This window comes from Roseicella frigidaeris (assembly GCF_003258945.1).
In the GTDB taxonomy this organism is placed as follows: Bacteria; Pseudomonadota; Alphaproteobacteria; order Acetobacterales; family Acetobacteraceae; genus Paracraurococcus; species Paracraurococcus frigidaeris.
In genome coordinates this window covers 56,214-99,516 of sequence record NZ_QLIX01000019.1, presented here as the reverse complement: position 1 = coordinate 99,516, position 43,303 = coordinate 56,214, and the positions used below count along the sequence as shown (strand labels likewise).

Genomic DNA, 43,303 nt, shown 5'->3' with positions numbered 1-43,303 from the left:
GGCTCTCCGTCCGATCGTCCGTGCCGCGCATCGCCCGCCTCCCGCCTGACCAGAAGGAATCACGCCAGAGCCGCCAACGCGACAGTTTTTCAGCAGCCTGCTAAGCAGGCGGCCATGCGTCGCCGCCCCCTGCTGTTGGCCAGCCTGCTCCTGCCCTCCGTCGCCCGGGCGCAGGCTTCGCGCCCCGTGCGCCTCGTCCTGCCCTTTCCAGCCGGCGGCCCGACGGATGCGCTGGCGCGGCTGATGGCGCCGTCGCTGGCGGACCGGCTCGGGCAACCGGTCGTCGTGGACAACCGGCCCGGCGGCGGCGGCGTGCCGGCGGCCGAGCATGTGATGCGCGCGGCGCCGGATGGGTTGACCCTGCTCTTCACCACCAACAGCACGCATTCGACCGGTCCGGCGCTGCAGGCGCAGCTGCCCTACGATCCGGAGCGCGACTTCACGCCGATCGCCCTGCTGGCGAAGAGTCCGAACCTGGTGCTGATCGCGCCTGGCCTGCAGGCGCGCAGCCTCGCCGCGTTCGTCGCCTGGGCCAAGGCCCATCCGGGCGGCGTGAATTTCGGCTCCTCGGGCATCGGCACCATTCCGCATCTGACCGGCGAATTGTTCAACCTCCTGACCGGGGCGGGGATGGTGCACGTGCCCTATCGCGGCACCGGCGGGGTCTATGCCGAGATGCGGCGCGGCGACGTGCATGCCCTGTTCGATCCGCCCCTGACCGCGCTGCCGAATGTCGCGGCCGGCTCGGCCCGCGCCCTCGCCACGACCGGCGCGGCGCGCACGCCGCTGGCGCCCGATCTGCCGACGGGGGAGGAGGCCGGCGTGCCGGGCTTCGTCGTCGAGACCTGGTTCGGCCTGTTCGGGCCTGCCGGCCTGCCGGATGCGGCGCAGCGGAGATGGGTCGCGGCCAGCGAGGCGGTGCTGGCGGAGGCCGATCTCCGGTCGCGCCTGCTCGGGCTCGGCGCCGAGGCGGCCTGGGGCGGGCCGGCGACTCTCACCGCGACCGCAGGGCGAGACCGCGAGCGCTGGGTGCGGGTGGTCCGCGATGCCGGGCTGCATCCGAACGACTGAGCGCAAGGGCCCGCGCGGCCTCGCAACAGGGTTGGCGTAAAGCCGCTCCGGCCTGGGCCGATGAGGGATTCAGGACGGCCAACCCGGCATGCAGTCCCCTGCATGGGATTCTGCCCGGGAATTCACGCCGGAGTTGGGAATCGCCAGGCCGTCTGACGGCGCTGCAGCAATCGCGATGGCCTTCTGTAACGACTTCAAGTTCTTGTGCTCCGCTCGCCGGGTAACATCTGTCATCTTTGTAACGAATGGATACATCGGAGTAGAACCCCAGCGATGGAGATATCGTTGCCGCATCCCATGAATGGAGGGCCTGCTTTGCCGTTCGACCTGATGCCCCCCGGCACGGCGATGGAGCATCCGCACCAGCAGCAGATCAACGCGCTCGCGCTGACCCTCGGCACCCTGGTAGGCATGCTGCAGCAGAAGGGCGTGCTGCGGGGCGCCGAGGTGTCGCAGGTCTTCCATGTGGCCGAGCATCTCCTCGCCGAGGATTTCACGCTCGGCCATGAGATGATTGCGACGGTGCGGGATCTGGCCATCTCGATCGGCGGCGCGACGGAGCGCCTCGCCGCCAGCCGACACGAGCCGTTCCACGGCGGCGACGCCTGGTGACGCCCGGCCTGCCGGGCCTCGATCTGCGGTCCGCGATGCAGACCCGGCAACCCCTCGCCTGAAGCCGCCGTCGCCGGTGCGTGGTGCCGCCGCTGCCTCGGCAGGGCCGGGCAGCCCGCTTGCGCAGGCGGTCGAATGACCTAGGATCGCCTACCAGGGTGGCCAGGGCATGGCCGGCCTGGGGGGATCGACATCCATGGGCGCGCGTCGCCGGCCTCGCTGGGCCGCCGTCCCCCTCCGCGGCGAACCGGCCGCCGGACGCGCCGCGCCGGGGGCCGATGCCATCCCGCCTGCCGGCGCAACGGCGGGGGCAAGGGGAAGGGGGGAAACAGCATGCGGATCGGTTTCATCGGCCTCGGCACCATGGGTGCCTTCATGGCGGCCAATCTGCAGAAGTCGCAGTACCGGCTCATGGTGCTGGATGCGCGCCGGGACGCGGCGGCGCGGCATCTGGAGAATGGCGCCGAATGGGGCGCCTCGCCGCGCGAGATCGCCGAGCGCTGCGACGTGGTCTTCACCAGCCTGCCCGGACCGGCCGAGGTGGAGGCGGTGGTCTTCGGGCCGGATGGCCTCCTCGCCGGGGCGCGGCCGGGCCTCGCCTATTTCGACCTCTCGACCAACAGCCGGACGTTGATGCAGCGGGTGCACGCTGCGCTGGCCGAGAAGGGGGCGCATGGCTTCGACGCGCCCGTCTCCGGCGGCCCCAAGGGGGCGGAGACCGGCAAGCTCGCCATCTGGGTCGGCGGCGACCGCGCCGTCTACGACCAGCACAAGAAGGTCCTCGACGCCATCGGCGACCAGGCCGCCTATATCGGGCCGATCGGCAGCGCGACCGTCGCCAAGCTCGTGCACAACATGGCCGGCTACGCGATCCAGACGGCGATGGCCGAGGTCTTCTCCATGGGGGTGAAGGCCGGCATGGAGCCGCTCGCGCTCTGGCAGGCGGTGCGCCAGGGGGCGCTCGGCCGGCGCCGCACCTTCGACAGGCTGGTCGACCAGTTCCTGGTCGACCGCTACGACCCGCCGGCCTTCGCGCTGAAGCTGGCGCATAAGGACGTCACCCTCGCCACCTCCCTCGGGCGGGAGCTCGGCGTGCCCATGCGCTTCTGCCAGCTCACCCTCGAGGAGATGAACGAGGCGATGGCGCGCGGCTGGGGGCATCTCGATTCCCGCATCCCGATGAAGCTGCAGACCGAGCGGGCCGGCGTGACCATCGCCGCCGATCCGGCCGCGGTGCAGGCGGTGCTCGATGCCGACAAGGGCTGAACGGCGGGCGGGAGAGGGGCGCGCATGACCGCCCGCTACGCGCTCTATGCGTTGCGCTACGCCACCCGCGACGCGAAGCGGCAGGAGCATTTCATCGGCGGCGACCCGCATGACGCGCCGATGCCCATGGACTACTTCGTCTGGGTGGCGGTCGGCGATGGCCGCGCCTGGGTGATCGACACCGGCTTCACCGCCGAGGTCGCGGCCCGGCGCCGCCGCACCTATCTCCGCTGCCCGGTCGAGGGGCTGCGGCTGCTCGGCGTCGAGCCGGATGCGGTGGAGGATGTCGTCATCAGCCACCTGCACTACGACCATGTCGGCAGTTTCCACAAATTCCCCCGCGCGCGCTTCCACCTGCAGGAGGCGGAGATGCGCTACGCGACTGGCCGCTACATGTGCCACCACCGCCTGCGCCACTCCTTCGAGGTGGAGGATGTCGCCGGCATCGTCCGCATGACCTTCGCCGACCGCGTGGTGTTCCATGAGGGCGATGCCGAGCTGGCGCCGGGCCTCAGCCTGCATGCGATGGGCGGGCATTCCATGGGCCTGCAATGCGTCACCGTCGAGACCGCGCGGGGCCGGGTGGTGATCGCCTCCGACGTCACGCATTTCTACGAGAATCTCGAGGCGAAGCGGCCCTTCACCACCGCCTTCCATGTCGGCGACATGCTGGAGGGCTTCGACCGGCTGCGCGCCCTGGCGCCCGATCCGCGCCACATCGTCCCGGGCCATGATCCGCTGGTGATGCGGCGTTACCCGGCGGTGCCGGGGCTCGAGGGCATCGCGGTCCGGCTGGACCGGGAGCCGGCCGACTGAGCGGCCGCGCCGAGGCTGAGGAGGGATGCGCATGGACGCGCCGCGCACGCTGTTCGAGAAGATCTGGTCCCGCCACCGCGTGCTGGAGCGCGAGGATGGCCAGACCCTGCTCTATGTCGGACGCCACCTGCTGCATGACGGCGGCGCCACCGCCTTCGACGTGCTGCGCCGGCGCGGTCTGACGCCGCGCGCGCCCGAGCGCATCTTCGCCACCCCCGACCATTACGTCTCCACCGCCGGCCGCCGGGTCGAGGAGATCGAGGATCCGCGCCACCGGGAGATGGTCGAGAAGCTCGCCCGCAACACCGCCGAGCACGGCATCCGGCAATTCGGCCTCGGCGATCCGAACCAGGGCATCGTGCATGTGGTCGGGCCCGAGACCGGCCTCTCCCAGCCCGGCCTGCTGATCGTCTGCGGCGACAGCCACACCTCGACCCATGGCGCGCTCGGGGCGCTCGCCTTCGGCATCGGCAGCACCGAGGTGGCGCATGTGCTGGCGACGCAGACGCTCTGGCAGCGCAAGCCGCGGAGCATGCGCATCGCCGTCGAGGGGCGCCTCGGGCCGCAGGTGACGGGCAAGGACGTGATCCTCGCCATCATCGCCCGCATCGGCGCCGCCGGGGCGACGGGGCATGTCATCGAATATGCCGGCAGCGCCATCCGCGGCCTCTCGATGGAGGGCCGGCTCACCCTCTGCAACATGTCGATCGAGGCCGGCGGCCGCGCCGGCATGGTGGCGCCGGACGAGACCACCTATGCCTATCTCGAGGGGCGGCCCTTCTCGCCGCGGGGCGCCGATTGGGACGCCGCGGTGGCGCGCTGGCGAGAGCTGCCGAGCGATGCCGGCGCCGCCTTCGACGCCGAGGTCACGCTGGACGGCTCCGCGATCGAGCCCATGGTCACCTGGGGCAACAGCCCGGAGGATGCGTTGCCGATCGGCGGCGCGGTGCCGGACCCGGATGCGGCGCCGGATGCTGAGCGGCGGGCGCAGATGCGGCGCATGCTCGACTATATGGGCCTCGCCCCCGGCACCCGGCTGACCGACATCGCCATCGACCGCTCCTTCATCGGCAGCTGCACCAATGCCCGCATCGAGGATCTGCGCGCCGCCGCCGCGGTGGCGGCTGGGCGGAGGGTGGCGCCGGGCGTCACCGCCTGGGTGGTGCCGGGCAGCGAGCCGGTGAAGCGCCAGGCCGAGGCGGAGGGGCTGCACGAGGTCTTCCGCGCCGCCGGCTTCGCCTGGCGCGAGCCCGGCTGCTCCATGTGCCTCGGCACCAATGGCGACATCGCCGCGCCCGGGGAGCGGGTGGCCTCCACCTCCAACCGCAATTTCGTCGGGCGGCAGGGGCCCGGTGCGCGGACGCATCTGCTGAGCCCCGCCATGGCCGCCGCGGCCGCGGTCACCGGCCGCTTCACCGATGTCCGCCGGCTGCTGGAGGGCTGACGCCATGGAGGCCTTCCGCCATCTCGATGCCGTCGCGGTGCCGCTGCCGCAGCCGAACATCGACACCGACCGCATCATCCCGGCGCGCTTCCTCTCCCGCCCGCGGGAGGTGGACCATGCGCAGTTCCTCTTCCACGACGCGCGGCGCGGGCCGGATGGCGGCCAGGACCCGGACTTCCCGCTGAACCGGCCGGAGTGGCAGCCGGCGCGGATCATCGTCGCGGGCCGCAATTTCGCCTGCGGCAGCTCGCGCGAGAGCGCCGTCTGGGCGCTCTTCGATGCCGGCTTCCGCTGCGCCATCGCGCCGAGCTTCGGCGACATCTTCCGCACCAACGGCACCAAGAACGGCTTGCTGCCGGTGGTGCTGCCGGCCGAGGCGGTGGAGGCGATCATGGCTATGCTGGAGGCCGAGCCCGGCGCGCGCATCGCCATCGACCTGCCGGCCCAGACCGTGACGGCGCCGGACGGGTCGGTGCATGGCTTCGAGATCGACCCCTTCGCCAAGCACTGCCTGCTGGAAGGGCTCGACGATTTCGGCCTCACCGCCGGCTATGAGGAGGAGATCGCCGCCTTCGAGCGACGCTACGGGCGCGAGAACCGGCTGTGACCATCCCCCGGCGCCGGGCGGCGCTCGGGCTCGCGCTGGCCTTGCCGGCCCTTGGCGTCCGCGCCCAGGGCCAGGCGGATTGGCCGAGCCGCCCGATCCGGCTGATCGTCGCCTTCGCCGCCGGCGGCGCCGCCGATACCGCCGCCCGGACCTGCGGGCAGCGGATGGGGGAGATCCTCGGCCAGTCGGTGGTGATCGAGAACCGCACCGGCGGCAATGCCGTGATCGCGGCCAATGCCACGCTGCAATCGCCGCGCGACGGCTACACCTTCCTCGTCGATGCCGCGAACCAGCTCACCAACCCCGCCCTGATGAAGGATCTCGGCTTCGACTACCGCACCGCCTTCGTCCCGGTCTCGCAATTCTGCCTCTTCCCGCAGGTGATCGCGGTGAAGCGGGATTTCCCGGCGCGGACGATCGGGGAGTTCATCGCCCTCGCCAAGGCCCGGCCCGGCGGCATCAGCTACGGCACGCCGCCCGCCGCCGGCATGGCGCATCTGGCCGGCGAGGCCTTCCAGAAGCAGGCCGGCATCCGGCTGGTGCACACCCCCTATCGCGGCGGCGCCGATGCGGCGCGGGACATCGCCGCCGGGGTGGTGGATGCGGTCGTCATCACCACCAACTCGATACGCCCGCCGGTGCAGGCGGGGCAGGCGCGGATCCTGGCGGTGACCAGCCTCGAGCGCGTGCCGACCCTGCCCGAGATCCTGACCCTCGCCGAGAGCGGCTTCCCCGGCTTCGACATGAACGACTGGAACGGCGTCTTCGCCGCCGCCGGCACGCCGGCGCCGATCATCGAGCGCCTGGCCGCGGCGATCGGGCAGGCGGCGCGCGATCCTGGCGTGCGGCAGCGGATGGATGCCTCCGGCGCCGTCATGCAGGGCAACACGCCGGCCGAGTTCCGGCGCTGGCTGGAGGCGCAGCGCAGCCTCTGCGAGCAGGTGATCCGCGAGGCCGGGATCACCCTAGGCTGAGCGGGCGGCCGGATGGGGTGGCCAGACGGGTGGCGAAGGCGGCCGGGCGACCCTAGATGCAGCCTACGCATGCCCCGCCCGACCCCTCGCTCCCCGCAAGGCCCCGCTGCGGGGCCGGTGATCTGCCCGCTCTGCGACCGCCCCATCCCGCCCGGGGCGCGATCCAGCCGGCACCATCTGGTGCCGCGGCTGAAGGGCGGGGCGCGGCTCGGCACGGTGCGGCTGCACCAGATCTGCCACAGCGCGATCCATGCCCGTTTCTCCGAGGCCGAGCTGGCACGCCGCCTGTCCGACATCGCCAGCCTGCGAGCCGAGCCGGAGATCGCCCGCTTCCTCGGCTGGCTCCGAGGCAAGCCCGACGATTTCCACGCCCCGACCCGCCGGGCCCGGCGCCAAGGGCACTGAGGCAGGGGCACTGAGGCAGGCCGCTGCCCCCGGCCGGGGAGATTCCTGCCCCCGGGCGTTTCCGCGCCGCGGCGATCTGCTCTAGAAAGCCCGCAACCCCCACGCCCCCAGGATTCCGCGCATGGCCGCCTACCAGTACGTCTATGTCATGAAAGACCTCACCAAGTCCTATCCGGGCGGGCGCGAGGTCTTCAAGGGCATCACCCTCTCCTTCCTCCCCGACGCCAAGATCGGCGTGCTCGGCCCGAACGGCGCCGGCAAGTCGACCCTGATGCGCATCATGGCCGGGCAGGACAAGGAGTTCGGCGGCGAGGCCTGGGCCGCCGAGGGCGCCCGGGTCGGCTACCTGCCGCAGGAGCCGCATCTCGAGCCCGATCTCACCGTCGGCGAGAACGTCATGCTCGCCTTCAAGCAGCTCAAGGCCGATCTCGACCGCTTCAACGAGATCTCGATGAAATTCGCCGAGGAGATGTCGGAGGAGGAGATGAACACGCTCCTCGCCGAGCAGGCCGAGCTGCAGGAGCGGATCGACGCCGGCAATGGCTGGGAGATCGACCGCACCCTCGACATCGCGCTCGACGCGCTGCGCTGCCCGCCGGCCGAGAGCCCGGTGACCAACCTCTCGGGCGGCGAGCGGCGGCGCGTCGCGCTCTGCCGGCTGCTGCTCGAGAAGCCGGACCTGCTGCTGCTCGACGAGCCGACCAACCACCTCGATGCCGAGAGCGTCTCCTGGCTGGAGAAGACGCTGCGCGACTATCAGGGCGCGGTGCTGATCGTCACCCACGACCGCTACTTCCTCGACAACGTCACCAACTGGATCCTCGAGGTCGATCGCGGCCGCGGCATTCCCTACCAGGGCAACTACTCCGCCTATCTCGAGCAGAAGCGCAAGCGCCTGGCGCAGGAGGAGAAGGAGGAGAGCACCCGGCAGCGCCAGCTCGCCGAGGAGCAGGAATGGATCGGCCGCAGCCCCTCCGCCCGCCAGGCCAAGAGCAAGGCCCGCATCCAGGCCTATGAGGAGCTGCTGGCCAAGAGCCAGGAGAAGGCCCCCGACCCGACCGAGATCCAGATCCCGCCGGCGCCGCGCCTCGGCAACCTCGTCATCACCGCCGAGGGCATCCGCAAGGGCTACGGCAACCGCCTGCTGATCGACGACCTCTCCTTCAAGCTGCCCCCGGGCGGCATCGTCGGCGTCATCGGCCCGAACGGCGCCGGCAAGACCACGCTGTTCCGCATGATCACCGGCCAGGAGACACCGGATGCCGGCACGCTGACCGTCGGCGATTCGGTCGATCTCGGCTATGTCGACCAGAGCCGCGACAGCCTGCGCGACGACCGCACCGTCTGGCAGGAGATCTCGGACGGGATGGACATGATCCCGATGGGCAAGCGGCAGGTGCCGAGCCGCGCCTATTGCGCCGCCTTCAACTTCAAGGGCGGCGACCAGCAGAAGCCGGTCGGCGTGCTCTCGGGCGGCGAGCGCAACCGCGTCCACCTGGCGAAGATGCTGAAGCGGCCGCACAACGTGCTGCTGCTCGACGAGCCGACCAACGACCTCGACGTCGACACGCTGCGGGCGCTGGAGGAGGCGCTGCAGGATTTCGCCGGTTGCGCGGTGATCATCAGCCACGACCGCTGGTTCCTCGACCGGCTGGCGACGCACATCCTCTCCTTCGAGGGCGACAGCCATGTCGAGTGGTTCGAGGGCAACTACCAGGCCTATGAGGCGGATCGCCGCCGCCGCCTCGGCGCCGCGGCGGACCAGCCGCACCGCATCAAGTACCGGCCGCTGACACGCTAGGCCGCGCCATGCGGCTCGCGCCGCCCGTCCCGATGCCGGGGCGCCTCGTCCGCACCCCGCGGCTGACGCTGGTGCCCCCGGGCAAGGAGAACCTGCCGGACCTCATCCGGCTGAAATCCGATCCCCGCGTCTTCGAGCTCATGCTGCACGGCACGCGCTCGGAGGAGCGGACGCGCGAGGAGCTCGAGGACGACATCGAGTTCTGGCAGGTGCGCGGCTACGGCACCTGGTGCGTCTACCTGACCGGGACGGGCGAGTTCCTCGGCATCGCCGGGCTGATGGAGCGGCCGGACGGGCGCGGCGTGGCGATGCGCTTCGCCCTCTGGCCGGAATGCCGCGGCAAGGGCTATGCGCGGGAGGCGGCGCGGGCCGGGCTGGAGTTCGGCCACCGCGCCGGGCTCGACCGCATCATCGCCGTGGCCTGGGAGGAGAACCACGCCTCCCGCGCGGTGCTGCAGGATATCGGCATGGTGGAATGCGACGCCTTCCCCTATCGGGGGCGCCGCATGATCGTCTTCGAGAGCCTGCGCTCCCGCTAGGGCGCTTCCCCTGAGCGCCGGTTCAGGGGAAGTGCCCTAGACTATTGTTTTCAGAACATCTTCACCCGATCAGGTGAGTCCACCTGATCGGGATCTGCTCTGGACCAGGATCCGTTCACCCGGGTTCACGGATCGTGGTCTGGCCTGTTGTTTGAATTTCTCCGACCGGCCCGGCCCTCAGGGCTGCAGCCGGATGCCGGTCTGCTCGACGATGTCCTGATAGGCGGCCAGCTCGCGCTGCATGAAGGCCCGGGCGGCGGCGAGGTCGTTCGGCCCCGCGGGCGGCTCGTGCCCCGCCGTCAGCAGTCGGTCGCGGACCAGGGGGTCGGCGAGGGTCGCGCGGAGCGCCCCATTCAACGCCTCCGCCACCGGCAGCGGCAGGCCCGCCGGGCCGATCAGCAGGAAGAAGCCGCCATTGTCGAAGCCCGGCACGCCGAGCTCGCCGAGGGTCGGAATCTCCGGATAGAGCGGGAAGCGCCGGTCGCCGACCATGGCGACGCCGCGCACCTTGCCCTCGCGCAGCAGCGGCGTGGCGGAGGCGAGGGCCGCGACGCCGAACTGCGCCTCGCCGGTCAGGATCGCCTGCAGCATCTGGGCGCCGCTGCGATAGGGGACATGCACGTAGCGGGTGCCGAAGGCGCGGGCGAGCATCTCGGCACGGAGATGCAGCACGCCGCCGACGCCCGAGCTGGCATAGGTCAGCCGCTCCGGCGGGGCGCTGCGCAGGGCCTGCAGCGCCTCCGCCGGCGTGCGGCCGGGAAAGCGCTCCGTCACCACGAGCACGCCGGGCGGGGTGCTGACGATGCCGAGATGGGTGAAGTCGGCGATGGGGTCGTAGCGGGTGCCGCCGATATAGGCCGCCGGCGCGGCGGCGGCGGCACCGGTCTCCGTCACCATGATGGTGTGGCCGTCGGCCGGTTGGCGCTTCAGCCATTCGGTGGCGATGACGCCCGCCGCGCCGGGGCGGTTGTCGACCAGCATGCGCGCCTCCGGTCCCAGATGCAGCGGCATGCGGTCGGCGAGGATGCGGGCGGCGATATCGGTGCTGCCGCCCGGGGCATAGCCGGTGACAAGGGTGATGGGATGGTCGGGGAAGGCGGCCGCCCGCGCGGCCCGTGGCAGCAGGGTGGCCACGGCGAGCAGGGACGGCAGCGACAGGGCGAGGCGGCGGCGCATCGGTGATCCTCCCGGCATGTTGTTGCCGGAAGCAGAGCATCGCGCACCCCCGGGCGGGAAGGCCGAAACTACGGAGTCCCGAGGGAAGGGGGCAGGGGCCGGGCCGGCGGCGCGGGGCCGCCCGCCCGTCCGGCTCAGCGGCCGCCCTGTTCCCGCGCCGAGAGCTGCTGGATCTGCCGGCGCATCGCGGTCAGCAGCGCCGCGATCGAGCCGTTGTTCTGCTGGATCACCGCCGAGTACTCGCTGCGCTGGGTGAGCCGCAGCGAGGTGCCCTCGGCGATCACGTCCACCACCTTCGGCTGGCCGTTGATGTCGCCGACCCGCCAGTCGAGGGCGAAGGGCGCGCTGTTCGGCCGCTCGATGATGGTGTTCACCAGCACGTCATCCTCGGTGCGCTGCTGGCTGCGGCCGAGCGAGAAGCGCACGCCCTGATACTCGCCGAACCGGGCGGAGAGGTTGCGGATGAGCGTCTCCTCGAAGAGCTTCAGGTAGTCCTGCTGCTCCTGCGGCGTGGCCTGGCGCCACCAGCGGCCGAGGATGAAACGGCCCACCCCCTCGATGTCGACGGCCTTCCGCAGGACGCTGGCAACCCGCTGCCGGCGCGTCGGCAGGTCCGCGCGCGTGTCGTTGATGGCGGCGACCAGGTCCTGGCCGGTGGCCTGGATGAAGCTGGCGGCACGGCCAATATCCTGCTGCGCCGAGGCACGGCCCGCGGCCGCGAGGCCTAGGCCGGTGCCGAGCAGCAGGCGGCGATGGAACGAAGACGTCATGAAATTCTCCCGGAGCGATGGGATGCGGCGATCAGGGGTTCGGGACGATGCCCTTGCCGACGCCGAAGCCGGTGGCGCCGGCGTTGGCGGGCGCCACATTGTCCAGCCTGTTGGTGATCTCGGCGTTGCGGCGCTGGCGATAGGCGCTGCGCAGCACGGCATAGGGGTCGAGCGAGTCCCGGTTGACGGCATCCAGCGGCTCGATGAGCGACTCGCGCGTATCGATCACGGTCATCCCGGCGCGGACCCCGGTCAGCACGTCCACCGTGACGCCCTGGCCCACCCAGGTCAGCGGATCGGAGGCGATGCCGAGGCCGAAGCCGCTGAGGTCGCGCGGGTTGGAGGGGCCGAGGACCGGGATGAAGAGATAGGCGCCCTCGCCGACGCCCCAGACCGCGAGGGTCTGGCCGTAATCCTCGCTGTGCCCCCTCACGCCGAAGTGGTCGCCGGCGACGTCGAAGATGCCGCCGAGGCCGAGGGTGGAGTTGATCAGGAAGCGTCCGAGCGTATCGCCCGCGCGGCGCGGCTCCCCCTGGAGCATGTCATTGGCCAGGATCACCGGGGTGCGGAGATTGCCGAGGACGTTGCTGACGCCGGCGCGCACGGGCTGCGGCACCACGTCCCGGTAGGCCACCGCCACCGGGCGCAGCACGACCTTGTCGATGCCCTGATGGATCGAGAACATGGTGCGGTTGAACGGCTCGAGCGGGTCGTTGTTCTGCTTGAACTCGGCCACCGCGTCCGGGTCCGTCGGATCCGGCCTTGCGGCACAACCAGCCAGAAGCGCCAGCGTCAGGAGCGCGGCGGCAAAGCGGTGCGGGGAGGGCATCGACGACGGCAACCTCTCACGATGCTGGGGCGCAACATTGCGCCAAGGTGAATGACGGCTGCCACGCAAGTGGCCTCCATCCCGCGATCCCTTAGGTCATTATGACCGCCAGGGTAGCGCTGCAACGCCACAAACTGTATCCGGTCGCGGCGCTTGCGAAGACGTTGATAAGGGGCCGAGGTGGCGGAGATCGAGCAAAACCAGACCGGCCTGTCCGCCCAGGGGGCGTCCGGAGCGCCGCGCGGCACCTTGCAGCGCTGGCTGACCGGGCCCCGGGTCGATGGCTTGCCGCAACTCGCCGCCCAGCCGGCCCCGGCGCTCTCCTTCGAATTCTTCCCGCCGAGGACCGAGGCCCTGGAGGCCCAGCTCTGGTCCTGCATCCGGCGGCTCGAGCCGCTCGCGCCGCGCTTCGTCTCGGTGACCTACGGCGCGGGCGGCACCACCCAGGCGCGGACGCATGCGACCGTCGCCCGGATCGTGCGCGAGACGCGCCTCACCCCGGCCGCGCACCTGACCTGCGTCGGGGCGCCGAGGGCCGAGGTGGACGAGGTCGCCCGGGCCTACTGGGAGGCGGGGGTCCGGCACATCGTGGCGCTGCGCGGCGACCCGCCGGCCGGCATGGCGCAGTACGAGGCGCATCCCGAGGGCTATGCCTATGCCGTCGATCTGGTCGCCGGGCTGCGGCGGATCGCGCCCTTCGAGGTCAGCGTCGCCGCCTATCCCGAGATCCACCCCACCGCGCTCTCGGCCGATCATGACCTCGACAATTTGAAGCGGAAGATCGATGCCGGCGCGACGCGCGCCATCACGCAGTACTTCTTCGACAGCGCGATCTTCCTCCGCTTCCTCGACCGCGCCCTGGCGGCCGGCATCACCGTTCCGATCGTCCCCGGCATCATGCCCGTCTCCAACTTCACCCAGATGCGGAAATTCTCCGCCATGTGCGGCGCCGGCGTGCCGGACTGGATGGGGCGCCTCTTCGAGGGGCTGGAGGAGGATGCGGAAACCCGCCGGATGGTGGCGGCGGTGGTCGCGGCCGAGCAGGTGCGGCTGCTGCAGGCCAACGGCATCGACGAATTCCACTTCTACACCCTGAACCGGCCGGACCTGGTCTACGCCATCGCCCATATCCTGGGGGCCCGGCCGCGGCGTCCGGACTGAGGAGGCCCCCGGGCGTTGCGGTTCCCGCCGCCCCTCGGGACGGACGATGCCGGGAGGGGCGAGGCATGACGGTGGAAAGCCTTTGGCCGCGCCGCCCGCCGGCCTAGAATGCCCCCTGTCCAGGAAAGACAGGGAGACAAACCCATGCGGCTGTCCGACGACCAGATCCGCCAGTTCCACGAGGAAGGCTGGCTCTTCCTGCCCGAGACCTTCACGCTGGAGGAGATCGCCACGCTCCGCGAGGAGGCGGAGGCCGTCTATCGCGAGAACCGCCCGGAGATCTGGCGCGAGAAATCCGGCGCCCCGCGCACCGCCTTCGCCGCCCATACCTACAACGAGGCCTTCCGCCTGCTCGGCGCGCATCCGCGCATGATCGAGCCGATCGAGCAGATCTTCGGCGAGAAGCTCTACATGCATCAGTTCAAGATCAACGCCAAGGCAGCCTTCACCGGCGATGTCTGGCAGTGGCACCAGGATTACGGCACCTGGCTGCGCGACGACGGCATGCCGGAGCCGCGGGCGATGAACATCGCCGTCTTCCTCGACGAGGTGATGCCGATCAACGGCCCCCTGATGCTGATCCCGCGCAGCCAGCATCACGGCAACCTCGAGGCGGGGCACGACCTCAGCACCACCTCCTACCCGCTCTGGACGCTGGACGAGGCGACCGTCACGAAGCTGGTGCAGGAAGGCGGGATCGTCGCGCCGACCGGCAAGCCGGGCGGGCTGCTGATGTTCCACGGCAACCTGGTGCATGGCTCGGCGCCGAACATCACCCCCTATCCGCGCAAGATCGTCTACCTGACGCTGAACGCCGTCTCGAACCACATCCGCAAGCCGACCCGGCCGGAATGGATCGCCCATACCGACTTCACGCCGATCGAGCCGGTGGCGGATGACGCGCTGGCGCAATACGCCCGGCGCTACCGGCAGGCCGCCGAGTAGCGGGCACGGGCGGCCGCGCGGGGCGGCTCAGCCGCGCCGCGCGACGCCGACCGGCAGATCGGCCAGCCGGGCCATCGCCGCCCCGCGGAACAGATCCGGCGCCGCGAAATAGGCCTCGGCCATCGGCAGCGCATCGACGCCCCAGAAGAGCTCGGCGCCGATGCGCAGCGTCGGCACGCCGAAGACGCCGGCGGCGATCGCCGCCTCGGTTGCCGCCCGCAGCCCGTCCTTCGCCCCGCGCGCCGCCACCAGCCCGGCCGGATCGGCGATGTCGAGCCGGTCGCAGAGCGTGGCGAAGCCCGCCGGCGTGCCGACATCGACCCCGTCCTGCCAGATGCAGGCGAAGGCGGTGCGCACCGCCGCCGACGCGCCGCCGAGGGCGGTCAGCAGGCGCTGCACCTCCAGCGAGCGGAAGGGATGCCGCGGCGGGAAGCGCATCGGCAGGCCGGCGCGCTCGGCCAGGAACTGGCTGAGCCGGTATGTGTGCAGCCGCTTCGGCGGCAGCTCGGCCGGCCCCACCGTGCCCCAATGCGCCAGGATCGCGCCCAGGACGACCGGGCGGAAGCGCACCGGGCGTTGCGCCGCCAGCGCCTCGATGCGGGGCAGGGCGATCCAGGAGAAGGGGGAGACGGTGTCGAAATACCAGGTGACATCCGCTGTCGGCAGCTTGGTCCTCATGGTTTCGACCCCTCTGGGTGGGTCGATGACTCGAGGATAGTGATCCCCGGGCAGTGCGACCGCATCGAATCGTGGCGCAGCGGAGGGAAACATGGAAAGCGATCCCAAACTGTTGGCGGCGATGATCGGTCTGATCGGCGTGATCCTGGGCGTCGGGCTGGCGGCTGCCCTGAAAGCGTGGTTCGACCGCGATCTCGAGGATCGGAAGGCGGAGCTGGCGCGCCTCGTCGAACAGCAGAGAGCTGATCGAAACCTTCTGCATGCCAGGTTCTCCGAGCTGGAAAAGGCGCAACGATCCGCGCACTTCGAGACCTATGCCGAATTCTGGAGCGCTACGGGCGTTCTGGTCCTGGCCCAGCGCGCTAAGGACGAAACCGCGGAACGGCAAGCCTTGGCACGGCTTGCCGCGGCGAAAGGCCGCATCGCTCTCCATGGCAGCGAACGTGTCATCGCCCTTCTCGCCGAGTTCGATCGCGGCGGCGCCATACTCGATACGCCCGAGCGTTGCGCCAGGTTTATCGAGGCGATCCTGGCCATGCGGCAGGATGCTTCCGAACAGGCAGGGGAGATCCGCATCGCCGACCTGCACCGGCTTCTTTTGGGTGGGTAAGGTGCCCGAACCTGTGCATCCGATCGTCTTCCCACTCGCGGTTGACGCGCCGAGCCAACTGCCCGCTCAGAGACGGAGATAGTTGGAGCAGTTCGCCAGGTGTTCTATAGGGGCCTGCGTGCCCCCGCCCCATGCTCCCATCCCCGACTACCTCTCCCGCCTCAACCCGGAGCAGCGGGAGGCGGTGGAGACGCTCGACGGGCCGCTCCTGGTCCTCGCCGGCGCCGGCACCGGCAAGACCCGCGTGCTGACCACCCGCTTCGCGCATCTGCTGATGACCGGCCGCGCCTTCCCCGGCCAGGTGCTCGCCGTCACCTTCACCAACAAGGCGGCGCGGGAGATGCGCGAGCGCGTCTCCGCCATCATCCAGCGCCCCGCCGAGGGGCTCTGGCTCGGCACCTTCCACGCGCTCTGCGCCCGCATGCTGCGCCGGCATGCCGAGCTGGTCGGGCTGACCAGCGGCTTCACCATCCTCGACACCGACGACCAGATGCGCCTGCTGAAGCAGGTGATGGATGCGGGCGGCATCGATGCCAAGCGCTGGCCGGCGCCGGGGCTGATGGCGGCGATCCAGCGCTGGAAGGATCGCGGCATCACGCCCGACCGTGTGACGCCCGCCGAGGACACGGATTATGCCGGCGGCCGCGCCCGCAGCCTCTACGCCGCCTATCAGGACCGGCTGAAGGATCTCAACTGCGCCGATTTCGGCGACCTGATGCTGCACATGGTGGAGATCCTGCGCAGTCATCCGGAGGTGTTGGCCGACTGGCACCGGCGCTTCCGCTACATCCTGGTCGACGAGTACCAGGACACCAACTTGGTGCAGTATCTCTGGCTGCGGCTGCTCGCCCAGGGGCACCAGAACATCTGCTGCGTCGGCGACGACGACCAGTCGATCTATTCCTGGCGCGGCGCCGAGATCGAGAACATCCTGCGCTTCGAGAAGGATTTCCCGAAGGCCCGGGTGGTGCGGCTGGAGAGCAATTACCGCTCCACCCGCCCGATCCTCGCCGCCGCCAGCGGGCTGATCGCGCACAACTCCGGCCGGCTCGGCAAGACGCTCAGGGCCGGGCGCAACGACGCGGAGGGCGAGAAGGTGCGCGTCGTCTCCCTCTGGGATTCCGAGGAGGAGGCGCGCATGGTCGGCGAGCGCATCGAGGCGGCGCAGCGCAGCGGCCACAAGCTGGCCGAGATCGCCATCCTGGTCCGCGCCGGCTTCCAGACCCGCGCCTTCGAGGAGCGGCTGATCACCCTCGGCATCCCCTATCGCGTCGTCGGCGGGCTGAAATTCTACGAGCGGGCCGAGATCCGCGACGCGCTCGCCTATCTGCGGGTCCTCGCCCAGCCCTCCGACGACCTCGCCTTCGAGCGCATCGTCAACGTCCCGAAGCGTGGCCTCGGCGATACCGCCATGCGGCGGATGCACGAGCTCGCCCGCGCCGAGCGCATCCCGCTGGCCGCCGCGGCGGCGCGGCTGGTCGAGGCCGGCGGCTTCACCGGCAAGGCGCGCGCCGCGCTCGGCGAGCTGCTGCACGGCTTCGCGCGCTGGCGCGAGCAGCTCGGGCGGGAGGGGCATGTCGTCACCGCCGCGACCCTGCTGGACGAGAGCGGCTACACGGAGATGTGGAAGCAGGACAAGTCGCCCGAGGCGCCGGGCCGGCTCGAGAACCTGAAGGAGTTCGTCCGCGCCCTCGGCGAGTTCGAGACCCTGAACGGTTTCCTCGAGCATGTGGCGCTGGTCATGGAGAATGACGAGAACGCCTCGGGCGACCGGCTCTCGCTGATGACGCTGCATGCGGCGAAGGGGCTGGAATTCGACATGGTCTTCCTCCCCGGCTGGGAGGAGGGGCTGTTCCCGCACAACCGGGCGCTGGAGGAGGGCGGCGAGCGCGGCCTGGAGGAGGAGCGGCGCCTCGCCTATGTCGGGCTGACCCGCGCCCGCAAGCTCGCCATCATCTCCTGCGCCGCCAACCGCCGCGTCTACGGCAACTGGTCGAGCTCCATCCCCTCGCGCTTCCTCGACGAGCTGCCGGCCGGTCAGGTGCAGCGCGAGGGCAGCGCCGGCATGGCCCGCAACCGCGCGATCGACATGCCCTCGGTCTTCACCGGGAGCGGCGGGCTGCTGGCCCGCCGGCCGCGCACCATCGAGGCCGGCGCCTGGGAGGTGCAGGCCCGTCCCGCCCATGCCTCGCCGCTGAAGGTGGGCGAGCGGGTCTTCCACCGGAAATTCGGCTATGGCCGGGTCACGGCCGTGGAGGACAACCGGGTGGACGTCGATTTCGAGAAATCCGATCCGAAGCGGGTGCTCGACAGCTTCCTGGAGCGCGCCTCGTGACGCCGCCGGGCAGCGACTCCGGCGCCGACTGGCCGACGCCGCTCTCCCGCCGCCGCACCGAGCCGCTGGAGCTGCTGGCGGTCGAGGATCTGCCGGAGGAGGCGGTGCCGGCCTTCGAGGCGGCGCTCCAGACGGTCTGCGTCAGCGTCGCCCTCTTCCGCGACGAGCCGAGCGACACCTGGCGCGTCGAGGGGGTGCGCGAGGCGGGGCAGGGGGATGACGAGCTCACCGGCGCGCTGGCGCTCGCCGCCGCCGTGGCCGGCATCGCGCCGCCGGCGCTGCAGGCCGGGCCGATCGAGGCGGAAGGCTGGCTCGCCCGCACCGTCCAGGGCTTCCCGGAGGCGCCGATCGGCCGCCGCTTCCTGGTGCGGCCGACGCATCTGCCGAACCCGGTGACGCCCGGGCGGATCGTGCTGCGCCTCGATGCCGGGCTGGCCTTCGGCAGCGGCGAGCACGCCTCCACCCAGGGCTGCCTGCGGGCGCTGGAGGGCATGGCGCATCGCCGCCCGCGCCGCCTCCTCGATCTCGGCACCGGCTCGGCGATCCTCGCCATCGCCGCGGCGAAGCTGCTGCGCCGGCCGGTGCTGGCGACCGATATCGAGCCCTGGTCGGTGCGGGTGGCGGCGGACAACGCCACGCTGAACGGCGTGCAGCGGCTGGTCGCGGCGCGCCTCGCCGATGGCTGGAAGGGCCCCGAGATCCGGCGCCGGCGCTACGACCTGGTCTTCGCCAACATCCTGGCGCGGCCGCTCTGCGCCATGGCGCGCGACCTCGCGGCGCATCTGGCGCCGGGCGGCACGGCGATCCTCGCCGGGCTGCTCGGCACCCAGGCGCGGATGGTGCTGGCGGCGCATCGCCGCCAGGGGCTGCGGCTGGAACGCCGCATCGATGTCGGGCCCTGGACCACGCTGGTGCTGCGGCGCGGGCCGCGCTGAGGCGGCCGGTTCAGGCGATGGCGCGGAGGGGCGGGCGCGCCAGCCAGTTCATGGCGCTCGCCGCGACGCCGACGGCGATCATCACCGGCCAGAAGGCCTGGTAGCTGCCGGCCGCCGCCAGCAGCACCGTGCCCGCGGCGGCGCCGAGGAAGCCGCCGAGCTGGTGGCTGAGGAAGCAGAGGCCGTAGAGCGCGCCGAGATCGGCGACGCCGAAGCGCCGGGCGATGGCGGCGCTGGTCAGCGGGATGGTGCCGAGCCAGACGAAGCCCATCACCGCGGCGAAGACCAGCGTGCCGGCATAGCTCGGCGTCGCATAGGCGAAGCAGGCGATCGCCACGCTGCGCAGCGCATAGATCCAGCCGAGCGCGATCTCCGGCTGCATCACGTTGCTGACGCGGCCGCAGAGCCAGCTTCCGGGGATGTTGAACAGGCCGATCGTCATCAGCGCCATGGCGCCGAGGCCGGTGGGCAACCCGCAAAGGGCGAGGTGGCTCGGCAGGTGCATCGTCAGGAAGGCGAGCTGGAAGCCGCAGGCGAAGAAGCCGCCGGTCAGCAGCGCGTAGTCGCGGTTGGCCAGCGCCATCCGGGCCAGGGCCGGCAGCCCGGCGAGGCCGGTCGCCGCCTGGCCCGGCCGCTGCGGCGGGGCCCGCCATTCGACCAGCCGCGCCGCCGGCAGGATGAGCAGCAGGCTGAGGCCGAGGATGCCGAGGGTGGCGACCGCCCCCACGGCGCCGATCAGGCTGCTCGCCAGCGGCACCATGGCGGCCTGGCCGAGCGAGCCGCCGGCCGAGGCGAGGCCGATCATCTCGCCCCGCCGCTCCGGCGGCACGGCCCGGCCGACGGCGGCGAGGGCCGCGCCGGTGCCGCAGCAGGAGACGCCGAGGCCGGTGAGGAGGCCGATGCCGACGAGGATGGCGGGGGCCGAGATCCAGAGCGCCGGCAGCCCGACGCCGGCCGCGAGCAGCAGGGCGCCGGCCGCCATCACCTTGCCGGCGCCGTGCCGGTCGGCGATGGCGCCGCTGACCGGCTGGGCCAGGCCCCAGACGAGGTTGTGCAGTGCGACCGCGCCGCCGAGCACCGCCGGCGAGATCCCGGCCTCGGCCGAGAGCGGCAGCAGGAAGAGGCCGAAGGTCTGCCGCATGCCCAGCGCGAGGCTGATGGAGGCGGCAGCGGCGGTGACGATGATCCAGAGGCCCGGAGGCGAGGCGGCAGGGCGGCGCATGCGGCGATCAGACCGGATGCGTCAGGGCGGCAACAAGCGCGCTCTGCGCCGGGTCCGTCATGCAGCCAGCTTATGCCTCGCGCCTGGAGCCGAGCTGGGCGCATGCCGATCGCCGGACGGCGCCGGAGCATGGCCCGTTCACCTGCGGTCACGGCAAATGCTCCAGCCCGTTATCGTCGGAGCATCCTCACCCGTTCGAGTGTGTCCACTCGAACGGGATCTGCTGCAGGGCCGCCGCCGCGGGCAGGCGGTCAGGCCGGGTGCGGCAGCCGCAGGCCGGCGGGGCGCTGCGCCGGGCGCGGCGTCGCGGCCTTCTCGGCCTCGACGACGATGCGCCCGATCTCGCCGCGCGACACGCCGATGTCCGCCAGCTCGCGGTCGCTCAGCGCCTCGAGCTCGGCGCGGACGCGGCTGCGCCGGACCCAGCCGAACAGGGCGTTGTCGAGGCGGGCGAGGAGCGCCTGGCCGGCGCGGCCGAGGCCGGCCTGGTAGGCCTCGGCCGCGGCCAGGCGCAGCGCGCGGGCGCGCTCCTCGGCCGGCGAGGCGGGCAGGGGCAGGAGGTAGGCGGCTTCCGCCCGGAGAAGACGGGGGTCCATGATGTGTGTCCGATGAGTGAACCGGGCTGTCCCGGCACCATGGGTGACCTGTCGCCACCCACCGCAACGCAACATAGGTTCGCTGCCGCAGCGGAACGCGCGCGAAAGGTGCAGCGGAGCTATGCAGGCGAGGCATGAAGTGCCGAAATGCCGTGCATAATCCGTTTATCTCGGCCTGCCCTTCCGCGGGCTGCCGAATCCGGCGAGATTCGGCCGATCAGCAAGGACGCGCCGCATGACCCCCGCCGACCGCCTCGCCGCGCTGCGCGCCGAACTCCGCAAGGCCGGGGTGGCGGGCTTCCTGGTCCCGCGCGCCGACGAGCATCTTGGCGAATACGTGCCGGCCGCGGGCGAGCGGCTCGCCTGGCTGACCGGCTTCACCGGCAGCGCCGGCCTCGCCGTGGTGCTGCCCGACCGGGCGGCGCTCTTCACCGATGGCCGCTACACCACCCAGGCGCGGCAGCAGCTCGACCCGGCGCTCTGGGAGCTGCGGCACATCACCGAGCAGCCGGTGGCCGACTGGCTGAAGGAGCACGCCGCGGGGCAGCGCATCGGCTACGATCCCTGGCTGCATCCGGAGGCCGCGCTGCAGCGGCTCGAGCCCTCCGGCGCCATCCTGGTGCCGCTGCCCTCCAACCCGCTCGACGCCATCTGGGCCGACCGGCCGGCGCCGCCCATGGCGCCGGCCGTGCCGCATCCCCTGGCCCAGGCCGGGCTCGATGCCGAGGCGAAGCGCCTCGCCGCCGCCCAGGCGCTGCGGGAGGCGGGCGAGGATGCGGCGGTGCTGGCGGACAGCCACTCGCTCGCCTGGCTGTTCAACATCCGGGGGGGCGATCTCGACCACACGCCGCTCGCCCTCGGCTTCGGGCTGCTGCGCGCCGATGCCTCGGCCGAGCTCTTCCTGGAGCCGGGCAAGGTGCCGGCGGAGACGCGCGCGCATCTCGGCAATGCGGTGACGGTGCGGCCGCGCGCCGCCCTGCCGGCGGCGCTCGAGGCGCTGCGCGGGCGCAAGGTCCGCGTCGATCCGGAGGCGACGCCGGCCTGGTTCGCCCAAGCCCTGCGCGAGGCGGGTGCGACCGTCTCGGCCGGCGAGGACCCGGTGCGGCTGCCGCGCGCCTGCAAGAACCCCGTGGAGCAGGCGGGCGCGCGCGCCGCGCATCGCCGCGACGCCGTCGCGCTCGCCCGCTTCCTCGCCTGGTTCGGCAGCGCCGCGCCGACCGGCCGGGAGAGCGAGATGAGCGCCGCCGAGCGGCTGCTCGGCTTCCGCCGCGAGGTGCCGCTGTTCCGCGCCGAGAGCTTCCCGGCGATCAGCGGCGCCGGGGAGAACGGCGCGGTCATCCATTACCGCGCGACGCCGGCGAGCAACCGGGCGATCCGGCCGGACGAGTGCTACCTGATCGACAGCGGCGCGCAGTACCTGGACGGCACCACCGATGTCACCCGCACCCTCTGGACCGGGCCCGGCCCGGCGCCGGCGCTGCTGCGGGAGCGCTACACCCGGGTGCTGCAGGGCCACATCGCCCTGGCGACGCTGCGCTTCCCGCAGGGCGTCGCCGGGCCGCATCTCGATGCCTTCGCCCGGCGGGCGCTCTGGGCGGCCGGGCTCGACTACGACCATGGCACCGGGCATGGCGTCGGCAGCTTCCTCTCGGTGCATGAGGGGCCGGTCGCCTTCAGCCGGGCGGCGAAGCCGGTGCCGCTGGCGCCCGGCATGATCCTCTCCGACGAGCCGGGCTACTACCTGCCCGGGCAGTACGGCATCCGCATCGAGAACCTGCTGCTGGTGCAGCCGGCCGCCGAGCAGCCGGACCAGGTGAAGCCCTTCCTGGAATTCGAGACGCTGACCCTAGCGCCCTATGACCGGCGGCTGATCGAGCTGGCCCTGCTCGCCCCGGCGGAGCGGGCCTGGGTGGAGGCCTACCAAGCCCGGGTGCTGGCGGAGATCGGGCCGGCCTGCGACCCGGCCACCGCGGCCTGGCTGCGGGAGGCCTGCGCGCCGCTCGGCTGAGGGGCCGGCCTCAGGGCCGGAAGGCCCAGCGGATGGCCTCCGCCACGCCGCGCGTGCCCGCCCGCAGCAGCGGCCGCGCCGGCGGCCGCTCCAGCCCGTGCATCCGCCGCGCCCAGTCCGGCAGCAGGTCGAGCCCGGCCTGCTGGGTGATGGCCTGCAGGGGCGCCTGCCATGGCTCGGCCGGCGGCCGCGCCAGCAGCAGATGCGCGATCTCCCGCGTGCGCCCGTCGACCCGCAGCGCCGGGCGCATCGCCGCCATGATCGCCCGCGCCTCGGCCCGGCTCCGCGGCACCGGATCGGCGCCGAGCGCCGTGCCGATCCGCGCCATCTCGGCGAAGTAGCGGTCGCGCGCGGCGCCCGGCATGCCGGGCTCGGCATAGCGGGTCCAGCCGGCGAGAAAGCTCGCCGTCTCGGTCACATGCACCCAGGCGAGCAGCGCCGGGTCGTTCGCGGCATAGGGCGTGCCGTCCGGCAGGCTGCCGCGGACATGGCCGTGGATGGCCCGCACCCGGGCGATCGCCGCCTCCGCCTCGGCGCGGCCGCCATAGGTGGTCAGCGCGATGAAGCGGGCGGTGCGCCGCAGCCGGCCGGAGAGGTCGTCGCGGAAGCGGGAATGGTCCCAGACGCCGGCGAGCACGGCCGGGTGCAGCATCTGCAGCATCAGCGCCGCGATGCCGCCGACCATCATGCCGGCGACGTCGCCATGCACCCGCCAGGCGACGGCGTCCGGGCCGAACAGCCCGTCCGGCCGGCGCTGCACCGGGCGCTCGCCCTGGCGACGATCGTTGAAGATGGCGGCGACCTGGCCGGCGATGGCCCGCTTGAGGGGACGGGCCAGCAGGCTGCCGAGGGCGGTGGCGGGAGGGGAGGGGGTCACGGGTAGGAAATTGGTCCCTGTCCGCGGCCGGTCAACGGCCCGCGGCGGCGGCTTCTCGCGGCCTCTCCCCCTCTGGCTCCCTCCCCCTGGCTCTCCCCCCCCTGGCTCTCTCCCTGGGCGCCGCCCGTCAAGCCTTGAGGCGCAGCAGCCGCGCCGCGGTCTCGCCCAGCACCGCGCGCTTCTGCGCGTCGTTCAGCGAGGCGCAGGCGAGGATGTGGTCCACCGGCCGCAGCGACCAGGGATAGGGATAGTCGCTGCCGAGCACGATCTGCGAGGCCCCCACCTGGGCCTGCAGGTGCCGGATCGCCTCCGGCGTGAAGATCAGCGAATCGAACCAGATCTGCCGCAGATAGGCGCTCGGCGGCTGCTTCAGGCGGATGGTCGGGTCGCAGCCGGCGGGGCTCACCAGGCAGGCATGGTCGGAGCGGTCGGCATAGGAGGGGAGGTAGCCGCCGCCATGCGCGGCGATGATCCTGAGGCCTGGGAAGCGGTCGAGCGTGCCGTTGAAGATGAGCTGCGACAGGGCGATGGTCGTCGCCAGCGGATTGCCGATGGCGTTCGGCAGCCAGCCATTGCCGGCGAGGCGGCGGCTGAGCTCCGGCACGCCTTGCGGATGGATGAAGAGCACGGCGCCGAGCTCCTCCGCCTTCGCCCAGACCGGGTGGAAATCCGGGTGCGAGAACTCCCGGTCGCCGACGCTGTCGCCGATCGCGGCCCCCTTCAGCCCCTGCTGCCGGATCGCCGTCTCCAGCTCCTGCACCGCGAGCTGCGGATCCTGCAGGGTGAGCGAGGCGAAGCCGGCGAAGCGCTCGGGATGCGCGGCGCAGAGCGCGGCCATCGTCTCGTTGTTGATCCTGACGATCTGCGCCGCCAGGTCGCGGTCGCGCCGGTACCAGAAGGGGTTGACCGAGAGCACCTCCATGTCGACGCGCTGCGCATCCATGGCGGCGAAGCGCTTGCCGACATCGAGGAAGGTCTCCTCGGCGCCGCGGACGCTCGGGCCGATGATCGAACGATCGTTGCCGACGAGCGGCAGCGTCTCGGCGAAGACGCAATGCGCATGCACGTCGACGGTGCGGACCGGCTTGCCGCCCACCGCGACCGCGCGCCGCGGCGCGCCGGTCGCGGCGGCCGCGCGGTGCAGCCCGCAGCCGCAGAAGATGACGCCGCTGCCGGCGGCGCCGGCCAGGAATTGCCTGCGGGTTGCCATGGACGCCTCGCCCCCTGTTTCTTCCCTGCCGGCGAGGCTCGCGCCGTCGCCGGCCGGATGCAATGCCGGGCCGGCGGCTCCCGGAGCCCCCTGCCAGCGCCCCTGCCAGCGCCCCTGCCAGAGCCCCTACCAGAGCCCGGGCCAGCGCCGCGTCCGGTTCGCCTCCTGCGACGCGGTCAGGGTGGCGCGGCCATCGGCGACGCCGCGCGGCAGGGGCAGGGCCAGCGGCGGCTGCCGCCAGCAATCGACGCTGCCGAGGGAGCGGGTGCAGTAGGCGGGCGGCGCCGGCGGCGCCTCCTGCGGCCGGCAGTAGGGAAGGCCCCGATCGAGCCGCACCGCCGAGCAGTCGCGGCCGGAGACGGCCGAGACCACGGCATCGGGCACCGTCCGGCCGATCACCATGGTGCTGCCGATATTGGCCGCGGCGAGGAGGCCGGTGACCGGCTCGGCCGCCTGGCAGGCGGGCAGCAGCAGGAGCAGCGGGAGGGCGGGCAGGGGCAGTGGACGGGGGCGCATCGGCCGATCCTCGGCCGGTCGGGCTTAACGCCCCGCCAAGGGGCTGCTATGCACCGCCGCCCCGTCGCGAGGATGACCGCGTGCCCGATATCTTCGACGAAGTCGAGGAGGACCTCCGCGCCGAGCGGATGAAGCGCCTGCTGGCGCGCTATGGCGGGCTGCTGACCGGGCTGCTGGTCGTCGTGATTCTCGGCGTGGCGGGCTGGGAGGGGTGGCGCTGGTACGAGGCCCGCGGCGCCGGGCAGGCGGCCGAGGCCTATCTGGCGGCCGGCCGCGCCGCGACCGAGCCGAATGCCGATCTCAAGGCCATCGCCGGCCGCTACGACGCCGTGGCGGCCGATGCCCCGGGCGGCTACCGCACCCTCGCCCGGCTGCGCGCCGCGGCGCTGCGGGCCGAGGCGGGGGACCGGGACGGGGCGCTCGCGGAATGGGATGCGGTCAGCCGCGACGGCGGCACCGATCCGCTCTACCGCGACCTGGCGACCCTGCTCTGGGGCCTGCATTCCGTCGATGCCGGCGATCCGGCGGCGATCGAGGCCCGCCTCGCGCCGCTCGCCGGCGGTCCGTGGCGGTCCCTGGCCGACGAGGTCCGGGCCCTGGCCGCCCTGAAGCGCAACGACACCGAGGCCGCGAAGCGCATCCTGACCGCCCTCACCACGGACCCGCTGGCGCCGCAGGGCGTGCGGGACCGGGCCGGGCGCCTGCTGGCCGGCCTCAACGGCTGATGCGAGGAGAGTCCATGCGGGGGGTCACCCGGAGAGCCGCGCTGCTGGGCGCGACCGGCCTTCTGGCCGGCTGCGAGACAATCACCGACAGCCTGGACAGCCTGTTCGGCGAGCGCAAGGTGCCGCTGAAGGGCGACCGCAAGCCGGTCCTGGCGGTCGAGCGCGGGCTGGCGGTGGACGAGGCGGACCGCGCCCCGGTCACCCTGCCGCCGCCGGCGCCGCGCGCCGACTGGCCGCAGGCCGGTGGCGCGGCGAACCATGCGCCCGGCCATCCCGAGCTCGGGCCGCGGCTGCGGCAGGTCTGGCGGCAGTCGATCGGCACCGGCGGCGCCTATCGCCGGCGGCTGATCGCGCCGCCGATCGTCGCCGACGGGACCGTCTTCGCCTCGGATGCCTTCGGCGAGATCTCGGCGCTCGATGCCGCCACCGGGCGCGAGCGCTGGAGCTTCGACACGCGGCCGAAGAAGGAGCGGGACGGCGCGCTCGGCGCCGGCCTCGCCTTCCAGGGCGGCGTGCTCTACGCGGTCACCGGCCTGTCCGAGGCGATGGCGATCGACCCGGCGACGGGCAAGCCGAGCTGGCGCGTCAACCTGCCGGCGCCGGCCCGCGGCGCCCCGACGGTCACCGATGGGCGGCTGCTCGTGCCGACCATCGAGAACCAGCTCCTCGCCCTCTCGACCACCGACGGGCAGCAGCAATGGACCTACCGGGCGCAGCCGACCACCACCATGGTCCTCGGCCTGCCGGCCCCGGCGGTGGAGGGCGATGTGGTGGTCGCCGGCTTCGCCTCCGGCGAGCTGGCGGCGATCCGGATCCAGGACGGCAAGAACATCTGGAGCGAGACGCTCTCCTCGGCCCGCGGCGGCGGCCTGGCCGATATCGCCGCCATCACCGCCATGCCGGTGATCGACCGCAACCGGGTCTTCGCCGCCGGCCTGGGCGGGCTGACCATCGCCATCGACCTGCGCTCCGGCCGCCGGCTCTGGGAGCGGGACGTGGCGGTCGGGGAGACCCCCTGGGTGGTCGGGGACTGGCTCTTCCTGGTGACGACGGGCGGCGACCTCGCCTGCCTCGGCCGCGAGGATGGGCGGGTGCGCTGGCTGAGCTCGCTCGGCAGCTTCGCCAAGCCGGAGAAGCGGCGCGACCCGATCACCTGGGGCCCGCCCGTGCTGGCCGGCGGTCGGCTGCTGGTCGCGGGCAGCCATGCCCGGATGGTGCAGATCGATCCGGCCACGGGCGAGAAGACCGCCGAGCTGCTGCTGCCGGCCGGCATGACGCAGGAGCCGGCGATCGCCGGTGGCATGCTCTACCTGCTGACGGATGCCGGGGACGTGATCGCGCTGCGCGGCGAGGCCGCCGCGGCCTGAATTCGCCGCCCGGCCGCGCAGGGCATTTCCCGGGAGCGGCGATCTGCTCTATCGGTGCGGCCATGCTGCCCACCATCGCCATCCTCGGCCGGCCGAATGTCGGCAAGTCGACGCTGTTCAACCGCCTGGCCGGGCGGAAGATCGCCATCGTCGACAACACGCCCGGCGTCACCCGCGACCGCAAGGAGGCCGAGACCCGCATCGCCGGCCGGCCGGTCCGCCTGCTCGACACCGCCGGGCTGGAGGAGGCGGCGCCCGAGACCATCCAGGGCCGCATGCGGGCGAGCTCGGAGGCGGCGGTGCGGGAATCCGACCTCGTCCTCTTCGTGGTCGATGCCCGCGCCGGCCTGACGCCCGCCGACCGGGCCTTCGGCGCCTGGCTGCGGCGGCAGACCGTGCCGGTGATCCTGGTCGCCAACAAGACCGAGGGCAGGCTCGGCGGCTATGCCGCCATGGAGGCCTATGAGCTCGGCCTCGGCGATCCGGTCGCGGTCTCGGCCGAGCATGGCGACGGCCTGGGCGAGCTGCATGACGCGGTGCGCGAGCACCTGCCCGAGGAGGCGGAGCCGGCGGACGATGCCGAGCGGCCGCTGCGGCTGGCCATCATCGGCCGGCCGAATGCCGGGAAATCCACCCTGCTGAACGCCCTGCTGGGCGAGGAGCGGATGATCACCGGCCCGGAGCCGGGCCTGACCCGGGATTCGGTGGCGGTGGAATGGACCGACCCGACCGGCGGCAAGGTCCGGCTGGTCGATACCGCCGGGCTGCGGAAGCGCGCCCGCATCGAGCAGGCGCTCGAGAAGATGTCGACCGCCGCCTCGATCGCCGCGCTGAAGGAATGCGAGGTGGCGATCCTCGTGGTCGATGCCCTGCTCGGCATGGACGAGCAGGACCTGCGGCTGGCGCGGCTGGCCGAGCGCGAGGGGCGGGGTGTGGTGCTCGCCTTCAACAAATGGGACGCCGTGGAGGACCGGGCCGCGACGCGGCGGCGGCTGGACGACGTGCTGACGGCGAGCCTGGCGCAGCTGCGCGGGCTGCCGGTGGTGCCACTCTCGGCGCAGACCGGGCGCGGCGTCGAGACGCTGATGCCGGCGGTGCGCGCCGCCTATGCGCTGTGGAACCGCCGGGTGCCGACCGGCGAGCTGAACCGCTGGTTCGAGGCCATGCTGACCCGTCATCCGCCGCCGCTGGCCGATGGGCGGCGGATCAAGTTGCGCTACGCCACCATGCCGAAGGCGCGGCCGCCGACCATCGCCGTCTTCGGCACCCGCGCGGAGCAGCTGCCGGAGGATTACCGCCGCTACCTGGTGAACGGCTTCCGCGAGACCTTTGCCGTGCCCGGCGTGCCGATCCGGCTGAACCTGCGCGGCACCAGCAACCCCTATGCGGAGGCGGAGGGGTAGGCGCGTGTCTACGGAGGTCCGTCCTGGATCAGGCGGATCTCGGCATCTCCACCGAAGACGCGGGCGAGCCGGGCATCGGCGGTGACCAGCGGCGCGCCCTCGCATTGCGCGAGGGCGACATAGACGCAGTCATAGGCCGGATGGTCGCGCCGGCAGGCGAGATCGAGCGCCCGGTCCTGCAGGCTGACGAGCGGCACGATCCGGTCGAGGAGGGCGGTCGCGTCCCGGAAGACGGCCAGGGCCTCCGGTCGCGGCAGGCGCCCCTGGCGGACGGCCTTCCAGAGGACATTGGCGAATTCGGCCAGGATCAGGTCCGGCGCCACCGCATCCGCCGTCAGCAGCGCCGGGCGCGCGGCTACGGCCAGGCGCTCATCGAGCGCGACGGCGGCCAGGACCGAGGCATCGATGACCAGGGTCACCGTCCGTCGCGGTCCTCGCGGATCATCTCCACGACCGTCGCCTCGCCCGGCCCCGGCGGCCGCAGCTTGGCCCGGCCGCGATCGAGGCGCGCCAGGACCTCCTCCTTCGACGGCCTGGCGACCGCGGTGAGGATGTCCCGCAACTCCGCTTCCAGCGACCGGCCGGCCCGCGCCGCGCGCGCCTTCAGCCGCTCGACCACCGCCTCATCCAGGTTGCGCACCAGCAGTTGCGCCATGGCCGGAGCCCCGCTTGCTATCGCGATGATAGCAAACCGGTCCGGCCACGGGCAACGGCGTTATTCCGCCGCCGCCGGCCGCGGCTTCAGGTCCTGGCTGAAGGCGAGGCTCACCGGCGTCTCCGCCTCGAAGGGGCTCTTCAGGTCGAGTGCCTTCGCCGCCTCGCGCATCGCCGGCAGCACCTCCTGGCCGAGCAGCCGGATGCAGGTGAGGCTGTCCTGCTGGCTCATGAAGCCGTCATTCGCCCAGAGCGACATAATGCCGGGCCGCGTCTGCTCCATCACCTGCCGCAGCTTGGCGATCACCGTCTCCGGCTTGCCGGCGATGATCATGTTGTCGCGGATCTGCTCCTCGAAGCTCGGGCGGCGGCGCGGGCTGCTGCCGCGGCCGGTGGAGAACTCGACGAAGCCGCGCCGCTGGTCCGGCGAGGAATAGCCGGAAGGCGTGCTCCAGACCGGATGCGCGAGGCCGGTGAACTCGCCCTGCATCCAGGTGAACTGCCGGGCATTCTCGATCGCCTTCTCATCCGTCTCGGCGACATGCACCTGCTTCAGGTAGCCGTGGTATTCCGGGCCGCTGGTGAAGCCCACCTCCTCGGCGGTGCGGTCGTAGAGCTCCCAGATGCGGTTGGTCTGCTCGACGGTGGTGTTGAGGGCGATATAGGGGTAGCGGTGGCGCGCCGCCCAGATCACCGTCTCGCGGCTGATGACGCCGGGGATCCAGATGCGCGGATGCGGCTTCTGCAGCGGCACCGCCCAGGGGTTCACCACCCGGTTGTGGTAGTGGTTGCCCTCGAAGCGGAAGGGGCCGGGCTGCGTCCAGGTGCGGGTGATGAGGTCGTGCGCCTCCTCGAAGCGCTCGCGGTTGTAGGCGGGGTTCACGCCGGTGGCGAGCTGCTCCTGCCCGCCGCCGCGCACGAAGCCGGAGACGAGCCTGCCCTTCGAGATCATGTCGATCATCGCCAGCTCCTCGGCGATGCGCACGGGATTCTCGGAGAGCGGCAGCGGGTTGCCGAGGATGACGATCTTCACCCGCTCGGTGATGGCGGCGAGGATGCTGGCAAAGATGTTCGCCTTGGCCTGCATGCAGAAGGGCGCGTTGTGGTGCTCGTTCAGCATGATGCCGTCGAAGCCCACCGCCTCGGCCAGCTTGTACTGCTCGATGAACTCGTTGTAGAGGCGCGAGCCCGCGACCGGATCGAAATGCGTGTTCGGGAACATCAGCGCGGTGGCGCCGAACTTCAGCCCTTCCTCGGCCGGATAGGCAGACATGGGCTGCTCGGTGAAGTACATGATGTGCATGGCGCGTCTCCCGCTCAGCCGCGCTGGGCAAAGGTGGTGACGAGGCGGACCAGCTCCGCCGGCTTCTCCATCTCGATGCAGTGGCCGCAGCCGGGGATGGTCTCGCGCTGCGCCCGCGGCATCGCCCGCTGCCAGCCTGCCGCGGCGGCGGGCGGCACCACGCGGTCCTCGGCGCCCCAGAGCAGCAGCGTCGGCGCCCGCACGCCGCCGAGCAGGTGCGCCAGCGTCAGGCTGTGCATGTAGGGCTTCCAGGCGATGCGGTAGTTCATCTCCCGGCAGATGTCCCACTCGACGAGCTGGTCGGTGCTGGGATCGGCGCCGTAGAGCGCCTCGAAGGCGGCCTGGTCGTGGAAGCCGGCGCGGGCGTAGTCGATATGGCTGACCAGCGCTTGGTCGAGGATGGCGCCCTCGGGCGGCTTGATCCCCATCGGGCCGGCGAGGATGAGCTGCGCCGGGTCGAGCGGCGCCATGCTCGCCATCTCGGCGGCGACCCAGCCGCCGAAGCCGAGGCCGAGCAGCGCCGCCTTCGGCAGGCCGAGCTCGGCGAGCAGCCAGCGATGCACCGCGGCGAGGTCGCGCACGGAGCGCATCCAGGTCGGGCGCTCGGACTGCCCGTAGCCCGGGTGCTCCGGCAGCAGCAGCTCGAAATGCCGGGCGAGTTCCGCATAGGCCGGCAGTTGCTCCAGCGTCCCGGTGTCGCGGTGCAGGACCAGCAGCGGCGGCCCCTTGCCGGCCCGGCGCAGGCGAAGCTGGACGCCCGCGATCGGCAACAGGCTCTCCTGCCAGGCAATTGCGTCTGCCATGGGCCGTTTCCCTTTCCCGTTGCCGGAAAGGTCGCAGGCTAACGATCCAGGTGTCAACGCGGCGCGCGGGACGGCGCCGGCCGGTTTCGGCCTTTGCGCCGGGGCGCGATGCGCTAGGCTGCCCGCCACGGCCGCAACAAGCGGCATGCGGGGAGGCACATCCATGACAGCGATGACGCGGCGCGCCGCGCTCGGGGCGGCCCTGGCCGGCATGGCCGCGGGGCAGGGGGCGCGCGCCCAAGGTCAGACCCAAGGCCAGGGCCAGGCCGCGCCGCTGCGCATCGGCGTGCTGACCGACATGTCCGGCCCCTATCGCGACATCAGCGGGCCGAATTGCGTCGTCGCCGCCCGCCAGGCGATCCAGGATTTCGGCCAGGCGGGCTTCGCGGTCGAACTGCTGCAGGCCGACCACCAGAACAAGGCGGATGTCGGGGTCAACATCGCCCGCCAATGGTTCGACCAGGGGGTCGATGCCATCCTCGAGGTCAACAACAGCGCCATCGCCCTCGCGGTCAGCAACCTCGCGCGGGAGAAGAACAAGGTCCATCTGAACAGCGGCGCCGCCTCCTCCGACCTCACCGGCCCCGGCTGCAGCCCGAACATGGTGCACTGGACCACCGATGCCTGGGCGAATGCGCAGAGCACCGGCGGGCCGCTGGCGCGGGCCGGGGCGAAGCGCTGGTACTGCATCACCGCCGACTACGCCTTCGGCCATTCGGTGCAGCGCGAGGTGACGCGGGTGGTGCGCGCCAATGGCGGGGAGGTGGTCGGCAGCAGCGTCTATCCCTTCCCGCAGACCACCGACTTCTCCTCCTTCCTCGTCACCGCCGCCGCGCTGAAGCCGGATGTCATCGCGCTCTGCAATGCTGGCGTCGACATGATCAACTGCGTCAAGCAGGGGCAGGAATTCGGCCTCGCCGGCCGCCGCATCCGGGTCGCCGCGATGATCGGCTTCATCGTCGATGTCCGCACCCTCGGCCTGCCGACGGCCGAGGGCCTGAGCCTGACCGAGAGCTACTACTGGGACCTCGACGACCGCAGTCGGGCCCTGGCGGCGCGGCTCAAGGGCAAGACGGTGAACGGCGTGCAGATCAACAGCGTGCAGGCCCAGGCCTATTCCTGCGCCCTGCACTACCTGAAGGCGGTGCAGGCGATCGGCCCCGCCCGCGCCAAGGCCTCCGGCCTCGAGGCGGTGGAGGCGATGAAGCGGCTGCCGACCGATGACGACGCGCTCGGCCCGGGGCTGGTGCGGGCGGATGGGCGCAAGCTCCACCCGACCCATCTCTTCGAGGCCAAGGCGCCGGCCGAGAGCCGCGGCCCCTGGGATCTGCTGAAGCATGTGGCGACGACGCCGGCTGACCAGGCCTTCCGCCCCGTCGCCGAGGGCGGCTGCCCCTTCCTCAAGGGCTGAGAATCGTCAGGGCGCCTGCAGCACCGCGCGGCAGGCCTCCGGCAGGCGCGGCGGCGGCCCGGGGGCCGGCCGTGGCGGCGGCTGCCGCGCCTCCTCGCTCCACCACCAGTCGAGCGAGGCGTCGCAGCCATCCCCAGCCGGCACCGGCGGCTGGTCGCGGCACGCCGCCTGGCCGGCGGGGCAGCGCAGGCGCAGATGCATGTGGCTGTCATGGCCGCGCCAGGGCCGCACCCGGCGCAGCCAGTCGGCGCCGGCCTCGCTTCGGCACAGGGCGCGCTTGATCGCCGGGTTGACGAAGATCCGGTCCAGGCCGGGCAGCGTCGCCGCCAGGCGGATCAGCCGCGCATGCTGCGGCGTCCAGCGCGCGGGATCGACATCGCTACCATCGGGCAGGACGAGGGAGGGCACCGCGACCGTCTCCCGCGCCGCGGCGGACAGCGCGGGCTTCGGCGAGAGATCGAGCCAGATATCGGCATCCAGCCCGACCTGGTGGCTGGCATGGCCATAGGGCAGGGGGCCGCCGCGCGGCTGGCCGAGATCGCCGATCCAGAGCGTCGGCAGGCCCTGGGCCCCGGCCGCGCCGGCGAGGTTGCGCAGCGCGGCCACCAGGGCCGGATGGCCCCAGACGCGGTTGCGCGAGAGGCGGACGGCCTGCCAGCCCGGCCCCGTCTCCGGCAGCGGCACGGCGCCGGCGATGCAGCCGAGCCCGGTCTGGCCATGGATCCGCGGCGGCCCCGGGGCTGGCCCGGGCACCGCCGCCCAGGCCGCCGGGACCGCCGGCAGGCCCTCCGCCGCCGCCCGCCCCCCGGGGAGGGCGAGCAGGAGCAGCAGGGCCGCGGCGCGGATCAGAAGCGCCGCTCGAAGACCGTGACGACGTCGCCCGGCTGCACCAGCGCCTCGCGCGGCGCGCGGTATTCCACCGGCCGGCCATCCGGGCCGACGCGGGTGATCGAGACGTAGTCGCGGATGGCGCGGTAGTTGAAGCCGCCGGCGATCGCCACCGCGGTCAGCGCCGTCATGCCCGGCTGGTAGGGGAACTGGCCCGGCTTCTCCGCCATGCCGAGCACGAAGATCGGGCGATAGGTGAGCACCTGCACCGAGACGCTGGGATCGCGGAACAGCCCCTTCTGCCGCATCTCATGCTCGATGGCGCGCTCGACCTCGGTCGTCGTCCGGCCGGCCGCCTGCACCGAGCCGACCAGCGGCAGGGCGATGGTGCCGGCATCGGAGACGCGGAAATCGCCGGTCAGCCGCGGGTCGTTGAAGACGGTCACGCGCAGCTGGTCCTCGGGGCCCAGGCGATAGGCGGAGGTGGCGGTGTCCGGCAGGGGAGGAAGGCTCGAGCCCGGCCCGCCGCAGGCGGCAACAGCCAGTACCGGGAGCGTCCACAACAGGCGGCGTGCAATCATTCGGGCTTCCCTTCCCACTCATCGCTGATCGCGTGTCAGGTGGCGGCTGCGAAAATTGCAGCCCGGTCACGCGATCTCCCACGCCTTCTCTCTGCCAGAGCGCCAGCCGGGAGCACATTCGCGTTTCCTTGCGCAGGTGGTTTATCACGCCGTTGTTTGCTGCGCATCGGGAAGTTCGCCGCGCCGTTGATTGACCAGGCAAGCAGGCGCCGATTATTGCCTCACACCTGCATTATGACCGCGCCGAGGGAAACCGCGTCGCCGATGTTCGAAAGACCGGTTGAGTCGCGGCCGCCTCAGGAGAATCGGCCGGCCCTCCGCACCGCGGCGCCCATCGCCGCCCCCATCGAACCCGAGGGCTCGGGCCTCGCCGCGGCGCTCACCGCCATCCGCCGGCGCCGCTGGGTGCTGCTCGCCTGCGCCCTCGTCTTCCCCTGCCTCGCCATCCTCGCGGCCTCGCTGATGACCCCGCGCTACACCGCGACGGCGACGGTGCTGGTCGAGGCGGCGGAGGGGCCGGATGGCAGCCGCGCCGGCCTCCCGCAGGACGAGGCGACGACCGAGGCCCTGGTGGCGAGCCAGGCCGAGGTGGTCCGCAGCCTCTCCGTCGCGCGGCGAATCGTCCGCCAGCTCGACCTGACGCACAGCCCGGAATTCGCCTGGTGGCTGGGCGGCACGGCGCGGCCGGGCTGGGGCGCCGCCTTGGCCCGGCCCTTGGCCGCGCCCCTGGCCGCGATCGCGCCAGGACTGGCGTCGTGGCTCGGGGTCGCCGCGCCGGCGCCCCGGCCGCCCGAGGAGCGGGCCGAGCTCGCCGCCGCGGAGGCGGTGCGCGACCGGCTGCAGGCGAGCCCGGTGCCGCGCTCTCGCGTGCTGGCCCTCGGCTTCACCGCCGAGGATCCGCGCCTCGCCATGGAGGGCGCGAACCTCGCGGCCGAGCTCTATGTCGGCGACCAGCGCGAGCTGAAATTCGCTGCGCTGCGGCAGGCCAGCGAATGGCTCGATGGCCGCGCCAACCAGCTCCGGCAGGAGCTCGCCCGCACCGAGGCACGCATCGCCGAGCTGCGGGCCGCCCTCGGCGGCCGCGGCGCGCCCGCGCCCACCGCCGATCAACTGGGCCGCGCCACCGCCGAGCTGGCCGAGGCCCGCGCCGCCCTCGGCCAGGTCGAGGCGCGTCTGGCGGCGCTGCGCGGCGGCGAGCCGGCGGCGCCCCCGCCGCCCGCCCTCGCGCAGCAGCGGGCACAGCGCGACCAGGCGCAGCAGGAGCTCGACCGCCTGGCCGAGGCGCTCGGCGCCGGTCATCCCGACCTGCGCGCCGCGCGGTCCCGGCTGCAGGAGCTCGACCGCGCCGTCGGCGCCGAGACGAGCCGCGCGGCCGAGGCGCTGGAGACGGAGGCGCGGGCCCTGCGCGCGCGCATCCGCGGCCTCGAGGACCTGCTGCGGCCGCCCGAGCGGGCCGGGCAGGGCCCCGCCGCCGAGATCCGGCTGGCGGCGCTGGAGCGCGAGGCCGAGGCCAGCCGGAGCCTGCTGCGGGCGGTCACCGAGCGGGCGCAGAAGACGCTGTCGGAGGTGGCGATCGAGCGGCCGGATGCCCGGCTGCTCTCGCCGGCCGCATTGCCCGGCGCGCCGAGCTCGCCCCGCACCCCGCTGCTCGCCCTCGGCGCGGCGGCGCTCGGCATCGGCTGCGGCCTGCTGCTCATCTGGCTGCTCGAGACGACCGACGGCACGCTGCATTCCGGCGAGGATGTCCGCGCCGGCCTCGGCCTGCCCTGCCTCGCCCTGGTGCCGATGCTGCGGCGGCACCTGCTCGGCCGGCAGCTCGTCGAGGACTACGTGGTCCGCAAGCCGCTCAGCCCCTTCGCCGAGAGCATGCGGACGCTGCGCGCCGCGCTCTGGCTGGGCGCCGAGCCGCCGCGGGTGGTGGTGGTGACGGCGGCGCGGCCCGCCGAGGGCAAGACCACCACGGCCGTCGCCCTGGCCCGCTCCGCGGCGATGAATGGCGAGCGGGTGCTGCTGGTCGATTGCGACGTGCGCCAGCCTTCCCTCGGCCGGGTCTTCCGCTGCGAGGGGGCGCCCGGGGTGACCGACCTGCTGCTGGGCCAGGCGGTGCTGGAGCGCATCATCCGCCGCGACCACCTCTCGAGCCTCGACTACATCCCCGCCGGGGCGGCGGAGATCCACTCCCTCGGCCTCTTCATGTCCGAGGCCATGGTCGGCATGCTCGACCGCATCCGGCGCGACTACGACCTCGTCGTGCTGGATGCGCCGCCCGTCCTGGCGATGGCCGATGCTCGCGTTGTCGCGCGCCTTGCTGATGCAACCTTGATTTGCATCCGGTGGCGGGACACTCCACGATCGGTCGTCAGCCGCTCGCTCGATCTGCTCGAGGAGGCGCATGCCCGGATCATCGGCGCGACGCTGACCCAGGTGGACGCCAGGGCACATGGCCGATCGGGATCGGCCGACGCGGAATTGCACCACCCCCGCTACAGCGGCTATTTCAGGGAATAGGGGATTGCGCATGCAGGGACAGCGATTCCTGGTCACCGGCGGCGCCGGCTATGTCGGCAGCCATCTGGTGCTCACCTTGGTGCAGCGCGGGGCGGAGGTGGTCGTCATCGACGATCTCCGGCAGGGGCATCGCGGCGCGGTTCCGCAGGGCGTCGAGCTGGTCGAGGCGAACATCGCCGACCGCCGCCGGCTGGCCGAGGTGTTCGCCGCCTGGAAATTCGACGCCGTCTTCCACTTCGCCGCGCTCTCCCTGGTGGGCGAGAGCATGCGCGACCCGCTCCGCTATTGCAGCGAGAACCTCTCGAACAGCCTCGCCGTGGCCGATGCGGCGGTGAAGGCCGGCTGCCTGCGCTTCGTCCTCTCCTCGACCGCCGCGCTCTTCGGCAACCCGCGGCAGGTGCCCATCCCCGAGGAGGCGGAGCTCGCCCCGACCAATGCCTATGGCGAGAGCAAGCTCATGGTCGAGAAGGCGCTCGCCTGGGCCGACCAGGTGCATGGGCTGCGCTCCGCCTGCCTTCGCTACTTCAATGCCGCCGGGGCGGACCCGGAGGGGCGCATCGGCGAGGACCACGAGCCGGAATCGCATCTGGTGCCGCTCGCCATCGGCGCCGCGCTCGGCACCCGGCCGCCGCTGACCGTCTTCGGCACCGACTACCCGACGCCGGACGGCACCTGCATCCGCGACTACGTGCATGTCCTCGACCTCGCCGACGCGCATATCCGGGTGCTGGAGCGGCTGCGCGAGGCGAGCTGCCGCTACAACATCGGCAACGGCACCGGCTATTCCGTGCGGCAGGTGATCGAGGCGGTGGAGCGGATCGGCGGCCGCAAGGTGCCGCATTCCCTCGGGCCGCGCCGGGCCGGCGACCCGGCGGTGCTGGTCGCCTCCTCCGCCCGGCTGCGGCAGGAGACGGGCTGGACGCCGCGCTTCGGCGCGCTCGACGACATCGTCCGCACCGCCTGGAACTGGCACTCGGCGCATCCCAGGGGCTACGACGACCGCGGCTGAGGCCGGAACGGAAAACGGCCCCGATGCGGTGTCGCATCGGGGCCGTCGGCAGCGGGCCAGTCGGCCTGCCGGTCGTGTCAGCCGAAGCGGAAGGCGCTGCTGGTCGGCTCGGCCGGGGTGCCGGCCTGCTGCTGCGCCTGCTGCTCGCGGATCTTGGTCTCGACCTGCTTCAGCAGGCCGGTCAGGCCGTTGACGATGCCGGGAAGCTGGATGAGCGGCACGACGAGCTGGCCGGCCGCCAGCGGCTTGCCCTCCGGCCCCGTCTGGGCCAGCGTCAGGCGCGCCACGCCGTAGCTGACATTGGCATCCAGGATGCCGTCGGCGAAGATCGTCGGGGTGATGGTCATGGCGTGTTCTCCGGCGTTGGGCGCGGCGACCGGACGGACCGGCGCCGCGCTGGTGGTGCGTGCCGCCCGCGTCGCTATTGCTCGCGGAAGGCGCGGGCGAAGCTGTCGCGGAGCGGCTGGGTGAGGTAGCGCCAGAAGGTGCGCTCGCCGATCTGGATATGCGCCTCGACCGGCATGCCGGGCACCAGCGTCACGTTCGGCAGGTGCGACAACTGGTCCGGCTCGATCAGCACATGCGCCCGGTAGTATTGCTGCCGCGACTGCTCGTTGACGGTGACATCGGCGGCGACCCAGGTCACGTGGCCATGCAGATAGGGCACCAGGCGCTGCTTGAAGGCCGGCAGCCGCACCTCGGATTTGAGGCCCGGATAGACCACGTCGATGTCGTTGGGCTGGACGTTCACCTCGGCGACCATGCGGTCCCGCTCCGGGATCAGGTCGAAGACCGGGTCGCCCGGCTTCACCACGGCGCCGAGGGTGAAGATCTTCTGGTTCACCAGCGTGCCGTTCTCCGGGGCGACGATCTCGCGGCGCTGCGCGACGTCGACCGCGGCGCGAAGCTTCTCCTCCGCCTCGGCCAGCTTGGCGCGGACGTCGCGGCGGTCGCCCGCCGCCTCCGAGAGGCGCTGGTCGAGGGTGGTCTGGATCTGCCTGCGGTTCTCGATGATCGAGGCGTTGGCCCGGTCGATCTGGCCGTTGATGTCCTCGAGCGAGCCTTCGAGCTGGGCGACCGCCCGCTGCAGCGCCAGCAGTTCCGGCATGCGGCCGAGGCCCTGCTGGACGAGGCCGCGCTTCATCTGCTCCTCCTGCTTGGCGAGGCCGAGCTGGAGGCGGGCGGAGACGAGCTGGCCCTTGGCGCCGCTGATCACCGCCTGCTGCTGCTCGATGCGGGCCTGCAAGACCTGGATCTGGCTGGTCAGATTGGCCTGGCGCGCCTCGAAGAGGGAGCGCTGGCCGATGACGGCCTCGGCGGCGCGGGGGTCGGGGCTGGCCAGCAGCTCGGCGGGGAAGCTGATCTGCCTGGCCTGCTGGATCTCGGCCTCGAGCCGCGCATCCTGCGCGAGCAGGGCCCAACGCTGCGCCCGCTGCGTCTCCACCTGACTGTCGGACTGGATCGCGTCCAGCCGCATGATGACGTCGCCCTTCTTCACCTTGGAGCCGTCATGGACGAGGATCTCGCGGACGATGCCGCCCTCGAGATGCTGGATGGTGCGGCGGGTGCCCTCGACCTTGATGACGCCGGAGGCCACCGAGGCCTCGGCGAGCGGCGCGAAGCCGGCCCAGATGCCGAAGCCGCCGACGAAGACCAGGAAGACCGTGAGCCCGATGAGCACCGGCACCCGGGTGCGCGGCGCCGGGGCGTCGAGCAGGGGGTTGAAGGGGAAGGCCGGAAGGTTGCCGCCGAAGGGGTTCTTCGGCACCGGGGCGAGGCTGCGGGGCGCGGCCGGCGTCAGGGCAGTGGCGTTGTCGGCGGTCGCGCTCATCAGGCGGCACTCCCCTCGAGGCGCTGCGGGGCGGGCGGCGGCGGCACCTCCGCCGGGCGGGTGGTCATCAGGCGCTTCAGCACCTCGGTGCGCGGCCCGAACATCTCGAGCGCACCATCCTTCAGCAGCAGGACCTTGTCGACGCCCTGCACCAGGGTCGGGCGGTGCGAGACGAGGACGACGGTGGTGCCCTGCGCCTTCAGCCGCTCCAGCGCGGCGGTGAGCCCCGCCTCGGAATCGCCGTCGAGGTTGCTGTTCGGCTCGTCGAGCACGATCAGCTTCGGCCGGCCGAACATGGCCCGCGCCAGGCCGACGAGCTGCCGCTGGCCGCCCGAGAGGTGCTGGCCGCCATCGCCGATCTGCGTCTCGTAGCCCTGCGGCAGGCGCAGGATCATCTCATGGCAGCCGGCGAGCTTGGCCGCCTCGTAGACCGCGTCGGGATCGGCCTCGGCCATGCGGGCGATGTTGCTGAACACGGTGCCGTCGAAGAGCTCGACATCCTGAGGCAGGTAGCCCACATGGCGGCCGAAATCCTCTCGCATCCACTGATAGACATCGGCGCCATCGAGGCGGACGGTGCCGGCCGAGGGCGGCAGCGTGCCGATCAGCAGCCGGATCAGCGTGGTCTTGCCGGCCGCCGACGGGCCGATGATGGCCAGGCTCTCGCCCGGCTGCAGGCTGAAATTCACGCCCTTGATCAGCGCCACGCCCTGGCCCGGGAAGGCGTAGGAGACGCGCTCGACCGCGAGGCGGCCGGTCGGCTCCGGCAGCGGCATGCCGGCCGGGCGCAGCCGCGGCTGGGTCAGGAAGGTCTGCAGGCGGCGGAAGGACTGCCGGGCGGAGACGAGCTGCTTCCAGCCGCCGATCATCTGCTCGACCGGGGCGAGGGCGCGGCCCATGATGATCGAGCCGGCGATCGAGGCGCCGGAGGTCAGCTCCTGCTGCAGCACCAGATAGGCGCCGACGCCGAGGATGCCGATCTGCACCGCGAGGCGGAAGAATTTGGTCGCGGCGACCAGCATGGCGGCCCGGTCGGCGGCGCGCTGCTGCGGCTCGGCCATGGCGGCGACCGATTCCCGCCACTGGCCGATGACCGCGGGCAGCATGCCCATGCTGTCGATCACCTCGGCATTGCGGGTGATGCTCTCGGCCCGGCGCTGCGAGGCCATGCCGGCGACATTCGCCTCCTTCAGCAGCTTCGAGGTCGAGACCTCGCTGAGCAGGGTGAGGGCGAAGAGGATCACCGCGCCGGCCAGCGCGATGCAGCCCATCACCCAGTGCAGCGAGAAGATGAAGGCGAGGTAGATCGGCACCCAGGGCACGTCATAGAGGGAGAGGGCGCCCTGCGAGCCGAGGAAGCCGCGGCAGACCGCGAGGTCGCGCAGCGCCTCCATCCGGTAGGGGCGGCCGCGCAGCGTGCTCTCGATGGCGCGGACGAAGCCCTCGGGCGCCACCCGGTGCTCCACCCAGGTGGCCAGCCGCTGCATGAGCTGGCCGCGGACCGCCTCGAGCAGGGCGAGGACCAGGGTGGCGAAGATGGCGATGAAGGACAGGTAGTACAGCGTGTCGAGGATGCGGCTGGCCAGGACCCGGTCGAAGACCTGCATCATGTAGATGGAGGTGGTCAGCTGCAGCAGGTTCACCACGCCGCTGAACAGGCCGACCAGGAGGAACTGCTTGCGGCAGGCGCGCAGCGCCTTCTGGAGCGGGGTCTGGACCTGGGATTCGAAGCCGGCCGTAGGGCCAGCGAGCCTCGCGTAAGACATGCGTCAGCCTGCTTGGAGGCCGGCGAGGCCGGCCAGGGTTGCGGGGTGCAGCGCCAGCCAGGCGGCGACGATGCCAAAGAGGAACAGCGCCAGGAGATTGGCCAGGACCATCGTCCGGAAGCCCGGCGGCCGCGGCAGCCTGGCGAGCTGCTCGGCCGCTGCCTCGCGCCGGATCTCCTCGATCGAATTGTGCAGGTAACGGAACGAATGCTCGCTGAGCACCGCCTCGGCCCGCTGCCGCAGGCGCCCCACCTCCTCGGGCGTCACCGGCCCCCCGGCCTCGGCGCCGAGGGCGAAGGCGAGGAGGTCCACCACGTGGTCCTCCGGACCCCGGCCCGAGCGGAAAGCGGCGATATCGGCGGTGGTCGGCGCCGGGACGGGGGCCTCGGGCGGACCGGAGGAGTCCGGCCTGAGGGCAGTGGTATTGGCCATTCCTAGGCTCCGAAATGGGCCGCCCCGGAGAAGCGACGCCAGGCTTCGCTACCGCCTGGCATGTGAAAACTTGCCGCGGGGCGCGAACAGGGGCCAGACCGTACGACTTGTGCGTGGGTTGGCGACGGGGCGAATACGCACGCAGACACAGGTTTGTGCAAGTCCAATCGGGCTTTTTCTGGACGATTTTAAAGTTTGGTAACGGGCCGTATCAGGATCCGCGGCGGGTCCGGCAGGCCCTGGTGCGGGCGGGGGCGTTGCGCCAGAACACAGTCGGGACGCAGTTTTCGACACGACCCAACGTGACCGTTGCGATTTGTCGCAATCGCGGCGACGTCATGGTAGCAGACGGTTAGTGGGATTGGGGGGATTATGGTGAGCAGGATTCCAGCCCGGCTTGCGGGGGCGCTGCTCCTTGGCGCAGTGCCTGTCACGGGGGCCCTGGCCCAGCAGCCGGCGGCCGTCGGCATCACGCGCCAGGACGTGGAGCGCGGCGTGACGGTCGATTCGCGGCAGCGGCGGGATTACGACCCGCTCGGCGTCCGGCTGGGCGGCTTCGTGCTGAATGGCGCGGTCGATATCGGCCCGGGCTTCGACAGCAACCTCCAGGGCACTAAGAACAACCGCAAGTCCGACGGCTTCGTCGACGAGGCCGTGACGCTGAAGCTCGACAGCGACTGGACGACGCATGCCCTCGGCGCCTTCGCCAACATGGATGCCAGGCAATATTTCAGCAACAGTGGCTTCGATTGGACGGACTGGGAACTCGGCGGCTACGGCCGTTACGACTTCAATGCGTTCTCGAGCCTGGAGGGCCGCTATCGCCACATCCGGGACCACCTCGACGTCTTCAGCCCGGATGTGCAGACCGCCGGCGTGACCCGGCCGGTGCCCTACAGTTCGGACGAGTTCCAGTTGAACGGCAATACCCGCTTCAACCGGGTCGGATTGTTCGGCAATGGATACTACCGCACCTTCCGCTATGACGACTTCACCGTCAACGGCATCCGCAACACGGTCTCGCAGAACGATTTCGACACCGTGGCCGGGGTCATCGGCACCAATTACGCCTTCGACGAGGGCCGCTTCGCCACGCTGCAGTTCCGCGTGCAGGATGTCAGCTACACCCAGACCATCTCGCATCCGCGCGACAGCTTCACCTGGGCCGTCCTGACCGGCTTCCGCTACGATTTCGACGGCGTCTGGCAGGCCAACGTCAATATCGGCTACCAGGAGCGGACCTTTAAGGGGCCCGGGATCAAGCCGCTGAGCGGCCCCG

At 72.1% G+C, this 43,303-nt stretch carries 42 protein-coding genes (1 of these 42 running past the window's edge); 23 read left to right on the top strand and 19 right to left on the bottom strand.

What is annotated here, in order from left to right; genetic code table 11:
* Nucleotides 1–114 precede the first annotated feature (114 nt).
* From DOO78_RS20015 to DOO78_RS19970, 10 genes are all read left to right on the top strand, one after another.
* Nucleotides 115–1,071: a Bug family tripartite tricarboxylate transporter substrate binding protein gene (locus tag DOO78_RS20015; protein ID WP_111471641.1), complete on the top strand. Its 957-nt coding sequence runs from the start codon at nt 115–117 to the stop codon at nt 1,069–1,071.
* Nucleotides 1,072–1,386: 315 nt separating this feature from the next.
* On the top strand, nt 1,387–1,683 hold the full coding sequence (locus DOO78_RS20010) for a hypothetical protein (protein ID WP_111471640.1): 297 nt from the start codon (nt 1,387–1,389) through the stop codon (nt 1,681–1,683).
* 333 nt (nt 1,684–2,016) lie between these two features.
* Nucleotides 2,017–2,949: an NAD(P)-dependent oxidoreductase gene (locus tag DOO78_RS20005; protein WP_111471639.1), complete on the top strand. Its 933-nt coding sequence runs from the start codon at nt 2,017–2,019 to the stop codon at nt 2,947–2,949.
* A 24-nt stretch (nt 2,950–2,973) separates the two neighbouring features.
* Nucleotides 2,974–3,765 carry an N-acyl homoserine lactonase family protein gene (locus DOO78_RS20000; RefSeq protein ID WP_111471638.1) on the top strand — a complete coding sequence of 264 codons (792 nt, stop codon included), beginning with the start codon at nt 2,974–2,976 and terminating at the stop codon, nt 3,763–3,765.
* A 31-nt stretch (nt 3,766–3,796) separates the two neighbouring features.
* The gene (gene leuC, locus DOO78_RS19995; RefSeq protein WP_207802982.1) at nt 3,797–5,209 is read left to right on the top strand and encodes a 3-isopropylmalate dehydratase large subunit; all 1,413 of its coding nucleotides are present in this window, start codon (nt 3,797–3,799) and stop codon (nt 5,207–5,209) included.
* A 4-nt stretch (nt 5,210–5,213) separates the two neighbouring features.
* Nucleotides 5,214–5,816 carry a 3-isopropylmalate dehydratase small subunit gene (leuD, locus tag DOO78_RS19990; RefSeq protein ID WP_111471636.1) on the top strand — a complete coding sequence of 201 codons (603 nt, stop codon included), beginning with the start codon at nt 5,214–5,216 and terminating at the stop codon, nt 5,814–5,816.
* On the top strand, nt 5,813–6,790 hold the full coding sequence (locus tag DOO78_RS19985) for a Bug family tripartite tricarboxylate transporter substrate binding protein (protein WP_111471635.1): 978 nt from the start codon (nt 5,813–5,815) through the stop codon (nt 6,788–6,790). Before leuD ends, DOO78_RS19985 begins: the two co-directional genes overlap by 4 nt.
* A gap of 180 nt (nt 6,791–6,970) precedes the next feature.
* A complete protein-coding gene (locus DOO78_RS19980; protein ID WP_243634642.1) occupies nt 6,971–7,195 on the top strand; it encodes a hypothetical protein in 225 nt (74 codons plus the stop codon).
* 121 nt (nt 7,196–7,316) lie between these two features.
* Nucleotides 7,317–8,996 carry an energy-dependent translational throttle protein EttA gene (gene ettA / locus DOO78_RS19975; RefSeq protein ID WP_111471633.1) on the top strand — a complete coding sequence of 560 codons (1,680 nt, stop codon included), beginning with the start codon at nt 7,317–7,319 and terminating at the stop codon, nt 8,994–8,996.
* An 8-nt stretch (nt 8,997–9,004) separates the two neighbouring features.
* Nucleotides 9,005–9,535: a GNAT family N-acetyltransferase gene (locus tag DOO78_RS19970; protein ID WP_111471632.1), complete on the top strand. Its 531-nt coding sequence runs from the start codon at nt 9,005–9,007 to the stop codon at nt 9,533–9,535.
* A gap of 177 nt (nt 9,536–9,712) precedes the next feature.
* Here the strand turns inward: DOO78_RS19970 and DOO78_RS19965 are convergent, their stop codons facing one another.
* The 3 genes from DOO78_RS19965 to DOO78_RS19955 form a co-directional block, all read right to left on the bottom strand.
* A complete protein-coding gene (locus DOO78_RS19965; protein WP_165838996.1) occupies nt 9,713–10,711 on the bottom strand; it encodes a Bug family tripartite tricarboxylate transporter substrate binding protein in 999 nt (332 codons plus the stop codon).
* A gap of 134 nt (nt 10,712–10,845) precedes the next feature.
* Entirely contained in the window at nt 10,846–11,481 is a 636-nt protein-coding gene (locus tag DOO78_RS19960) for an MlaC/ttg2D family ABC transporter substrate-binding protein (RefSeq protein WP_111471630.1), read from the bottom strand.
* A 31-nt stretch (nt 11,482–11,512) separates the two neighbouring features.
* The gene (locus tag DOO78_RS19955; RefSeq protein ID WP_243634640.1) at nt 11,513–12,217 is read right to left on the bottom strand and encodes an MlaA family lipoprotein; all 705 of its coding nucleotides are present in this window, start codon (nt 12,215–12,217) and stop codon (nt 11,513–11,515) included.
* Between the two features lie 282 nt (nt 12,218–12,499).
* Here DOO78_RS19955 and metF point away from each other — a divergent pair, with 282 nt between their 5' ends.
* Together metF and DOO78_RS19945 are read left to right on the top strand one after the other, a co-directional pair.
* Nucleotides 12,500–13,471, top strand: coding sequence for a methylenetetrahydrofolate reductase [NAD(P)H] (gene metF, locus DOO78_RS19950; RefSeq protein WP_243634652.1), 972 nt, complete (start codon nt 12,500–12,502; stop codon nt 13,469–13,471).
* 144 nt (nt 13,472–13,615) lie between these two features.
* Complete coding sequence (locus tag DOO78_RS19945) at nt 13,616–14,416, top strand: phytanoyl-CoA dioxygenase family protein (RefSeq protein WP_111471628.1); 801 nt, start codon at nt 13,616–13,618, stop codon at nt 14,414–14,416.
* A gap of 27 nt (nt 14,417–14,443) precedes the next feature.
* On the opposite strand, the gene DOO78_RS19940 is transcribed toward DOO78_RS19945, so the two are convergent.
* Nucleotides 14,444–15,094 (bottom strand): DsbA family protein, encoded by a 651-nt coding sequence (locus DOO78_RS19940; protein WP_165838995.1) that lies wholly within the window; start codon nt 15,092–15,094, stop codon nt 14,444–14,446.
* A 91-nt stretch (nt 15,095–15,185) separates the two neighbouring features.
* On the opposite strand from DOO78_RS19940, the gene DOO78_RS19935 reads away from it, so the two are divergent.
* From DOO78_RS19935 to DOO78_RS19925, 3 genes are all read left to right on the top strand, one after another.
* Nucleotides 15,186–15,704, top strand: a complete 519-nt coding sequence (locus tag DOO78_RS19935) for a hypothetical protein (protein WP_111471626.1) — start codon at nt 15,186–15,188, stop codon at nt 15,702–15,704.
* 118 nt (nt 15,705–15,822) lie between these two features.
* Nucleotides 15,823–18,039 carry an ATP-dependent helicase gene (locus DOO78_RS19930; RefSeq protein ID WP_243634637.1) on the top strand — a complete coding sequence of 739 codons (2,217 nt, stop codon included), beginning with the start codon at nt 15,823–15,825 and terminating at the stop codon, nt 18,037–18,039.
* A complete protein-coding gene (locus tag DOO78_RS19925) occupies nt 18,036–18,974 on the top strand; it encodes a 50S ribosomal protein L11 methyltransferase (RefSeq protein WP_111471625.1) in 939 nt (312 codons plus the stop codon). The genes DOO78_RS19930 and DOO78_RS19925 overlap by 4 nt, the downstream gene beginning before the upstream one ends.
* A gap of 10 nt (nt 18,975–18,984) precedes the next feature.
* Here DOO78_RS19925 and DOO78_RS19920 read toward each other — a convergent pair whose 3' ends face one another.
* Nucleotides 18,985–20,196, bottom strand: coding sequence for an MFS transporter (locus DOO78_RS19920; RefSeq protein ID WP_111471624.1), 1,212 nt, complete (start codon nt 20,194–20,196; stop codon nt 18,985–18,987).
* Nucleotides 20,197–20,447: 251 nt separating this feature from the next.
* On the bottom strand, nt 20,448–20,792 hold the full coding sequence (locus DOO78_RS19915) for a DUF1127 domain-containing protein (protein ID WP_111471623.1): 345 nt from the start codon (nt 20,790–20,792) through the stop codon (nt 20,448–20,450).
* Between the two features lie 235 nt (nt 20,793–21,027).
* Between DOO78_RS19915 and DOO78_RS19910 the strand changes: the two genes are divergently transcribed.
* Nucleotides 21,028–22,800: an aminopeptidase P family protein gene (locus tag DOO78_RS19910; protein ID WP_111471622.1), complete on the top strand. Its 1,773-nt coding sequence runs from the start codon at nt 21,028–21,030 to the stop codon at nt 22,798–22,800.
* A 10-nt stretch (nt 22,801–22,810) separates the two neighbouring features.
* Here DOO78_RS19910 and DOO78_RS19905 read toward each other — a convergent pair whose 3' ends face one another.
* From DOO78_RS19905 to DOO78_RS19895, 3 genes are all read right to left on the bottom strand, one after another.
* Complete coding sequence (locus DOO78_RS19905) at nt 22,811–23,677, bottom strand: oxygenase MpaB family protein (RefSeq protein ID WP_111471621.1); 867 nt, start codon at nt 23,675–23,677, stop codon at nt 22,811–22,813.
* A 127-nt stretch (nt 23,678–23,804) separates the two neighbouring features.
* Nucleotides 23,805–24,887, bottom strand: a complete 1,083-nt coding sequence (locus DOO78_RS19900; RefSeq protein ID WP_111471620.1) for an amidohydrolase family protein — start codon at nt 24,885–24,887, stop codon at nt 23,805–23,807.
* A gap of 126 nt (nt 24,888–25,013) precedes the next feature.
* On the bottom strand, nt 25,014–25,403 hold the full coding sequence (locus tag DOO78_RS19895) for a hypothetical protein (RefSeq protein WP_111471619.1): 390 nt from the start codon (nt 25,401–25,403) through the stop codon (nt 25,014–25,016).
* A gap of 80 nt (nt 25,404–25,483) precedes the next feature.
* On the opposite strand from DOO78_RS19895, the gene DOO78_RS19890 reads away from it, so the two are divergent.
* From DOO78_RS19890 to der, 3 genes are all read left to right on the top strand, one after another.
* Nucleotides 25,484–26,128 carry a tetratricopeptide repeat protein gene (locus DOO78_RS19890; RefSeq protein WP_111471618.1) on the top strand — a complete coding sequence of 215 codons (645 nt, stop codon included), beginning with the start codon at nt 25,484–25,486 and terminating at the stop codon, nt 26,126–26,128.
* Between the two features lie 14 nt (nt 26,129–26,142).
* Nucleotides 26,143–27,495, top strand: a complete 1,353-nt coding sequence (locus DOO78_RS19885) for a PQQ-like beta-propeller repeat protein (protein ID WP_111471617.1) — start codon at nt 26,143–26,145, stop codon at nt 27,493–27,495.
* A 62-nt stretch (nt 27,496–27,557) separates the two neighbouring features.
* Nucleotides 27,558–28,898 (top strand): ribosome biogenesis GTPase Der, encoded by a 1,341-nt coding sequence (gene der, locus DOO78_RS19880; protein WP_111471616.1) that lies wholly within the window; start codon nt 27,558–27,560, stop codon nt 28,896–28,898.
* Nucleotides 28,899–28,906: 8 nt separating this feature from the next.
* Here the strand turns inward: der and DOO78_RS19875 are convergent, their stop codons facing one another.
* From DOO78_RS19875 to DOO78_RS19860, 4 genes are read right to left on the bottom strand one after another with little or no spacing between them, the layout of a single operon-like run.
* Complete coding sequence (locus DOO78_RS19875) at nt 28,907–29,317, bottom strand: type II toxin-antitoxin system VapC family toxin (protein ID WP_111471615.1); 411 nt, start codon at nt 29,315–29,317, stop codon at nt 28,907–28,909.
* Nucleotides 29,314–29,553 carry a FitA-like ribbon-helix-helix domain-containing protein gene (locus tag DOO78_RS19870; RefSeq protein WP_111471614.1) on the bottom strand — a complete coding sequence of 80 codons (240 nt, stop codon included), beginning with the start codon at nt 29,551–29,553 and terminating at the stop codon, nt 29,314–29,316. The genes DOO78_RS19875 and DOO78_RS19870 overlap by 4 nt, the downstream gene beginning before the upstream one ends.
* A gap of 60 nt (nt 29,554–29,613) precedes the next feature.
* Nucleotides 29,614–30,855 (bottom strand): LLM class flavin-dependent oxidoreductase, encoded by a 1,242-nt coding sequence (locus tag DOO78_RS19865; RefSeq protein ID WP_111471613.1) that lies wholly within the window; start codon nt 30,853–30,855, stop codon nt 29,614–29,616.
* 14 nt (nt 30,856–30,869) lie between these two features.
* The gene (locus DOO78_RS19860; RefSeq protein WP_165838994.1) at nt 30,870–31,658 is read right to left on the bottom strand and encodes an alpha/beta fold hydrolase; all 789 of its coding nucleotides are present in this window, start codon (nt 31,656–31,658) and stop codon (nt 30,870–30,872) included.
* Nucleotides 31,659–31,821: 163 nt separating this feature from the next.
* On the opposite strand from DOO78_RS19860, the gene DOO78_RS19855 reads away from it, so the two are divergent.
* Entirely contained in the window at nt 31,822–33,069 is a 1,248-nt protein-coding gene (locus tag DOO78_RS19855) for an ABC transporter substrate-binding protein (protein ID WP_207802981.1), read from the top strand.
* Between the two features lie 6 nt (nt 33,070–33,075).
* Here DOO78_RS19855 and mepA read toward each other — a convergent pair whose 3' ends face one another.
* On the bottom strand, nt 33,076–33,822 hold the full coding sequence (gene mepA, locus DOO78_RS19850) for a penicillin-insensitive murein endopeptidase (RefSeq protein ID WP_243634635.1): 747 nt from the start codon (nt 33,820–33,822) through the stop codon (nt 33,076–33,078).
* Nucleotides 33,823–33,914: 92 nt separating this feature from the next.
* Complete coding sequence (locus tag DOO78_RS19845; RefSeq protein ID WP_111471609.1) at nt 33,915–34,478, bottom strand: polysaccharide biosynthesis/export family protein; 564 nt, start codon at nt 34,476–34,478, stop codon at nt 33,915–33,917.
* A gap of 264 nt (nt 34,479–34,742) precedes the next feature.
* Between DOO78_RS19845 and DOO78_RS19840 the strand changes: the two genes are divergently transcribed.
* Both DOO78_RS19840 and galE read left to right on the top strand, forming a co-directional pair.
* Complete coding sequence (locus tag DOO78_RS19840; RefSeq protein WP_165838993.1) at nt 34,743–36,986, top strand: GumC family protein; 2,244 nt, start codon at nt 34,743–34,745, stop codon at nt 36,984–36,986.
* A gap of 10 nt (nt 36,987–36,996) precedes the next feature.
* On the top strand, nt 36,997–37,995 hold the full coding sequence (gene galE / locus DOO78_RS19835) for a UDP-glucose 4-epimerase GalE (RefSeq protein ID WP_111471607.1): 999 nt from the start codon (nt 36,997–36,999) through the stop codon (nt 37,993–37,995).
* A gap of 77 nt (nt 37,996–38,072) precedes the next feature.
* Here galE and DOO78_RS19830 read toward each other — a convergent pair whose 3' ends face one another.
* The 4 genes from DOO78_RS19830 to DOO78_RS19815 form a co-directional block, all read right to left on the bottom strand.
* Nucleotides 38,073–38,342: a hypothetical protein gene (locus DOO78_RS19830; protein ID WP_111471606.1), complete on the bottom strand. Its 270-nt coding sequence runs from the start codon at nt 38,340–38,342 to the stop codon at nt 38,073–38,075.
* Between the two features lie 74 nt (nt 38,343–38,416).
* Nucleotides 38,417–39,826, bottom strand: a complete 1,410-nt coding sequence (locus DOO78_RS19825; protein WP_111471605.1) for an HlyD family type I secretion periplasmic adaptor subunit — start codon at nt 39,824–39,826, stop codon at nt 38,417–38,419.
* Nucleotides 39,826–41,592 (bottom strand): type I secretion system permease/ATPase, encoded by a 1,767-nt coding sequence (locus DOO78_RS19820; RefSeq protein ID WP_111471604.1) that lies wholly within the window; start codon nt 41,590–41,592, stop codon nt 39,826–39,828. Before DOO78_RS19820 ends, DOO78_RS19825 begins: the two co-directional genes overlap by 1 nt.
* A 3-nt stretch (nt 41,593–41,595) precedes the next feature.
* Nucleotides 41,596–42,024, bottom strand: coding sequence for a hypothetical protein (locus DOO78_RS19815; RefSeq protein WP_111471603.1), 429 nt, complete (start codon nt 42,022–42,024; stop codon nt 41,596–41,598).
* A 423-nt stretch (nt 42,025–42,447) separates the two neighbouring features.
* On the opposite strand from DOO78_RS19815, the gene DOO78_RS19810 reads away from it, so the two are divergent.
* Nucleotides 42,448–43,303, top strand: the 5' portion of a protein-coding gene (locus DOO78_RS19810) for an outer membrane beta-barrel protein (protein WP_165838992.1). 371 nt of this gene lie beyond the right edge of the window; 856 of the gene's 1,227 nt are visible here — the first part of the coding sequence; the start codon lies at nt 42,448–42,450; its stop codon lies beyond the right edge, outside the window.

Excerpts from the sequence above, each read along its gene's own strand:
- DOO78_RS20015 (WP_111471641.1), top strand. The coding sequence starts at position 115 with ATGCGTCGCCGCCCCCTGCTGTTGGCCAGCCTGCTCCTGCCCTCCGTC.
- DOO78_RS20005 (WP_111471639.1), top strand. The coding sequence starts at position 2,017 with ATGCGGATCGGTTTCATCGGCCTCGGCACCATGGGTGCCTTCATGGCG.
- DOO78_RS20000 (WP_111471638.1), top strand. The coding sequence starts at position 2,974 with ATGACCGCCCGCTACGCGCTCTATGCGTTGCGCTACGCCACCCGCGAC.
- leuC (WP_207802982.1), top strand. The coding sequence starts at position 3,797 with ATGGACGCGCCGCGCACGCTGTTCGAGAAGATCTGGTCCCGCCACCGC.
- leuD (WP_111471636.1), top strand. The coding sequence starts at position 5,214 with ATGGAGGCCTTCCGCCATCTCGATGCCGTCGCGGTGCCGCTGCCGCAG.
- ettA (WP_111471633.1), top strand. The coding sequence starts at position 7,317 with ATGGCCGCCTACCAGTACGTCTATGTCATGAAAGACCTCACCAAGTCC.
- DOO78_RS19970 (WP_111471632.1), top strand. The coding sequence starts at position 9,005 with ATGCGGCTCGCGCCGCCCGTCCCGATGCCGGGGCGCCTCGTCCGCACC.
- DOO78_RS19965 (WP_165838996.1), bottom strand. The coding sequence starts at position 10,711 with ATGCGCCGCCGCCTCGCCCTGTCGCTGCCGTCCCTGCTCGCCGTGGCC.
- DOO78_RS19960 (WP_111471630.1), bottom strand. The coding sequence starts at position 11,481 with ATGACGTCTTCGTTCCATCGCCGCCTGCTGCTCGGCACCGGCCTAGGC.
- DOO78_RS19945 (WP_111471628.1), top strand. The coding sequence starts at position 13,616 with ATGCGGCTGTCCGACGACCAGATCCGCCAGTTCCACGAGGAAGGCTGG.
- DOO78_RS19940 (WP_165838995.1), bottom strand. The coding sequence starts at position 15,094 with ATGAGGACCAAGCTGCCGACAGCGGATGTCACCTGGTATTTCGACACC.
- DOO78_RS19935 (WP_111471626.1), top strand. The coding sequence starts at position 15,186 with ATGGAAAGCGATCCCAAACTGTTGGCGGCGATGATCGGTCTGATCGGC.
- DOO78_RS19920 (WP_111471624.1), bottom strand. The coding sequence starts at position 20,196 with ATGCGCCGCCCTGCCGCCTCGCCTCCGGGCCTCTGGATCATCGTCACC.
- DOO78_RS19915 (WP_111471623.1), bottom strand. The coding sequence starts at position 20,792 with ATGGACCCCCGTCTTCTCCGGGCGGAAGCCGCCTACCTCCTGCCCCTG.
- DOO78_RS19910 (WP_111471622.1), top strand. The coding sequence starts at position 21,028 with ATGACCCCCGCCGACCGCCTCGCCGCGCTGCGCGCCGAACTCCGCAAG.
- DOO78_RS19900 (WP_111471620.1), bottom strand. The coding sequence starts at position 24,887 with ATGGCAACCCGCAGGCAATTCCTGGCCGGCGCCGCCGGCAGCGGCGTC.
- DOO78_RS19895 (WP_111471619.1), bottom strand. The coding sequence starts at position 25,403 with ATGCGCCCCCGTCCACTGCCCCTGCCCGCCCTCCCGCTGCTCCTGCTG.
- DOO78_RS19885 (WP_111471617.1), top strand. The coding sequence starts at position 26,143 with ATGCGGGGGGTCACCCGGAGAGCCGCGCTGCTGGGCGCGACCGGCCTT.
- der (WP_111471616.1), top strand. The coding sequence starts at position 27,558 with ATGCTGCCCACCATCGCCATCCTCGGCCGGCCGAATGTCGGCAAGTCG.
- DOO78_RS19870 (WP_111471614.1), bottom strand. The coding sequence starts at position 29,553 with ATGGCGCAACTGCTGGTGCGCAACCTGGATGAGGCGGTGGTCGAGCGG.
- DOO78_RS19865 (WP_111471613.1), bottom strand. The coding sequence starts at position 30,855 with ATGCACATCATGTACTTCACCGAGCAGCCCATGTCTGCCTATCCGGCC.
- DOO78_RS19860 (WP_165838994.1), bottom strand. The coding sequence starts at position 31,658 with ATGGCAGACGCAATTGCCTGGCAGGAGAGCCTGTTGCCGATCGCGGGC.
- DOO78_RS19855 (WP_207802981.1), top strand. The coding sequence starts at position 31,822 with ATGACAGCGATGACGCGGCGCGCCGCGCTCGGGGCGGCCCTGGCCGGC.
- DOO78_RS19845 (WP_111471609.1), bottom strand. The coding sequence starts at position 34,478 with ATGATTGCACGCCGCCTGTTGTGGACGCTCCCGGTACTGGCTGTTGCC.
- DOO78_RS19840 (WP_165838993.1), top strand. The coding sequence starts at position 34,743 with ATGTTCGAAAGACCGGTTGAGTCGCGGCCGCCTCAGGAGAATCGGCCG.
- galE (WP_111471607.1), top strand. The coding sequence starts at position 36,997 with ATGCAGGGACAGCGATTCCTGGTCACCGGCGGCGCCGGCTATGTCGGC.
- DOO78_RS19830 (WP_111471606.1), bottom strand. The coding sequence starts at position 38,342 with ATGACCATCACCCCGACGATCTTCGCCGACGGCATCCTGGATGCCAAT.
- DOO78_RS19825 (WP_111471605.1), bottom strand. The coding sequence starts at position 39,826 with ATGAGCGCGACCGCCGACAACGCCACTGCCCTGACGCCGGCCGCGCCC.
- DOO78_RS19820 (WP_111471604.1), bottom strand. The coding sequence starts at position 41,592 with ATGTCTTACGCGAGGCTCGCTGGCCCTACGGCCGGCTTCGAATCCCAG.
- DOO78_RS19815 (WP_111471603.1), bottom strand. The coding sequence starts at position 42,024 with ATGGCCAATACCACTGCCCTCAGGCCGGACTCCTCCGGTCCGCCCGAG.